Annotated in this window: 59 protein-coding genes and 2 pseudogenes (2 of these 61 running past the window's edge); 33 read left to right on the forward strand and 28 right to left on the reverse strand. The window is 60.5% G+C overall.

The genetic code is table 11. The annotated features are described in order from the left end of the window. The 6 genes from scpA to GLP43_RS07095 form a co-directional block, all read left to right on the forward strand. On the forward strand, positions 1-58 hold the 3' portion of the coding sequence (gene scpA, locus GLP43_RS07070; protein ID WP_009826511.1) for a methylmalonyl-CoA mutase. It extends 2,072 nt beyond the left edge of the window; the window shows 58 of its 2,130 coding nt (coding positions 2,073-2,130); the start codon falls outside the window, past its left edge; the stop codon is at positions 56-58. Positions 59-128: 70 nt separating this feature from the next. Further along, complete coding sequence (locus tag GLP43_RS07075) at positions 129-743, forward strand: VOC family protein (RefSeq protein ID WP_237278762.1); 615 nt, start codon at positions 129-131, stop codon at positions 741-743. After that, positions 740-1,225 (forward strand): GNAT family N-acetyltransferase, encoded by a 486-nt coding sequence (locus GLP43_RS07080; protein ID WP_237278763.1) that lies wholly within the window; start codon positions 740-742, stop codon positions 1,223-1,225. The genes GLP43_RS07075 and GLP43_RS07080 overlap by 4 nt, the downstream gene beginning before the upstream one ends. A gap of 32 nt (positions 1,226-1,257) precedes the next feature. Continuing rightward, entirely contained in the window at positions 1,258-1,938 is a 681-nt protein-coding gene (locus tag GLP43_RS07085; protein WP_037944973.1) for a molecular chaperone DjiA, read from the forward strand. Next, the gene (locus GLP43_RS07090; protein ID WP_237278764.1) at positions 1,938-2,963 is read left to right on the forward strand and encodes an endonuclease/exonuclease/phosphatase family protein; all 1,026 of its coding nucleotides are present in this window, start codon (positions 1,938-1,940) and stop codon (positions 2,961-2,963) included. The genes GLP43_RS07085 and GLP43_RS07090 overlap by 1 nt, the downstream gene beginning before the upstream one ends. A 42-nt stretch (positions 2,964-3,005) precedes the next feature. Continuing rightward, positions 3,006-3,422 (forward strand): hypothetical protein, encoded by a 417-nt coding sequence (locus tag GLP43_RS07095; RefSeq protein ID WP_237278765.1) that lies wholly within the window; start codon positions 3,006-3,008, stop codon positions 3,420-3,422. A 6-nt stretch (positions 3,423-3,428) separates the two neighbouring features. Here the strand turns inward: GLP43_RS07095 and ppx are convergent, their stop codons facing one another. The 5 genes from ppx to GLP43_RS07120 all read right to left on the reverse strand — a co-directional run bounded on the left by ppx (position 3,429) and on the right by GLP43_RS07120 (position 10,687). After that, positions 3,429-5,003: an exopolyphosphatase gene (gene ppx, locus GLP43_RS07100; protein WP_237278766.1), complete on the reverse strand. Its 1,575-nt coding sequence runs from the start codon at positions 5,001-5,003 to the stop codon at positions 3,429-3,431. A 179-nt stretch (positions 5,004-5,182) separates the two neighbouring features. Beyond that, entirely contained in the window at positions 5,183-7,357 is a 2,175-nt protein-coding gene (locus GLP43_RS07105) for an RNA degradosome polyphosphate kinase (RefSeq protein ID WP_184582602.1), read from the reverse strand. Between the two features lie 52 nt (positions 7,358-7,409). Further along, a complete protein-coding gene (locus tag GLP43_RS07110; RefSeq protein ID WP_074635557.1) occupies positions 7,410-8,093 on the reverse strand; it encodes a chromosomal replication initiator DnaA in 684 nt (227 codons plus the stop codon). 4 nt (positions 8,094-8,097) lie between these two features. After that, positions 8,098-9,177 carry an AI-2E family transporter gene (locus GLP43_RS07115; RefSeq protein ID WP_237278767.1) on the reverse strand — a complete coding sequence of 360 codons (1,080 nt, stop codon included), beginning with the start codon at positions 9,175-9,177 and terminating at the stop codon, positions 8,098-8,100. Positions 9,178-9,325: 148 nt separating this feature from the next. Next, a complete protein-coding gene (locus tag GLP43_RS07120; RefSeq protein ID WP_237278768.1) occupies positions 9,326-10,687 on the reverse strand; it encodes an FAD-dependent oxidoreductase in 1,362 nt (453 codons plus the stop codon). A gap of 232 nt (positions 10,688-10,919) precedes the next feature. Here GLP43_RS07120 and proS point away from each other — a divergent pair, with 232 nt between their 5' ends. The 5 genes from proS (at position 10,920) to GLP43_RS16320 (ending at position 15,771) form a co-directional block, all read left to right on the forward strand. Next, positions 10,920-12,260: a proline--tRNA ligase gene (proS, locus tag GLP43_RS07125; RefSeq protein ID WP_237278769.1), complete on the forward strand. Its 1,341-nt coding sequence runs from the start codon at positions 10,920-10,922 to the stop codon at positions 12,258-12,260. Positions 12,261-12,332: 72 nt separating this feature from the next. Next, positions 12,333-12,845 carry a DUF2937 family protein gene (locus tag GLP43_RS07130; RefSeq protein ID WP_237278770.1) on the forward strand — a complete coding sequence of 171 codons (513 nt, stop codon included), beginning with the start codon at positions 12,333-12,335 and terminating at the stop codon, positions 12,843-12,845. A 173-nt stretch (positions 12,846-13,018) separates the two neighbouring features. Then, entirely contained in the window at positions 13,019-14,266 is a 1,248-nt protein-coding gene (locus GLP43_RS07135; protein WP_237279931.1) for a lipoprotein-releasing ABC transporter permease subunit, read from the forward strand. Next, positions 14,259-14,942, forward strand: coding sequence for an ABC transporter ATP-binding protein (locus GLP43_RS07140; RefSeq protein ID WP_237278771.1), 684 nt, complete (start codon positions 14,259-14,261; stop codon positions 14,940-14,942). The genes GLP43_RS07135 and GLP43_RS07140 overlap by 8 nt, the downstream gene beginning before the upstream one ends. An 82-nt stretch (positions 14,943-15,024) precedes the next feature. Continuing rightward, positions 15,025-15,771: a calcium-binding protein gene (locus tag GLP43_RS16320; RefSeq protein WP_272903182.1), complete on the forward strand. Its 747-nt coding sequence runs from the start codon at positions 15,025-15,027 to the stop codon at positions 15,769-15,771. A 6-nt stretch (positions 15,772-15,777) separates the two neighbouring features. Here the strand turns inward: GLP43_RS16320 and GLP43_RS07150 are convergent, their stop codons facing one another. Further along, on the reverse strand, positions 15,778-16,212 hold the full coding sequence (locus tag GLP43_RS07150) for a DMT family transporter (protein ID WP_237278772.1): 435 nt from the start codon (positions 16,210-16,212) through the stop codon (positions 15,778-15,780). Positions 16,213-16,249: 37 nt separating this feature from the next. Between GLP43_RS07150 and GLP43_RS07155 the strand changes: the two genes are divergently transcribed. Beyond that, entirely contained in the window at positions 16,250-16,735 is a 486-nt protein-coding gene (locus tag GLP43_RS07155; RefSeq protein ID WP_237278773.1) for a c-type cytochrome, read from the forward strand. Here GLP43_RS07155 and GLP43_RS07160 read toward each other — a convergent pair. Continuing rightward, positions 16,732-17,412 (reverse strand): hypothetical protein, encoded by a 681-nt coding sequence (locus GLP43_RS07160; RefSeq protein WP_237278774.1) that lies wholly within the window; start codon positions 17,410-17,412, stop codon positions 16,732-16,734. The genes GLP43_RS07155 and GLP43_RS07160 overlap by 4 nt on opposite strands. A 436-nt stretch (positions 17,413-17,848) precedes the next feature. Here GLP43_RS07160 and GLP43_RS07165 point away from each other — a divergent pair, with 436 nt between their 5' ends. After that, positions 17,849-18,571: an AbiU2 domain-containing protein gene (locus GLP43_RS07165; RefSeq protein ID WP_237278775.1), complete on the forward strand. Its 723-nt coding sequence runs from the start codon at positions 17,849-17,851 to the stop codon at positions 18,569-18,571. Positions 18,572-18,576: 5 nt separating this feature from the next. Here GLP43_RS07165 and GLP43_RS07170 read toward each other — a convergent pair whose 3' ends face one another. Beyond that, positions 18,577-20,538 (reverse strand): DNA gyrase/topoisomerase IV subunit B, encoded by a 1,962-nt coding sequence (locus tag GLP43_RS07170; protein ID WP_237278776.1) that lies wholly within the window; start codon positions 20,536-20,538, stop codon positions 18,577-18,579. 150 nt (positions 20,539-20,688) lie between these two features. Here GLP43_RS07170 and GLP43_RS07175 point away from each other — a divergent pair, with 150 nt between their 5' ends. Beyond that, positions 20,689-21,360 carry a dimethylsulfonioproprionate lyase family protein gene (locus GLP43_RS07175; RefSeq protein ID WP_237278777.1) on the forward strand — a complete coding sequence of 224 codons (672 nt, stop codon included), beginning with the start codon at positions 20,689-20,691 and terminating at the stop codon, positions 21,358-21,360. Positions 21,361-21,384: 24 nt separating this feature from the next. On the opposite strand, the gene GLP43_RS07180 is transcribed toward GLP43_RS07175, so the two are convergent. Together GLP43_RS07180 and GLP43_RS07185 are read right to left on the reverse strand one after the other, a co-directional pair. Continuing rightward, positions 21,385-22,257 (reverse strand): alpha/beta fold hydrolase, encoded by an 873-nt coding sequence (locus GLP43_RS07180; RefSeq protein ID WP_237278778.1) that lies wholly within the window; start codon positions 22,255-22,257, stop codon positions 21,385-21,387. After that, the gene (locus GLP43_RS07185) at positions 22,254-23,399 is read right to left on the reverse strand and encodes an alpha/beta hydrolase family protein (protein ID WP_237278779.1); all 1,146 of its coding nucleotides are present in this window, start codon (positions 23,397-23,399) and stop codon (positions 22,254-22,256) included. Before GLP43_RS07185 ends, GLP43_RS07180 begins: the two co-directional genes overlap by 4 nt. Before the next feature lie 145 nt (positions 23,400-23,544). On the opposite strand from GLP43_RS07185, the gene GLP43_RS07190 reads away from it, so the two are divergent. After that, positions 23,545-24,918 carry an MATE family efflux transporter gene (locus GLP43_RS07190; RefSeq protein ID WP_237278780.1) on the forward strand — a complete coding sequence of 458 codons (1,374 nt, stop codon included), beginning with the start codon at positions 23,545-23,547 and terminating at the stop codon, positions 24,916-24,918. 29 nt (positions 24,919-24,947) lie between these two features. On the opposite strand, the gene GLP43_RS07195 is transcribed toward GLP43_RS07190, so the two are convergent. Together GLP43_RS07195 and GLP43_RS07200 are read right to left on the reverse strand one after the other, a co-directional pair. Continuing rightward, positions 24,948-25,343, reverse strand: a complete 396-nt coding sequence (locus GLP43_RS07195; protein WP_005852384.1) for a hypothetical protein — start codon at positions 25,341-25,343, stop codon at positions 24,948-24,950. 22 nt (positions 25,344-25,365) lie between these two features. Continuing rightward, positions 25,366-26,568: a pyridoxal phosphate-dependent aminotransferase gene (locus tag GLP43_RS07200; RefSeq protein ID WP_009826536.1), complete on the reverse strand. Its 1,203-nt coding sequence runs from the start codon at positions 26,566-26,568 to the stop codon at positions 25,366-25,368. 89 nt (positions 26,569-26,657) lie between these two features. On the opposite strand from GLP43_RS07200, the gene GLP43_RS07205 reads away from it, so the two are divergent. From GLP43_RS07205 to GLP43_RS07220, 4 genes and pseudogenes are all read left to right on the forward strand, one after another. Then, a complete protein-coding gene (locus GLP43_RS07205; RefSeq protein ID WP_237278781.1) occupies positions 26,658-27,056 on the forward strand; it encodes a helix-turn-helix domain-containing protein in 399 nt (132 codons plus the stop codon). Then, on the forward strand, positions 27,049-27,315 hold the full coding sequence (locus GLP43_RS07210) for a succinate dehydrogenase assembly factor 2 (RefSeq protein ID WP_237278782.1): 267 nt from the start codon (positions 27,049-27,051) through the stop codon (positions 27,313-27,315). The genes GLP43_RS07205 and GLP43_RS07210 overlap by 8 nt, the downstream gene beginning before the upstream one ends. A 112-nt stretch (positions 27,316-27,427) precedes the next feature. Further along, positions 27,428-27,703 (forward strand): annotated as a pseudogene (locus GLP43_RS07215) (MarR family transcriptional regulator); the annotation flags it as partial. A 409-nt stretch (positions 27,704-28,112) separates the two neighbouring features. Further along, the gene (locus GLP43_RS07220; protein ID WP_237278783.1) at positions 28,113-28,751 is read left to right on the forward strand and encodes a hypothetical protein; all 639 of its coding nucleotides are present in this window, start codon (positions 28,113-28,115) and stop codon (positions 28,749-28,751) included. Between the two features lie 123 nt (positions 28,752-28,874). Here GLP43_RS07220 and GLP43_RS07225 read toward each other — a convergent pair whose 3' ends face one another. Together GLP43_RS07225 and GLP43_RS07230 are read right to left on the reverse strand one after the other, a co-directional pair. Further along, positions 28,875-29,648: a DUF1828 domain-containing protein gene (locus tag GLP43_RS07225; RefSeq protein WP_237278784.1), complete on the reverse strand. Its 774-nt coding sequence runs from the start codon at positions 29,646-29,648 to the stop codon at positions 28,875-28,877. 990 nt (positions 29,649-30,638) lie between these two features. Further along, positions 30,639-32,156, reverse strand: a complete 1,518-nt coding sequence (locus GLP43_RS07230; RefSeq protein WP_237278785.1) for a recombinase family protein — start codon at positions 32,154-32,156, stop codon at positions 30,639-30,641. A 59-nt stretch (positions 32,157-32,215) separates the two neighbouring features. Here GLP43_RS07230 and GLP43_RS07235 point away from each other — a divergent pair. Next, positions 32,216-32,461: pseudogene (locus tag GLP43_RS07235) on the forward strand (MarR family transcriptional regulator); the annotation flags it as partial. Here GLP43_RS07235 and GLP43_RS07240 read toward each other — a convergent pair. The 5 genes from GLP43_RS07240 to GLP43_RS07260 all read right to left on the reverse strand — a co-directional run bounded on the left by GLP43_RS07240 (position 32,455) and on the right by GLP43_RS07260 (position 36,746). After that, complete coding sequence (locus GLP43_RS07240; RefSeq protein WP_237278786.1) at positions 32,455-33,174, reverse strand: DUF1194 domain-containing protein; 720 nt, start codon at positions 33,172-33,174, stop codon at positions 32,455-32,457. The pseudogene GLP43_RS07235 and the gene GLP43_RS07240 sit on opposite strands and share 7 nt — an antisense overlap. Continuing rightward, positions 33,171-33,881: a DUF1194 domain-containing protein gene (locus GLP43_RS07245; RefSeq protein ID WP_237278787.1), complete on the reverse strand. Its 711-nt coding sequence runs from the start codon at positions 33,879-33,881 to the stop codon at positions 33,171-33,173. The genes GLP43_RS07240 and GLP43_RS07245 overlap by 4 nt, the downstream gene beginning before the upstream one ends. A gap of 4 nt (positions 33,882-33,885) precedes the next feature. Next, positions 33,886-34,320 carry a VOC family protein gene (locus tag GLP43_RS07250; protein ID WP_005852400.1) on the reverse strand — a complete coding sequence of 145 codons (435 nt, stop codon included), beginning with the start codon at positions 34,318-34,320 and terminating at the stop codon, positions 33,886-33,888. 68 nt (positions 34,321-34,388) lie between these two features. Then, entirely contained in the window at positions 34,389-35,774 is a 1,386-nt protein-coding gene (locus tag GLP43_RS07255; RefSeq protein ID WP_237278788.1) for a tetratricopeptide repeat protein, read from the reverse strand. 12 nt (positions 35,775-35,786) lie between these two features. Then, positions 35,787-36,746 carry a thymidylate synthase gene (locus GLP43_RS07260; RefSeq protein WP_237278789.1) on the reverse strand — a complete coding sequence of 320 codons (960 nt, stop codon included), beginning with the start codon at positions 36,744-36,746 and terminating at the stop codon, positions 35,787-35,789. 201 nt (positions 36,747-36,947) lie between these two features. Between GLP43_RS07260 and thyX the strand changes: the two genes are divergently transcribed. The 4 genes from thyX to GLP43_RS07280 all read left to right on the forward strand — a co-directional run bounded on the left by thyX (position 36,948) and on the right by GLP43_RS07280 (position 40,066). Further along, entirely contained in the window at positions 36,948-37,868 is a 921-nt protein-coding gene (gene thyX, locus GLP43_RS07265) for an FAD-dependent thymidylate synthase (protein ID WP_237278790.1), read from the forward strand. A 358-nt stretch (positions 37,869-38,226) separates the two neighbouring features. Continuing rightward, entirely contained in the window at positions 38,227-38,793 is a 567-nt protein-coding gene (locus tag GLP43_RS07270; RefSeq protein WP_237279932.1) for a type II toxin-antitoxin system HicB family antitoxin, read from the forward strand. Then, positions 38,790-39,212 (forward strand): hypothetical protein, encoded by a 423-nt coding sequence (locus tag GLP43_RS07275; RefSeq protein WP_237278791.1) that lies wholly within the window; start codon positions 38,790-38,792, stop codon positions 39,210-39,212. The genes GLP43_RS07270 and GLP43_RS07275 overlap by 4 nt, the downstream gene beginning before the upstream one ends. Before the next feature lie 560 nt (positions 39,213-39,772). Beyond that, positions 39,773-40,066: a hypothetical protein gene (locus GLP43_RS07280; RefSeq protein WP_237278792.1), complete on the forward strand. Its 294-nt coding sequence runs from the start codon at positions 39,773-39,775 to the stop codon at positions 40,064-40,066. Positions 40,067-40,136: 70 nt separating this feature from the next. Here GLP43_RS07280 and GLP43_RS07285 read toward each other — a convergent pair whose 3' ends face one another. After that, positions 40,137-40,343 (reverse strand): cold-shock protein, encoded by a 207-nt coding sequence (locus GLP43_RS07285; protein WP_005852411.1) that lies wholly within the window; start codon positions 40,341-40,343, stop codon positions 40,137-40,139. Between the two features lie 155 nt (positions 40,344-40,498). Between GLP43_RS07285 and GLP43_RS07290 the strand changes: the two genes are divergently transcribed. Next, positions 40,499-40,819: an arsenate reductase family protein gene (locus GLP43_RS07290; RefSeq protein ID WP_237278793.1), complete on the forward strand. Its 321-nt coding sequence runs from the start codon at positions 40,499-40,501 to the stop codon at positions 40,817-40,819. A 3-nt stretch (positions 40,820-40,822) separates the two neighbouring features. On the opposite strand, the gene GLP43_RS07295 is transcribed toward GLP43_RS07290, so the two are convergent. The 5 genes from GLP43_RS07295 to thrS form a co-directional block, all read right to left on the reverse strand. Next, complete coding sequence (locus GLP43_RS07295; protein ID WP_237278794.1) at positions 40,823-41,353, reverse strand: DoxX family protein; 531 nt, start codon at positions 41,351-41,353, stop codon at positions 40,823-40,825. A 1-nt stretch (position 41,354) separates the two neighbouring features. Next, positions 41,355-42,104 (reverse strand): HvfC/BufC N-terminal domain-containing protein, encoded by a 750-nt coding sequence (locus GLP43_RS07300; RefSeq protein WP_237278795.1) that lies wholly within the window; start codon positions 42,102-42,104, stop codon positions 41,355-41,357. Continuing rightward, positions 42,101-42,949 carry an MNIO family bufferin maturase gene (bufB, locus tag GLP43_RS07305; RefSeq protein ID WP_237278796.1) on the reverse strand — a complete coding sequence of 283 codons (849 nt, stop codon included), beginning with the start codon at positions 42,947-42,949 and terminating at the stop codon, positions 42,101-42,103. Before bufB ends, GLP43_RS07300 begins: the two co-directional genes overlap by 4 nt. A gap of 91 nt (positions 42,950-43,040) precedes the next feature. Beyond that, positions 43,041-43,343: a BufA1 family periplasmic bufferin-type metallophore gene (locus tag GLP43_RS07310; RefSeq protein WP_237278797.1), complete on the reverse strand. Its 303-nt coding sequence runs from the start codon at positions 43,341-43,343 to the stop codon at positions 43,041-43,043. A gap of 220 nt (positions 43,344-43,563) precedes the next feature. Further along, complete coding sequence (gene thrS, locus GLP43_RS07315; protein ID WP_237278798.1) at positions 43,564-45,513, reverse strand: threonine--tRNA ligase; 1,950 nt, start codon at positions 45,511-45,513, stop codon at positions 43,564-43,566. Between the two features lie 204 nt (positions 45,514-45,717). Here thrS and GLP43_RS07320 point away from each other — a divergent pair, with 204 nt between their 5' ends. The 5 genes from GLP43_RS07320 (at position 45,718) to GLP43_RS07340 (ending at position 49,468) form a co-directional block, all read left to right on the forward strand. After that, positions 45,718-46,998: an MFS transporter gene (locus GLP43_RS07320; protein WP_237278799.1), complete on the forward strand. Its 1,281-nt coding sequence runs from the start codon at positions 45,718-45,720 to the stop codon at positions 46,996-46,998. 58 nt (positions 46,999-47,056) lie between these two features. Beyond that, positions 47,057-47,290, forward strand: coding sequence for a hypothetical protein (locus GLP43_RS07325; protein WP_005852428.1), 234 nt, complete (start codon positions 47,057-47,059; stop codon positions 47,288-47,290). A gap of 2 nt (positions 47,291-47,292) precedes the next feature. Next, entirely contained in the window at positions 47,293-48,042 is a 750-nt protein-coding gene (locus tag GLP43_RS07330; protein WP_237278800.1) for an alpha/beta hydrolase, read from the forward strand. 35 nt (positions 48,043-48,077) lie between these two features. Next, positions 48,078-48,692, forward strand: a complete 615-nt coding sequence (locus tag GLP43_RS07335) for a hypothetical protein (RefSeq protein WP_237279933.1) — start codon at positions 48,078-48,080, stop codon at positions 48,690-48,692. A gap of 65 nt (positions 48,693-48,757) precedes the next feature. Then, complete coding sequence (locus GLP43_RS07340) at positions 48,758-49,468, forward strand: alpha/beta fold hydrolase (protein WP_237278801.1); 711 nt, start codon at positions 48,758-48,760, stop codon at positions 49,466-49,468. Between the two features lie 21 nt (positions 49,469-49,489). Here GLP43_RS07340 and GLP43_RS07345 read toward each other — a convergent pair whose 3' ends face one another. Together GLP43_RS07345 and phaZ are read right to left on the reverse strand one after the other, a co-directional pair. Continuing rightward, a complete protein-coding gene (locus GLP43_RS07345) occupies positions 49,490-50,080 on the reverse strand; it encodes a DUF6151 family protein (RefSeq protein WP_237278802.1) in 591 nt (196 codons plus the stop codon). Next, positions 50,080-51,396 carry a polyhydroxyalkanoate depolymerase gene (gene phaZ / locus GLP43_RS07350; protein ID WP_237278803.1) on the reverse strand — a complete coding sequence of 439 codons (1,317 nt, stop codon included), beginning with the start codon at positions 51,394-51,396 and terminating at the stop codon, positions 50,080-50,082. The genes GLP43_RS07345 and phaZ overlap by 1 nt, the downstream gene beginning before the upstream one ends. A 104-nt stretch (positions 51,397-51,500) precedes the next feature. Here phaZ and GLP43_RS07355 point away from each other — a divergent pair, with 104 nt between their 5' ends. From GLP43_RS07355 to phaR, 3 genes are all read left to right on the forward strand, one after another. Then, positions 51,501-53,306 carry a PHA/PHB synthase family protein gene (locus GLP43_RS07355; protein WP_237278804.1) on the forward strand — a complete coding sequence of 602 codons (1,806 nt, stop codon included), beginning with the start codon at positions 51,501-51,503 and terminating at the stop codon, positions 53,304-53,306. A 151-nt stretch (positions 53,307-53,457) separates the two neighbouring features. Continuing rightward, complete coding sequence (locus GLP43_RS07360) at positions 53,458-53,901, forward strand: phasin family protein (RefSeq protein ID WP_005852437.1); 444 nt, start codon at positions 53,458-53,460, stop codon at positions 53,899-53,901. A 133-nt stretch (positions 53,902-54,034) separates the two neighbouring features. Next, the gene (gene phaR, locus GLP43_RS07365; RefSeq protein WP_005852439.1) at positions 54,035-54,601 is read left to right on the forward strand and encodes a polyhydroxyalkanoate synthesis repressor PhaR; all 567 of its coding nucleotides are present in this window, start codon (positions 54,035-54,037) and stop codon (positions 54,599-54,601) included. Positions 54,602-54,707: 106 nt separating this feature from the next. Here the strand turns inward: phaR and GLP43_RS07370 are convergent, their stop codons facing one another. Beyond that, positions 54,708-55,156, reverse strand: partial view of a DegT/DnrJ/EryC1/StrS family aminotransferase gene (locus GLP43_RS07370; protein ID WP_237278805.1) — the end only. 730 nt of this gene lie beyond the right edge of the window; 449 of the gene's 1,179 nt are visible here — the last part of the coding sequence; its start codon lies off the right edge, out of view — the gene reads right to left on this strand; it ends in the stop codon at positions 54,708-54,710.

Here is a 55,156-nt window from a genome sequence, read left to right on the forward strand (position 1 = left end):
AAATATCCCCAATGCGGCGCAGGATATCCTCAAACTGATCCGTGCCGCACGCAGCTAAACGGGCGCGAGGGGGCTGTCTGCCCCCTCACACTCCCCCCGAGGATTTGAACCATCTGGAAGCAGGACCAATGATTGAACTGGACCATCTTGCCGTCGCGGGCGAGAGCCTGAGAGCCGCGTCCGACATGGCCGCGCAGGTGCTTGGGGTGCCGTTGCAGCCGGGCGGCGCGCATGCGGTGTTCGGCACGCATAACCATCTGCTGGGGCTTGGCGATGCGCTGTATCTGGAGGCGATCGCTGTAGATCCCGAGGCGAGGCCGCCTGCCTATGCGCGCTGGTTTGATCTGGACCGGTTCAACGGCCCGGCGCGGCTGTCCAACTGGATTTGCCGTTGCGAAGATCTTGAGGCGACGCTGGAAGCTTTGCCCGAAGGCTATGGCGCGCCGGTGGCGTTGCAGCGTGGGGATCTGCGCTGGCGTATGGCAGTGCCGGAAACCGGTATGCTGCCCTATGACAATTGCGCCCCTGCCTTGATGCAATGGGAGGGGGAGGCCCATCCGACCCAGCGGCTTGATGCCTCTGGCTGTCGTTTGGTGACATTGACGGTCCAGCATCCGCAGGCCGAGGCATTGGCGGCAGCGCTTGCCCCGATCTTCACCGATGCGCGCGTCGTGTTCGAGGTCGGGACACCGGCGCTGTCTGCCCGTTTTGACACGCCCACGGGCCGCGCTGTGCTGGCGTGATCATCCGGCCGGCAAAGCGCAGCGACGCCGGGGCGGTGGCGGCCCTGTGGAATGTGATGATCACGCAAACGCTGTTCACCTTCACGTCGCAGCCAAAGACTGGTGCAGAGGTCGAGGCGCTGATCGTCGGTCGCGCGGGGCAGTTCTGGGTGGCCGACGCGGAGGGTGTCGCCGGTTTCATCACCTATGGGGCCTTTCGCAGTGGGGTGGGGTATCGCGATGCGGTGGAGCATTCGATCGTGCTGGATGCCGCAGCACAGGGCGCGGGTGCCGGGCGTGCCTTGATGCAAACCGCCTGTGATGCGGCCGTGGCACAGGGGCGGCGTGTCATGGTGGCGGCGATCAGCGGGGCCAATCCGGGTGCCGTCGGCTTTCATGCGGCACTCGGGTTTGACCACGTGGGCAGGATGCCGCGCATCGGGCAGAAGAACGGGCAGCAGCTTGACCTAATTTTGATGCAGAAAATGCTGACGCCCCGCTGACTTCCCCGGCGCTGCCCCGTATGGTGGGCGTCATGTCTATTTGGTCTCGCATCACCGAAGCTTTGTCAGCGCTCACCGCCGGTGAGGGGCTGTCGGCTGTTTTCGACCGTCTGCGCACCCCGCCAGAGCGGTCGGTGGCCTTTACCATTGCGGTGATTGCGCTTGGGGCCAAGATGGCCAAGGCCGACGGGCAGGTGACCCGTGACGAGGTTACCGCCTTTCGCGAAGTGTTCCAGATTGCCGAGGCCGACCAGCAGGGTGCGGCGCGGGTGTTCAATCTGGCACGGCACGATGTGGCCGGGTTCGAGGATTACGCCGCGCGCATTGCGCAGATGTTCGCGGACCAGCCAGAGACGCTGCATGATCTGATCGAAGGGTTGTTCCACATTGCCATGGCCGATGGCATGTACCACCCGAACGAGGATGCGTTTCTGGTGCGTGTCGCGCAGATTTTCGCGATGGATGACAGCGATTTTGCCTCGCTTCGGGCGCGGTTCGTGCCCGATACCTCGCCGCTGCCCCATGCGGTTCTGGGCATTCCGCCCGATGCCTCGCTTGAAGAGGGGCGCGCGGCGTGGCGCAAGCTGGTGCGGGCCAATCACCCCGACGCTCTGGTCGCCCGTGGCCTGCCGCAAGAGGCCATCGCCATGGCCGAAAAACGCATGATCGACATCAACCGCGCGTGGGAGACCTGGTCAGGCAAGGCGCAGTAATGCGGATCGCGACCTATAATGTCGAATGGTTTACCGGTTTGTTCGACGACAATGACCATCTGCTGCTGGATGACGGCTGGTCCGCCCGCCATGATATTACCCGTGCGCAGCAGGCGCAGGCTTTGGGTACCGTGTTTCGGGCGATGGATGCCGATGCGGTCATGGTGATCGAGGCCCCTGACCAAAGCCGCAAACGCGGCACAGTGGCCGCATTGGAACGCTTTGCCGCGCATTTCGATCTGCGCACACGCAAGGCGGTGATCGGCTTTGCCAATGACACGCAGCAGGAAATCGCGCTGTTGTTCGATCCGGACCGGCTGTCGGCCACCCATGCGCCCGGTGGTTCGGTCGGGCAGGGGGAAGCGCCGCGCTTTGACGGTACGTTGGACATTGATCTGGATATCGACGCGCGCGAGGATCATGTCGTCTTTTCCAAACCGCCGCTCGAGCTTGATATCGTTACCCGCGAAGGGGTGGCGTTTCACATGATCGGCGCGCATCTGAAATCCAAGGCCCCCCATGGGGCCAAGACGCCGCAGGATGCGCTGCGCATCGGGATCGCGAACCGGCGCAAGCAGCTGGCGCAGGCGATCTGGCTGCGTCGGCGGATCGATGCGCGGCTAGACGATGGCACGCCGCTGATGGTCTTGGGCGATCTGAACGACGGGCCGGGCCTGGACAGTTTCGAGGATCTCTTCGGGCGGTCCTCGGTCGAGATTGTGATGGGGCACCGGCAGGATCGCGCGCTCGTCGATCCCCATGCGACCCGCGCCTTGGGCCAGCGGATCGGGGCGATGCCCACCACGTCACGCTTCTGGATCGCGCCCGAAAAACGCTATCTGCAGGCGCTGCTGGACTACATCATGATCAGCCCGTCCCTGACCGCGCATCGGCCGCAATGGCGCATTTGGCACCCGTTGGACGACCCGGAATGCTGGGGGGATGCCGCATTGCGCGACGCCTTGATCACGGCGTCGGATCACTTTCCGGTGACGATTGATCTGGACCTGTCAGCGGGCCTGTAATCCCGCTTTCATCACAAGATGAAATAAGGCAGTCTTCGCCGCATGAGACAGTTTCTTTTGACCACCACCCTGATCTGCCTGTCCAGTGTCGCCTTGGCGCAGGAGCAGGAAAACGACGGTTCCGGCTTTTCTTTGATGGAACGCGGGGCGCGGGATTTCTTTGACGGTATGAAGAAAGAGATGGCCCCCGCGCTGGAAGGGCTGGGCGAGTGGGGGCGCAAGGCCAGCCCCGCGCTGCGGAATTTCATTTCCGAGATGGGGCCCGCCTTTACCGATCTACTGGAAGAGGTCGAGGATTGGAGCGTCTATGAGCCGCCCCAAAAGATGCCCAACGGCGATATCGTAATCCGCCGCAAGCCAGACCCCGCGCCGGAAGATGAAACGCCCGAAGACAAGGCACCGGAGGAAACGCAGCCCCCCGCGATCTATCTGGACGAGGTGCCGCAGATCGATCTGTAAGACAGGCTATTTCTTGCAGGTCTTAAGCTGGACCTCGGCCCCCAGCGATAGGGCGAGGGAATTCAGCCGCGCTTCGGCGACCTCTCCGAACAGGGGCATCATGTCGTCGGTCAGCCACAGCTCCAGCAGCTTTTTCTTGGGGAACCAACGCATGTGGCCGCGCTCTTCCTCTGGGTTCATCCACAGCATCGCGCCAAAGCGCATGGCCTTGCCCAGAATCTCGGCCTCGTTGCGGGTCTTTTCATCGACCATTTCATACAGGTCTTCGAAACGGGTATTCTCGCGCTTGTTGGAATAGCGGTGCAGCAGGGCCAGCCCCAGATAGATCCGTTCTGAATGTTTCAGCCCGCCCAGATTCGCCCGCGTCGCGTTGTCAAAACAGACTTCGGCGCGGTAGTCGGGGTGCGCGCGCCAGCTGACATCGTGCAGCAGGCAGGCGGCCTTCACCAGACGCTTGCGCTGCGGCGAGGCTGATTTATAGAGCGGCAGGATAAAGTCGAACAGCGCCTTGCCGAACCCCGGTGTGCGCGCGTCCTTGGCTTCGGCAAAACGGCAGGCCTCGATCAGAGGGTCGCGGTCGCGCAGGCGTTGGGGCATCTGTTCATACAGCATCCCCTCGCGGATCCCGTAGCTGGAGATCGCGATATCCTTGGGTTTGAACGTCTTGACCAGTCGCGACAGCACTTCGGCGGCAAAGGGCACCAACGCCATCCGACTGGAGGAGACGCCGCTGATCTTGCGCAGCTCTTCATGGTCGCTGGTCTGGATGTGTTTCACCGTCTCGCGGACGGATTTCGGGGTCATCCGGTATTCATGTAGCACGTGCAGCGGGTAGCCGCGGCGCACCATGTCGATACGCGCAATGGCACGCCACGAGCCGCCCACCAGAAACAGACGGTCGCGCTGTGCGCCCATCTTTTCGGCCAGCCCTTCGATCACCGTCTTGATCTGTGCCTGCCGTGCCTTGGCACCGCCCTTGATGTCGCGCAGTTTCAGCGGCCCTAGCGCCGAGGTCACACGCTTGCCCACGCGCCCGCCCGAGATTTCCGCCAGCTCCATCGACGACCCGCCGATGTCGCAGACCAGACCAAAGGCACCGGGCCAGCCCAGCAAAACACCCTGTGCTGACAGCCGCGCCTCTTCCTCGCCGTCAATGACCCAGATCTTCAGGCCCGTCTCGCGCTGCACCTCGTCGCAGAAATGACGCCCGTCGCTGGCGTCGCGCACGGCGGCTGTGGCGACGACGGTCAGTTCGGACAGGCCCATGCCCTGTGCAAGCTTGCTGAAGCGGCGCATGGCGGATAGGGCGCGGATCCGGCCTTCGGGCGACAGATGGCCTGTTTCGGCCATGCCCGCGCCAAGGGCGCACATGATTTTTTCGTTGTAGAAATAGGCAGGCGACCGCGCCGCCCCGTCAAACACCACCAACCGGACAGAGTTCGACCCCACATCGACCACACCCACACGCGCCAGCGCACGGGCCGACGGGTCTTGGAACAGGGGTTTGCCGAACAGGCCCAGATCAGCGACGCCCGTTTCGGGGACGGGAGAGGGCGGAGGGGTGTCGGTTTTATCTGCCACGGACGCTCCTGCGGGGGCCTTTGTTTGGGGGGCAAGTTGGCCCAGCCGGCCCGCCGCGTCAATCGTTAACGCAAACGGGCAAGTGAAAAACTCCGCCGCGATGGGGGGATATAAACGTCACCGGGAACGCAAGCGGAGAGATGCGCCTTCGGCGAGAGTTTACAGGCAAAATGAAGCGGTTAGTCTTCGGTATGGGTCAGTTTCGGGACGTCGGATGCGCCCGCCGTGCCACGTCCGGAGAGAGAGGGGTTCTCCATGAAGAAGCGGTGGCAGTTGAAGGCGAAAGTGCCTTCTGCAATCTCGGGGCGCGCAAAGCTGCCATCGGGGGACATGACCCAGCTTTGCGCCACATCCGCAAGATTGGCCGCCATGACCTGACTGGTGATCTGCGCCTTGACGGTGGGGTTCTCGATCTCGACCAGGGTTTCGACGCGGCGGGTCAGGTTCCGGCCCATCCAATCAGCCGAGGACATGAAGACCCGCGATTTCTTATGCGGCAACCCGTAGCCATTGCCAAAGCAGACGATGCGCGAATGCTCCAGGAAGCGTCCGACGATGGATTTCACGCGGATGTTTTCGGACAGCCCCTTGATGCCGGGGCGCAACCCGCAGATGCCGCGGATCACCAGGCTGATTTTCACCCCTGCTTGGCTCGCGGCGTAAAGCGCGTCGATCACATCGGCATCGACGATGGAGTTCATTTTGGCCCAAATCTCGGCCGGTTTTCCTGCGGCGGCATGGTCGGCCTCGGCGGCGATCATCGCCAACAGCCGCGGCTTCAGCGAGATGGGCGAGATGGCGAGGTTGTCCAGCGTGTCGGGTTGCGCGTAGCCCGACAGGTAGTTGAACACTTTGGTCGCGTCGCGGCCCAGCTTCTGGTCACAGGTGAACAGCGACAGATCGGTATAAATGCGTGCAGTGATCGGGTGGTAGTTGCCGGTGCCATAATGGGTATAGGTGACCAACTGATCGCCCTCGCGGCGCACCACGGTCGAGATCTTGGCGTGGGTCTTGAGGTCAAGAAACCCATAGACGACATGCGCGCCCGCGCGTTCCAGCCGGCGTGACTGGCGGATGTTGGCGGCCTCGTCGAAGCGCGCCTTGAGCTCGACCAGCGCGGTGACGGATTTCCCGTCTTCGGCGGCTTCGCACAGTGCCTCGACAATGGGGCTGTCGCGCGAGGTACGGTAGAGCGTCTGTTTGATCGCCACAACGTTTGGATCGCGCGCGGCCTGTGCCAGAAAGCGGACCACCATGTCGAAGGTCTCGTAGGGGTGGTGCAGCAGCATGTCCTTGGACCGGATCGCCGCGAACATATCGCCTTCGTGGTCGGTGACGCGTTCGGGGATGCGCGGGGTGAATTGCGGCCAGAGCAGATCGGGGCGGCTGTCGGTCACCAGCTCGGACAGGTCGTTGATGCCAATCATCCCGTCCAGTTCGATCACATCCTGCGGGCGCACGCCCAGTTCGGCCATGACCACGGATTTCAGCTTTTCGGGCGCACCGGCGGAATGGGTCAGGCGCACGACCTCGCCGCGGCGGCGGCGTTTCAGGGCGACCTCGAATTCCCGCACGAGGTCTTCGGCCTCTTCCTCGACCTCGAGGTCGCTGTCACGCAGCACGCGGAATTCGAAATGCGCCTTGAGCTTGTAGCCCGGAAACAGCCCCGGCACCTTGAGCACCAGCAGATCTTCGAGCGGCAGGAACCGCAGCGAGCCTTCGGCGGCGGGCAGGGCGACGAAACGGTCAATCTGCGCCGGGATCGGCAGCAGCGCCTGAAGGGGGCGCTTGTCGCTGGTGCGTTCCAGTTGCAGCGCCAAGGCGTAGCCGGTGTTGGGGATGAAGGGGAAGGGGTGCGCGGGGTCAATCGCCAGTGGGGTCAGAACCGCAAAGACACGGTGCAGGAATACATCGTCAAGATAGGCCAGATCGGCCTCGTCCAGATCAGCGGCGCGTTCGAGCATGATATTCTGGTCGTCCATCTCTGACATCAGATCGACCAGCACGCGCTGTTGTTCGGTCATCAGTTTGCGCGCGTCTTCGTTGATCAGCACCAGTTGCTGGGCAGGGGTCAGCCCGTCGCTGGCGGGGGTAGTGTTGCCCGCTTGGGCAAGCTCGCGCAGGCCGGCGACACGCACGGTATAGAATTCGTCAAGGTTGCCCGCCGAGATCGACAGGAAGCGCAGGCGTTCCAGCAGCGGCACGCGGGGGTTCTTGGCCTCTTCGAGAACACGCCAGTTGAACCCGAGCCAGCTGAGCTCGCGGTTATAGAAACGACCGGGGCCGGTGATGTCCAGATCGGGCATATCCTGCGGCGGCACGAAGGCGGATTCGAGAAAGTCAGCGTTTGTCATGACGGCCTTATGGCGTTGCATTGTAATGGGTTTGTGACGAAATCTGAGAAGATTATCGCGCGGCGTTAAACCCATTGTCCAGCACTTGTGCGGCTAGCGCCCGTGTCACCGGCTTTTGTTGCGCCAGACTGGCGGCATCCAGCGCCGCGACCAGATCACCCGCGGCGGCGAAAGACCGGTCCATGCGCAGCAGCAGGTAGGGGATCACATCGGGTTTGGGGGTCAGCTGGCGGTCGGCCAGCAGCTTGGCCATGACAGCGGTGAGCAGGCTGTCATCGGGCGCTTCAAGCGCTGCCGCCGTCGCCGCGCGCATACGACTGGTCAGGTCAGGCAGATGCAGCCCCCATTGGGGCACCGCCGGGGTGCCGGTCAGCAGCAGGCTATGACCTTCAGCCAGCACCAGATTGTGCAGGTGGAAAAGATGCGTCTCGGCCGCATTATCGCCTGCGATGTCGGGTACATTCTCGACCGCCAGCGGGCCTTGGGCCAGCGCGGGGATATCGCCTGTGGCAATGTCGCGCGCGTCGATGATACGTGCGCCGGACAGATTGGCCCAGACATGCGCCAGATGGGTCTTGCCTGATCCGGGCGGGCCGGTCAGCACCATCTTGCGCCCCGCCCAGGCCTGCCAGCCCTCGATCATGGCCACGGCAATCGCGTTTGACGGGGCGACGAAAAAGTCGTCCCGGCCCAGTGCGGGGCGGCTGGGAAGGTCAAGTCCAAGCTGTTGTGCCATCGTGTCAGTCCGCCGTTTCGTCCAAGGTCTTGCGCTGCGTGCCCTGATACAGCGAACTTTCGACATATTGCTCGGTCGCGAAGCGCGCGATCACGCCGAGGGCGGCGGCAATCGGCACGGCGGCCAGCATGCCTACAAAGCCGAACAAAGAGCCAAAGACCGACAGCGCGAGGATCAGCCAGACCGGATGCAGCCCGACCGAATTGCCGACCAGCTTGGGAGTGAGGAAGTTGCCTTCAATCATCTGGCCAAGCACGAAGATCCCCGCCACCATCCCGATCGAGAACCAATCCCCCCAGAACTGGAACAGCGCCAGACCGATGGCCAAGGCACCGCCCAAAACCGCGCCTAGGTAGGGGATGAAGGTGACCAGACCGGCGATAAAGCCCACCACAAGGCCGAATTGCAGCCCCACCAGCATCAGCGCGATGGCATAGTAGGCGCCCAAAATCAGGCAGACGGTGCCCATGCCGCGGATGAACCCCGCCAGCGTGCGGTCGATGTCACGCGCAAGGCGACGGATCACCGGGGCGTGGTCGCGCGGCAGCAAACGGTCGATCTGGGCAACCATTCGGTCCCAGTCCAGCAGCAGATAGACGGCAACCACCGGCACGATCACAAACAGCACCATCACGTTCAACAGCGTTGCCGCCGAGGAAATCGCCGTGTTCAGCACCTCGCCGCCCCGTTCCTGAATGGTCGACCCGATAGAGTTGATCGAGCTGCGCAGGGTCGATCCTTCGACCAGCAGGGTGGGGAAACGTTCGGTCAGGAAGTTGGTGAAATTGCGGGTCAGCTGGGGGGCGACCTCGAACAGGTTGATGGCCTGATTGATCAAGGTCGGGATCACCAGCAGCGCCATCAGCACAAAGATCAGCAAGGCGACAAGCGTGATCACCATTGTGGCCATCGCGCGGCTTAGGCCAATCGCTTCGAGCCGGTCCGCCACGGGATCCAGGAAATAGGCAATCGCCGCCCCGATCAGAAACGGCAGCAGCACGTCACCGGTGAACCATAGGAACACCAGAAAAATCGCGCCCGCGACGCCCCAGTATTTCATCTGATCTCTGATAGGCAGGCCCATGCCGCATCCTCGCATTCTGGTTTCGGTCGACATTGCGCAACGGGGCCGGTTTTTCAAGGCCCGTGGTGAAATGGATCGGCAGCACCCGCCGATGGGGCAGGTGCCTTCGGCGAGGATTTAGAGCCATTTGGAAGCGGGCGTGGCGCGGTCAATGCAGGCGGACGCCCTGATCTTGCAGGGTTTTTTGTACGCGTTCCAGCGGCACGGCGTCCAGCGGGCAGCCCAAGGCTAGCGCAATTGCCGCTGCGACGCCCGCGCCTTGGCCCGCCACCGTGCAGCACGCCATGTTGCGCGTGGCCGCATGGGCGATTTTATCGCCGCCGATGGCACGCCCCGCGACGAGCAGATTCTTCACGCCCTTGGGCAGCATCGCGCGGTAGGGGATATGCATGTAGCGCCCCGTGGTGGGGATGATCAGCACGCCGTAGCCGTCGATGAACTCGGGGTAGATGCCGATACTGTCGTCAAAACGGGCCTGCTGGCGGACGTCGGTTTCGGTCATGTTGTAGACCGCGTCGATCTTGCGCGTGTCGCGGATGCCGATGCTCATGCCGAAATTGCGCAGCCGCGCGGTCTCGCAGCCCGGCGTATAGGCCTTGAGCGCGTCAATCGCGTGCATCGCTTGGGCGCGGCCCTCGATCTCGAAGCGGGTCATGCTGTTGGGGTCGGTGCCGTCGCATTCTGCAAGGTGGACGAGGTTCATATAGGTCATTTCGCCACTGTCATGCACAGCGCCCCATGTGCCCCCGATGGTATTGAGGTTGGCGGGCATACGCCCGTCGCGGATGGCCTGGGCAAAGGGTTTGGCCAGAAACGGAGAGAACATCGCGTCTTCCTTGCCATCGGTTTGGACCACCCATTCGCCCGTGGACCAATTGGCATAGGTCTGTGGGTCGGCCTTGACCCCCGCCATGAAGGCCGTCTTGTCGACGCCCGCGATGTGGAACATGACCGAGGCGGCCTGCATCTCCTCGACCGGGGTCTTGTAGGTCGGGGCACCGGCACGGTGGGCGACATCGGCGTCGCCCGTGGCGTCGATCACGATTTTGGCGAGGATCGCCTCGCGGCCCGCTTTTGATTCGACGATGACACCCCGGATCGTGTCGCCCTCCATGATGGGTGCTGCGAACTGGCGGTGCAGCATCGGGTGGATGCCGGCTTCGGTCACCAGCCGGTCGGCGACAAGTTTGAACCCCTCGCTGTCCAGCTCGTAGCTGAGCGATTGGGATTCAGGGCTGGCAGCCCCCATCGCCTTGGCGCGTTCCTCGAATTCCCAGCCGATGCCGCCCGCCTCTATCGTCTGTTCATGGCGGTACCAGGCAAAGCCTTCGACCCCGACCACAGTGATATTGCCGCCAAAGCAGCCGAACCGGTCGAGCAGCGTCACCTCTGCCCCGGCGCGGGCGGCGGCGAGGGCCGCGGCCAGACCACCGGGGCCGGACCCGATCACCAGCACGCCGGTCTCGTGGATCACAGGGGTTTCGCGCGCGGGCTCTAGGATCATGGTCATGGGGCGTCCTTTGTGGATTCGTGAAGCTGACAAGAAACGCGTCTGCGCGCCGAGGGTCAATCGGTTGCGGGACGCGGGACTTGGTGCCCCGCTGTGGGTGGACGCTTCTTGATGCCCCGTCTGTCGGTGCCCCTTCTGTTCGTGCCCCTTCTGTTCGTGCCCCTTCTGTTCGTGATTGTCTCGGCGCGGGGATTATCATAGTCAGGTGCCAATTCACTCTGAGAGGATCATCATGCGTCTGTCCCGTTATTTTTTGCCTGTGCTCAAGGAAAACCCCTCTGAGGCGCAGATTGTCAGCCACCGGTTGATGCTGCGGGCGGGCATGATCAAGCAATCGGCGGCGGGGATCTATTCGTGGCTGCCGCTTGGCTTCAAGGTGCTGCGCAAGATCGAAAACATCGTGCATGAAGAACAGCAGCGCGCGGGCCACATCCCGATGCTGATGCCGACGCTGCAATCGGCGGATCTGTGGAAGGAATCCGGCCGCTTTGACGCCTATGGCCCCGAGATGCTGCGCATCAAGGACCGTCAGGACCGCGATATGCTGTATGGTCCCACGAACGAGGAAATGATCACCGATATCTTCCGCAGCCACGTCGGGTCGTACAAGGACCTGCCGATGACACTGTACCACATCCAGTGGAAATTCCGCGACGAGGTCCGCCCCCGTTTCGGCGTCATGCGCGGCCGCGAGTTCCTGATGAAGGACGGCTATACCTTTGATCTGACGAAAGAAGATGCGCTGCACGCCTACAACCGCCATCTGGTGACCTATCTGCGCAGCTATGAACGCATGGGTTTGCAGGCGATTCCGATGCGTGCGGATTCCGGCCCGATCGGCGGCGACGACACACATGAGTTCCTCGTACTGGCGGAAACCGGCGAATCCGAGGTGTTTTATGACAGCCAGATCACCGAGCTGAAGTTCGGCGACCGCGAGATCGATTATGATTCCGTTGACGAGTGTCAGGCGGTGATGGAGGAGTTCACCTCGCGCTATGCCCGCACGGACGAGACCCATGACGAAGCGCTTTTTGCCGAAGTCCCCGCCGAACGCCAGCGTAGCGCGCGCGGGATCGAAGTGGGGCAGATCTTCTATTTCGGGACGAAGTATTCCGAACCGATGGGGGCGACCGTACAGGGGCCTGATGGCAAGCCTGTGCCGGTGCACATGGGGTCGCACGGCATCGGCGTCAGCCGTCTGCTGGGCGCGATCATCGAAGCATCGCATGACGACAAGGGCATCATCTGGCCCGAGGGGGTGACACCGTTCCATGTGGGGATTGTGAACCTCAAGCAGGGCGACGAACAGGCGGATGCGGCCTGTGACGCGCTATATGCCAGCCTGCAGGCTCTGGGGCTGGACCCGCTGTATGACGACACCAAGGAACGCGCGGGCGGCAAGTTCGCGACGATGGACCTGATCGGCCTGCCATGGCGGATCACCGTCGGGCCGCGGGGGCTGAAAAACGGCGTGGTAGAGCTCACCTCGCGCCGCACCGGCGAAAGTGAAGAGATGACGCCCGAGGCCGCGGTTGAAAAGATCGCCGGGATTTATCGCGGTATCGCTTAACCTTGTAACGACGGGGCTTAAAGAACGGGGGCGGATCATGAAGCGCTGCGCAACGGACCTTTGGGGCGTTTCATGATCCTGCGGGCGCTGACCCTTGCTGGCGGTGTGGCGGGCGCGGCGATAAGCTCGCAATTCCCCGAATACTCGCAGCAATATCTGCAACGGCTGGGGGGTGCTGTCGATGCGCTGCACGAGGTCGTTGCCGATTTCGATGCCAGTGCCCAAGCGGTTGGCCTGTCACGCAGCGATGCCTTGGCGCAGATGACCGGCACCGCGTTTATGGAGCGTCGCCGCGCCGATATGGCCGCGACCATTACCCGCTACGAGACATTGCAAACCGCCCTGACCCGATTGCAGGGGCAGGGGCCTTTCATGCGCGCCTACCATCTGCCGCAGATGTCGGACCCGCAGATCGCGGGGGCGGCGTGGCAGGCGTTTCAGCCCGCCGTACCGTTGAACTTTGCCGGGGTGGTGTTTGCGGGTGTGGGCTTTGTCGCGGGCGGCTTGGGGCTGGGTGTATTGCTGCGACTGTTACGCGCCCCGTTCCGGCGGCGCGGCACCCGCATACCGGCGCAGGGCCGCTGACACGCGCGCCTTTACCTGCGGTACACGCTGCCGCGACCACTCCTCGCTTGACCCTATTCCTCGCTTGACCCGATGCGCCGAAACCGCGAGGTTGCGCGCGATTGATCCCAGATCGGAACCATCCCTTGGCCAAACCAGTATCCTCGACACCGCCCTTCGCCCCTTTTGAATGGATGATCGCCTGGCGCTATCTGCGTGCGCGCCGCGCCGAAGGCGGCGTGAGCGTGATGACCTGGATCAGCCTGATCGGGATCACGCTGGCGGTTTTTGCCCTGATCGCGACCCTTGCCGTGCGGTCGGGCTTTCGGGCTGAATTCGTCGATACGATCCTTGGGGCCAATGCCCATGTGACCGTGTATAATATGGCGTCGGTGGATGAGAACGGCGTGTCCCAGACGGGGATACCCGATTACACCGAGATGGCCGCGCGTGCGGCCCAGGTGCCGGGCGTGACACAGGTGGCCCCTTTGGTGCGCGGTCAGGTGATGGCCAACAAGGGGCAGGCCAACGCGGGGATCGAGATTTTCGGCATTGATGCCGACGATCTGGCCAATATCCCGCGCATCGCCAACCCCGAAACCGCCGACGGCGATCTGGCCGATTTCGAACAGGGCATCGCCATCGGGTCCGGCGTGGCACAAGCACTGCGGGTCGGCTTGGGCGACACGATCAAGATCATCTCGCCGAACGGGGTGAAAACCGCCTTTGGCACATCGCCCCGCGTGAATGGCTACGAGGTGACCTATATCTTCTCGGCCGGGCGCTATGACATCGACCGCACCCGCGCCTATCTGCCTCTGGCCGAGGCGCAATCCTTCTTCAACCGCGAAGGCGTCGCCGACGAGCTTGAGGTGATGGTCGAAAACCCCGACAGCGTGGATGATCTGACCGTGCCGCTGCTATCCGCCGCGGGGGAACGCGGCCTGATCTGGACGTGGCGCGATGCGTCGGGGTCGTTCCTGAACGCGCTTGATATCGAAGACCGCGTGATGTTCGTGATCCTCAGCATCCTTGTCTTGATCGCGGCGATGAATATCGTCTCGGGCCTGATCATGCTGGTCAAGAACAAGGGGCGCGACATCGGGATCCTGCGCACCATGGGCCTAAGCGAAGGGTCGATCCTGCGCGTGTTCTTCATCTGCGGGGCCTTCACGGGCATCATCGGCACCGCGATGGGGGTGATCCTTGGCTGTCTCTTTGCGCTTTATGTCGATCAGATTTTTGCCGTCGTGAACTACCTCTCGGGGGGCAACGCATGGGATCCGTCGATCCGCGGCATCTACTTCCTGCCCGCCAAACTGCAATTCGGTGACGTGATGTCGGCCATCGGCCTGTCGCTTGGCCTGTCGTTCGTCGTCACCATCTTCCCCGCGCGCCGTGCCGCGCGCATGAACCCAGTCGAGGCGCTGCGCTATGAATGATCCTGTTTTGCGGCTCTCGGGGATTGGCAAATCCTACAACCCCGGCCAACCGAACGAAGTCAAGGTGCTGCGCGGCATCGACCTGACCGTCGCCGCCGGAGAGGTCGTCGCACTGGTCGCTCCCTCTGGCGCGGGCAAGTCAACGCTGCTGCATATCGCGGGTCTGCTGGACACGCCCGACACCGGCACGGTCGAGATTGGCGGCACCGATATGACAGGGCAGTCCGATCGCAAACGCACCGGCGTGCGGCGGCGCGATGTGGGTTTTATCTACCAGTTCCACCACCTGCTGCCTGAATTTTCCGCGCTGGAAAACATCGTGTTGCCGCAGCTTGCAAACGGTGTCTCGCAGTCCGAGGCGCAGACCCGCGCGCTGTCCCTGTTGGACGAGGTCGGCATCAGTCACCGCGCCGACCACCGCCCTGCGGCGCTGTCGGGCGGCGAACAGCAACGGGTCGCTTTCTGTCGTGCGCTGGCCAATGCGCCGCGGCTGCTGCTGGCGGATGAGCCCACAGGCAACCTTGATCCGACCACCTCGGATCAGGTCTTTGCCGCGCTGATGACGCTGGTGCGGGGCACGGGGCTGTCGGCGGTAATCGCGACCCATAACCTTGAACTTGCCGCGCGGATGGACCGCCAGATCCGGCTTGAAGCAGGGCAGCTCGTCGCGCTTTGAGGCGGCTGCCTTAATTTATCCTTACCCAGACCCAACTGGTGCCACGAGCAGGGGGCAAACTGTGTCAAAACAGGATGCTGCCATGTCACCTTTGCTCATCATGCTCTTTGCCGCTTTCGGCCCTATGCTGGCCGTGTTTGACCCGTTTGGCGATGATACGGAGGATGAGCCCGAGGATGAAGAAATCCCCATCGGCATGCCCGATATGGGGACGACCACGGGCGCAGGCATGGACGATGCGCTGACCCCCGACCCGGCAGAGCCTGAATCCGACGCGCCAACCGACACGCCAACAGATGCGGCGACCGAGGAGGATTCCACGGTGGAAAATATCGACGACACCGAGGAAACCCCCGAGGTTGAGGCACAGTCGCAAACCGGCACGGCGGGGGATGATACATTACAAGGCACCGACGGGCGCGACATCCTGTTTGGTGGGCAGGGCAATGACACGCTTTCGGGCGGGGTCAACGCCCAAGACGGCAATGACGACGGGGTCGCGGACGAGCTGATTGGCGAAGATGGCGACGACAGCCTGCGATTGGGGGCGAGTGACACCGGCATCGGGGGCACGGGCGCGGACAGTTTCACCGCGATCTACGGTGCGACAGGCGGGATCACGGTCACCGATTATGACGTCGGCACAGATGCGCTGATTGTCGAAACCGACGATGAAAACGCCGCTGTCACCGATCAGACCGTCTCGGATGGAGAGTTGACGGTCACGCTCAGCACAGGGCTCACCATCACCCTGCCTGGGGTCGAAAACCCCTTGGCGGATGACGAAATCCTCTTTGTGCTGACCAACCCGCTACAAGACGAGGCCTGATCCGCCTCAGGCTTGCTGGGTTAACCAGACACCGGCACACATCAAGGCAATGCCAGCGGCCCGCGCGGCCCCCAAGGGCGAGACCTGCGCGCCGAACAGCCCGAAATGGTCAATCGCCGCGGCGCTGAAAAGCTGGCCCACCAGAACAAAGAACACCGCGTTGCCGACGCCGAAATGCGGCGCGATAAAGGTGATCGACAGGATGTAGAAGGCCACCAGAAATCCGGCCAACAGCAAGTGTTTCGGTGCCGCGGGGATTTGCGCAAACCCTTGCCGCCCCACCAGCATCGCGACCAGTAAGCTGACCGAAAAAGCTATCACAAACAGCACAGTAGCCGCTGCCGCGGGGGATCCGATCCGGCTACCAAGCCCTGCGTTCAACGCGGCCAGAACGGGAATGCCAACCCCGGCCAAAAGCATCACAACTGCATAATGCGCCATGAGAGTCCCTAATCTTTCCCGTTTCTTGATCCAGATCATGGCGAAGACCCCCGCCAAGGGCAAGCATCCCCGTGACCTACCGGAGGATCATATGATGAAAACCACAATTGCCCTCGGCGTGCCGCTGCTCTTGGGGCTGGCCGCCTGTATGCCCGCACAAACCCCGCCCGATGCCCCCGACCGCGCGGAAGGGGCAGCATTTTTTGCCGAGAACTGTGTGCAATGCCACGGGCTGAACGCCCAAGGGGCCGGTGCCGCGGCCAAGGGCCTGCGCCCGCAGCCGCGCGACCTGACCCTACTGGCGCGCGACAATGGCGGGCGGTTTCCGCAGACCAAAACGCTGGCCTATATCTATGGCGACCCGGCGGGCGATGCCACAGACAGCCACCTCCAACGGGTGATGCCGCACTTTGGCGAGGGTATGGCGCTGGATCTGGTGCCTGTCGATCTGGATGGCCAGCTGACGCCCACACCCCGGGTGCTGGCGGGGCTGCTGGTCTACCTTGAAAGCATCCAGCGTTAACTACAAATCCCGTTCACCTCGACCCCGTCCCAGGGCATCCGCACCGCATAGGGCCGGCTTTGGGGCAGGGGTGCTATGGGCATCTCTTGCGAGATCAGCGCATGCAGCCGTTTGGTGCGCGGTGCCTGCGGGTCCAACGCACGACAGCAGACGAATTCCTCGACGATAGAGCCTTGTTGTTCAAAGGCAAAATCCAGAAACTTCGGGTCGCTCTCCAGATCAAAGAGATACGGGTCCGCCCCGCCGCTATGTTCAAACGCCGCGCGCAGCGGCGAATAGCCCGTCGTCTTGCGGTTCTGCCATTGCCAGATATGGGTCAGCTCATGGGCAAAGATCATCGCCGCGATCAGCCCGATCCGGTCGGGATAGTCGGGCAGGTAATCGTCCAGATACCAGTCTTCGTCAAACAGCACCGTATTCCACAGCGCCACGGCGGCGGGTTTGGTGGTGATCACCTCGCCCACCTTTTCGGGCGGCAGGATACGTTCACGACAGGTCGTGCGCGGCCGCGCCTTACGCGTCATCGTCACCCCGCGCGAGGGCGACCCGTCATGCAGCCGCACCTTGGGGTAATCGAGCGTATCCCCCATGATATCACCCGCGAACAGCAGCTCATTCTGCGTCAACGGCCGCCCGCAAGAGGCAAGAAACATAAGGAGGATGAAGGCGCGGATCATGCCGAAACGTTGAGTGAAAGCGCAGGGCGGATCAAGCGGTATTTTTCACGTGAGACCCGTGTTGAAACCTTCCGGGGGAAGGTTTCAGGGTCGAACGGGCGGAGCCCCGGGGGTGGGCTATCGGACGCAGCGGATATCCGCCGGAACAGATGTTGAGGGCTGCGCCCGACCTCGGGCCGAAGGCCGTCTCGCGAAAGGTCCAGTGGACCTTTCGAGGCCGTAGGGATGCGTCAGCATCGAGGGTGCATGAAATGCGCCCTCCCCGTGGGGGAGGTCGGGCGCGGCCCGAGGCGGGGCCTCGGGCTGATGTTGAGGCTGACCAAAGTTCTCAACTTGGGTGCGATGTTAGGGGAGAGTGATGTAGTGTCAGATAGTTAAAATAGACGCGACATCGCTTAAAAATTGCTACGAATGTTTCTGAGGGGGACCATCATCGATGACTATTGATCCAGAACATAAGATAGACGAATTGACCCCAATACTCGGGGTTGAATTTTCGACTGTGTATGTTTACGCGATGCTCGATCTCTTATCACTGAGAAACCAATGGCGAATTTATAAGGGGCTATTTGGACAGAATAGGGAACGGTTCGAGTTGATGAACCGCGCGTCGCCGGTCGTTTCGGGTGTCATAGAGCGTTCAATGTTCGAGGCGGCACTATTGGCGATAAGGCGATTGACGGACAAAATTACAACTAAGCAAGGTAAACAACCGGTTACTGTATGCGCTTTTCCCATTCATCTGAAAGGTGAGCAGCAAGCTGAAATGAAATTACTCGTGTCTAAAGCAGTTATATCAGCGAAGTTTGCACGCAACTGGTCGGATAAGCGGATAGCCCATTCTGAAATTGCCTATCGAACGGGTGCAATTAAATTAGAACCCGCCAGCCGCGATAAAGTAGATATCTGTATCAAACACATCGCCGAAACGCTTCAGTGGATCGAAGCCAAAAAAATGGGCATTCATTTCGATACGCACCCCGTTTCTCTTCTACCCGACGAAACGGATTTTTTGGTGAACCTCTATGAAGGTGAACTTGCACTGAAGGAACGGAAAGCGAGGATGATTAAGCTCTTGGATCAAGGGAAGTTGGACGAGTTTGAAGCGATAGCACCCTACCCAGCTTGGCTTGATCCTCCACCAAATGAGCACGATTAACCCCCTCAAACATCCAGCTCCTCCACAAACTGGGCGTTCTCCTGAATATACTGGTAGCGTAGCTCGGGTTTCTTCCCCATCAGACGCTCGACCAGATCGCCGGTCTCTCCGGGCATGTCTTCGTCGACGGTGACACGGATCAGCTTGCGGGTGGTGGGGTCCATCGTGGTCTCTTTCAGGTCTTTCGCGTCCATCTCGCCCAGACCCTTGAACCGTTGCAGATCGATCTTGCCTTTGCCGCCCAGGCCTTTCTCAAGCCACATGTCCTTTTCCGCATCATCCGCCACATAGACGCGCTTGGCCCCTTGGGTCAGACGGTAAAGCGGCGGACACGCGAGGTAGAGGTGCCCGGCGTCGATCATCGGGCGCATCTGGGTATAAAAGAACGTCATCAGCAGCGCCGCGATATGGGCCCCGTCTACATCCGCATCGGTCATGATGATGATCTTGTCATAGCGCAGGTCATCAAGGTTGAACTTCGTGCCCATCCCGACGCCAAGCGCCTCGCATAGATCGTTGATCTCGGCATTGGTGTTCAGCTTGCTCGACGCGGCCCCCAACACGTTGAGGATCTTGCCCTTTAGCGGCAGCAAGGCTTGCGTGTTCCGGTTGCGCGCGCCCTTGCCGGAGCCACCGGCGGAATCGCCCTCCACGATGAACAGCTCGGTGCCTTCGCGGGTTTTGGAGGTGCAGTCGGTCAGCTTGCCGGGCAGGCGCAGCTTTTTCGTGGCGGTCTTGCGCGCGGTCTCTTTTTCCTGACGGCGGCGCAGGCGTTCTTCGGCGCGCAGCACAAGGAAATCAAGGATCGCACCGGCGCTTTTGGTATCCGCCGCCAGCCAGTTGTCAAAGTGGTCGCGCACGGCGTTTTCCACCATGCGCTGCGCGTCCACCGTCGCCAGACGGTCCTTGGTCTGGCCAACGAATTCAGGCTCGCGGATAAAGCAGGACACCAACGCACAGCCGCCGGTGATCAGATCGTCGCGGGTGATGGTGCCGGCCTTCTTGTTGCCGACCAGCTCGCCGTAGGCTTTGACGCCTTTCAGGATCGCGGACCAGAAACCGGCCTCGTGGGTGCCGCCTTCGGGGGTGGGGATGGTGTTACAATAGGACTGGATGAAGCCATCGCGTGACGGCGTCCAGTTGATCGCCCATTCGACCTTGCCCGGTGCGTTGAATTTCTCGCGGAAGTCGACGGTGCCGCCAAAGGGGTGTTCGGCGTAGGTTGTCGACCCTTTCAGCGTTTCGTTCAGATAATCCGACAGGCCGCCGGGGAAGTGGAACGTCGCCTCTTGCGGAGTGTCGCCATCGGTCTGGCCGCATTTCCAGCGGATTTCGACGCCGGAAAACAGATAGGCTTTGGACCGCGCCATCGCGAACAGCCGCGCGGGCTTGAGCTTGAGCGCGCCAAAGATCTCTGCATCGGGGTGGAAGGTGACAGCCGTCCCGCGCCGGTTCGGGGCCGCGCCGATTTTCTCAAGCTTGCCTTGGGGGATGCCGCGCGAAAACTCCATCGCGAACAGCTCGCGGTTGCGCGCGACCTCGACCCGCAGGTGATCCGACAGCGCGTTGACCACAGAGGAGCCCACGCCGTGCAGACCGCCCGAGGTCTCGTACGAATCGCCCGAGAATTTACCGCCCGCGTTCAGCGTGCAAAAGATGATCTCCAGCGCCGATTTGCTGGGGTCTTTGGGGTGCGGATCGGTGGGGATGCCGCGCCCGTTGTCACGCACGGTGACATGGCCGTTTTCATGCAGTTCCAGCTCAATCCAGGTGGCATGGCCCGCGACGGCTTCGTCCATCGAGTTATCGATGATTTCCGCGACCATATGGTGCAGCGCGCGATCGTCCTTGCCCCCGATGTACATGCCGGGGCGCAGGCGCACGTGCTCCATATCCTCAAGAACCTGGATCGAAGAGGCATCATATTCCTTGGCGTTGCTCTGCGCACCGGAAAGAAGATCGGACATGTAGGGGCCTGCCTGTCTGTTGCTTTTGTTGAGCCTCCCACTATGCCAGAGCGCTATGGTCGGGGGAAGGGCGGATGACGTCGCAATGCGGTGTTTCCTGCGGCTGTGCCTTTGCTATCATCGCTGCAAGAAACCGTTGGAAGGCTTGCCATGACGTTTGACACCGTTACCCCCACCACCCTGCGCGATGTGCCCAACTGGCGCTATATGATGCAGGAATGTGACGAGCTTTATCGCTACCTGCCCGCGGGCGGCAGCGACCGGATCAAAAGCCATCAACGCAAAGCACGCGAGGCCATCGCAAGGCTGCTGCGGGGCAATGCCGAACTGCGGTTGCAGCCGCGCGCGGAAAAGCCCGTCACCGCCCATCTGCGCCGCGCGCTGGACGAGGGCAAGCAGGGGGCCTTGGCCCCCGCGGTCAGGGCGCTGGATGCCGTGGCCCATGACCTCAGCTGGCAATACGGCTACGAGAAAGTCCCCAAGGGGCTGACCAACAGCTATGCCTATGCCGAATTGGCAGGGGCGCAGGGTCCGGTGGTCAGCCATGATATCATTCTGGGCGTGGTGCTCTTCGCGCCGGGCTGCACCTATCCGGCCCATGCCCATAAGGGGATCACCGAAAGCTACGTCTGCCTGTCCGGCGCGGTGTCCGAGAACCATCAAGGCGTCTATGTGCCCGGTTCGATGATCTTTAACCCGCCCGAACATCTGCACCGGATCACGGTGGGCGATCATGAACCCGCGCTTTTGGCTTATGCATGGATGGGCGAGCCCGCTGATCTGCACCAGCAAAAAATGGTCTTTACCCGCGCCCGTAAATAACGCGCGGGACGGGGCAGGCGCGGCCTAAAGCCAGTTCAGAATGGCCTCCGCCACCTCTTGCGGTTTTTGGTGGTGCAGCCAGTGATCCGCGCCCTCGATGGGGGCGCGGGTCAGGTCGGGGGCGTAGTCCTCAAGCCCGCGGGTCGTCTCGGGCAGCAGCGCGGTATCATCGGTGCCCCAGACCAGCAGATGCGGGCAGCGGACCTGCAACCGCGCCGGATCAAAGCTGAGCGCGTCGTCAATCGCCTCGCCCTCGGCCCCCAGTTTCAGCGGTGAGGCGCGATACCAGTTCACCATCCCGCGCAGCCCCGCCGCATCGCGCCACGCTGCCTTGTAGCCCGCCAGCGTCTCGCCCTCTAGCCAGCTCATATCCATATGCGCCGAGAACAGCCCCATCAGCTTGTCGAAGTTATCTGCGGTCAGAATATCCTCTGACCCCTCACGGCGCAGGAAATGGATGTATTGCGACGCATCGGTCTGCGCGCCGCCCTTGGCAAGCTCGCGCTGGAAGGGGGCGGGGTGGACGCCGTTCATGATGATCAGCTTCGATACCAGATCAGGCCGCCCGATGGTCAGCGCATAGGCGACAGAGGCCCCCCAGTCATGGCCCAGCAGGATCACGGGGTCGTCCCCGATGAGCGCCGCCATGTCCGACACGAGCTTTGACGTCTTGTATTCATCTACCTCGGAAGGTCGCCAGCTTTGCCCATAGCCGCGCTGGTCGGGGGCAATGCAATGGAACCGCTGCGCCAATAGCGGGGCCAGATCGTTCCACGCGCCCGAATATTCGGGAAAGCCGTGCAGCATCAGCAGCTTGGGCGCGTCCTCATCGCCCCAGTGGCGGATAAAGAAAGGGTTGCCGTTGATCTGGCGGGTTTCGGTCCAATGGGCGGTCATGTCGTCTTCCTTTTCGGTTTGTCTGGGGCGGGGTCGGCGGGCAAATGCTCCAGCTGCAGCCCTGCGGCGGTGCCCGGGGCAAAACCGGGCCAGTCAGCCCCGTCCAGCATCCCTGCGGTGTCGTCACCGCGCAGATGCATCCCCATGAAGGCGGCCGCGTAATGTTGCGCGATGTTGTTCATGCGCAGCGTGTCCCAGACCGGATCGGCATAGTGCTGGAACGGTGCCCACCCCAGCAGATCCGAATGCGCCCAGCTTTCCAGCGGGGCAGGGATCGGCGCGGCGGCATTATGGCCCGCGTTGATAAAGCTTAACAAATAGCGGTCGCTGGCGCAGCCGGTGAAGAGGCGGCGCATCGCGGCATAGTCTGATACATCATCGACGGTGCCGGCCATCATGAACAGCGGCGTGTCCATCTGCGCCAGCCCACCGGCATCCCACATCGCCTGCCCGTTGCCCCAAGGGCCGATGGGCATGATCGCGCACAGCCGCGGGTCGCGCAGGGCGGCGTGGGTCTTTGACTCCGAAAGATGCCGCGCAAGGCTGTCGCCCTCGGGCGCGCGGGGATGCTGCAACGCCGTCTCGGCCAGACCCGCCCCGCCAAAGATCATCGCCCCGTAGCCGCCCATAGAGTAGCCGATCAGCCCGACGCGGCGACAATCGACCAGATCGCCCAAAGGGCCCGTCAGCGCCTCCATCGCGTCAATCACCGCGCGCTGGTCCAGCGGACGGTTCAGCAACGTCACTCCGAAGGCTTGCTGATCGTCATAGGTGCTGCCCGCGTGATCCGGTGCCGCCACGACAAAGCCTTGGCGCGCAAGGGATTCCGCCAGATGGCTCAGCAAAAAGCGGTTCCCGGGATACCCGTGCGAGATCAAGATCAACGGCGCAGAAATTCCCGCGGCGACAAAAGCCTCGCGGCAGGCCGACCCGTGCAGGACAGTCGGCGTCGCCCCGTCGCGCAGCAACGTGGCATAGGACGTCCCCGCATGCGTGCCCTCGGCCGCCGGATACCAAACCTCTAGCGTCAACTGGCGCGTGTCGGACACAGGGGCGGTCAGGGTGGTCACGCCGACGGGATGGGGGCCACGCTGCGCCAGCGCTGGCGCGTCGGGGCGCAGCAGATCGATGCGGTTGTGCAAGGCGGTGTTCTCCCAACTTCGGTGTCGCGACTGTGGCGCGGCCAGCCGCAGGGTGCAAGCCCGCCCGACGACGCAAACCGCCGCGCTGCCTTCCCCTAGGTCATCGGCTCTTCCCCTTGCGGGCAGGGCGGCGTAGGAAAGGCGCATGACACAGCAAATGACATATCCGGGCCACGCCCGAGCCATCACCGTGATGGGGCTTCCGCTGGTGGGCGGGCATCTGGGGCAGATCGCGATCGGGGTCTCCGATACGGTCATGGCGGGCTGGTACAGCGTCGAGGCGCTGGCCGCTGTCACCCTCGCCAGCACCTACTTCTTCGTGCTGCTGATCTTCGGGTCGGGCTTTGCATGGGGCGTGATGCCGCTGGTCGCCGCCTTTGACGCCGAGGGCGACGAGGTCGGCCTGCGTCGCGCCACCCGCATGGGCATGTGGCTGTCGATGGGCTTTGCCGTGCTGGCGCTGCCGCTGATGATCTGGTCGCGGCCGATCATGGCGCTGATGGGGCAGGATCAGGCGCTGGCCGATATGGTCGATGGCTATCTGTTCATCGCTGCTTGGGGTATCTTCCCCGCGCTGATGGTCATGGTGCTCAAAAGCTACCTCGCCGCGCTGGAACGCACACAGGTCGTGCTGTGGATCACGCTGCTGGCGGGCGTCGCGAATGTGCTGGCCAACTATGCGTTCATCTTCGGCAACTGGGGCGCGCCAGAGCTTGGCGTGCGCGGTGCGGCCATCGCGTCTGTCACGTCGCACAGCGTGTCGCTGGTCGCCGTGGTGATCTACGTGCTGTGGAAAATGCCGCAACACCAGATGTTTGTCCGCCTCTGGCGCCCTGATTGGGAGATGTTGGCCCGCGTGTTCCGCCTAGGCCTGCCCATCGGCTTCACAGGGTTAAGCGAGGTCGGGCTGTTCGCAGCCAGCGCCGTCATGATGGGCTGGCTGGGCACCGTAGCGCTGGCTGCCCACGGAATCGCGCTGCAACTGGCGTCAATCACCTTTATGGTGCACCTTGGCATCAGCAACGTGGCTACGATCCGCGCAGGCAACGCCTATGGCCGCCGAGATCCGGCGCATCTGGCGCGTGGCGCGATCACCGCGACGGTGATGTCGGCGCTGGTTGCAGTGTTGACGATCTTTGTCTTCGTGATGTGGCCTGAACCGCTGATCAACCTGTTCATGCAACGTGACGAACCCGCGCGTGACCAGATTCTTGTGATCGGGGTGGGGCTGCTTGCGATGGCGTCGCTGTTCCAGCTTGTCGATGGCGCGCAGGCCGTGGCCTTGGGCATTCTGCGCGGGGTGCAGGACACCACCGTACCGATGATCCTTGCGGGCTTTAGCTATTGGATCGTGGGCATGCCCGTGTCGTATCTGCTGGGCTTTGTCTTTGACCTAGAAGGGGTCGGGGTCTGGCTCGGGCTGGTCTTTGGCCTTGGCGTGGCGGCGATCCTGCTGAACGCGCGCTTCTGGGGCAGTGTACTAAAACGTCTGGGGCCAACAGATGCCGCAGCCACGTAACACCACCTGCTGACCGGCAGCCGCTTCGCCTAGGGCAGCCGGTCGGCCTTCTTGCGTACCAAGGTGCTGCGCAGATCATGCATCGCCAACAGCAGCGCGTCCGTGACGGCATCAAGCTGGTCGTCCGTGGCCTTTGACTGCACCCACTGCGTTGTCAGGTTCAGATAATCCACCGCACGGTGAATATCGTCGATGTCGCGCTGCGCCAGCACCTGTGCGCGCTCGGTCATCCACTGGCGGATACGTTCCAGATCGCCATCCGACAGCACGCGATCGCCTTGGGGTTTGATCTCGCCGTTGCGGATGTTCACAACGGCGATCTGGTCCATCTCGATCCGCCGCTGGCGGTTCTCTGCATCCACGCGAAACACCGCCGCGCCATTCTCGCGCACGCGAAAGTAATACTCTGGCAGGTCGCTCGCCATGGGGGCTCCTTTACGGTCTGGCTTAGCTCAGCGCGGCGCAGAACTGCTGCAAACGGGTGCAGGCTTCTTTCAGCGCCTCATCCGAGGTGGCATAGCTGATGCGGAAGTTCGGGCTCAGGCCAAAGGCCGCGCCAAAGACGACGGCAACACCGGTGTCTTCCAGCAGCGCAGTGGCGAAAACCTCGTCATCGGTGATGGTAACGCCCGAGGGGGTAGTCTTGCCGATCAGCCCTGCGATGGACGGATAGACATAGAACGCGCCCTCTGGCTTAGGGCAGACGATGCCGTCGATCTCGCTCAGCATATCCACCACCAAATTGCGACGGCGGGTGAACATCTTGTTGTTCTCGGCGATGTAATCCTGCGTGCCGTTCAGCGCCTCCACCGCGGCCCACTGGCTGACGGTGCAGGGGTTCGACGTGGATTGCGACTGCACCTTGCGCATCGCGCCGATCAGCTTTTCTGGCCCCGCCGCATAGCCGATCCGCCAGCCGGTCATGGCATAGGCTTTGGACACACCGTTGACCGTCAGCGTGCGGTCATACAGCGCGGGCTCCACCTGCGCGGGGGTGCAGAATTTGAAATCATCATAGGCCAGATGCTCATACATATCATCGGTCATCACCCAGACATGGGGGTGACGCATCAACACATCGGTGAGCGCTTTCAGCTCATCCCAGCTATAGCCCGCGCCTGTGGGGTTCGAAGGCGAGTTGAAGATGAACCATTTCGTGTTGGGCGTGATCGCCTCTTCCAAGGCCTCTGGGGTCAGCTTGAAATCATTCTCCAGCGTCGCGGGGGCAATCACCGGCGTGCCACCGGCCAGCAGCACCATGTCGGGGTAGCTGACCCAATAGGGCGCAGGGATCACGACCTCTTCGCCGGGGTTCATCGTGGCCATCAGCGCGTTGTACAGGATCTGCTTGCCACCCGTGCCGACGCTGACCTGAGATGGGGTATAGTCCAGCCCATTGTCACGCTTGAACTTGGCGCAAATCGCCTGCTTCAGCTCGGGGATGCCGTCTACGGCGGTGTATTTGGTCTTGCCTGCGGTGATCGCGGCGATACCGGCGTCCTTGATGTTCTGCGGCGTGTCGAAATCCGGCTCTCCGGCGCCCAGCCCGATCACATCCTTGCCTGCGGCCTTCAGCTCGGCAGCTTTTTGGGTCACGGCGATGGTGGGCGACGGTTTTACGCGTGCAAGGGTCTTGGACAGCAGTTCCATTTCGGCCTCAGTTTGATATGTGTGCAGCACCCTCATAGGGCGCACCCCCGCACCGATCAAGCCAGATCGGTCCAAACAGGAGAGACGCAATGGCCGAGAACGAAGACTGGTACGCATCCGACGTGGCAACCTTTGGCGACCGGGTCGCCGCCGCGCGCGAGAACGCGGATATGACGCAAGCCGCGCTCGCCAAGCGGTTGGGGATCAAGCAATCCACTCTGCGCGGCTGGGAAGACGACCTGTCCGAACCTCGCGCCAACCGCCTGTCCACGCTCGCCGGGGTCCTGGGCGTGTCGATGATGTGGCTGATCAACGGCGAGGGCGAAGGCATCGACGCCCCCGATGACACCGCCGCCACAGACGACAGCATCAAAGAAGCATTGATCGAACTGCGCGACATGCGCGCCGACATGCTGAAACGGGCCGAACAAATGGCCCGTCTCGAAAAGAAACTACGCCGGATTTTCAAAGGGAACACCCATGGCTGAGCTGCACGAACACAAGGTAAAACGTCTGCATATGCGCTCCATGCGGCGAGGTATTAAGGAAATGGATCTGATTTTACCTTCGTATGCCTCGACCCGTCTCGCGACGATGGATGACGCGGCATTGTCGCTGTATGACGAAATGCTAAGCGAGAATGATCACGATCTTTATCAATGGGTTACGGGGCAAACGCCTGCGCCCGAACCCTTTACCGCGCTGATCGCGGACATCCAGATTCATCTGGCTGCAAACCCGCTTTAGGCGCGGTTTGCCCTGCGGATGTCGGCCCCCGCGCGCCGACATCCGTCCGGTTTAACGATATATTTTATTTTTATCTTCAGCTTCCGCCCCAATCGCAATGTCGGAGTTGAATATGAGTATCCAAAACCCCATCCCCATCCCCCCGTCAGAGGCGGGATTCATGCAAAGCTATCTCGATGCGCTCGGGCTGGTCGAACGGCTGCACCGCCTGCTGCTGGACGTCATCAAGGATGAATTCGAACGCGTCGGCGTGCTGGACATCAACGCCGTGCAGGCGCTGCTGCTGTTCAACATAGGTGATAATGAAGTCACCGCCGGAGAGTTGAAAAGCCGCGGTTATTATCAGGGCAGCAACGTCAGCTATAACCTGAAGACGTATGTTTCTATTGCAGTTAAAAGGAGGGGGTAGTTGCAGCTATTCCACATACTTCTCGACCCACACGGGGGGAAAGACTTCGCGAGAGCTATCTTGAAGGATGCAGAGATTTTTCTCTCAAAATTCGATCAGACGGTGAGCCTACTTCGCCGCTCTGGTACAACTCACGTGCACTTGGGGTTAGTCCATAGCGGATGATGTACTCCAACAGCACCCGTTCTACCGCATTCAAGTTCCTAGTCGGTTGACGTTCTCTCATAGCTCGTGTCCTTCTTTGCCGGTCATGGCAGTGTCGAACTAAACTGTTAAAGTAAGGTTAACGTTGCGCTGAACCCGAAGTGGTTTCCGGTCGACAAAGGGGTTCTTAACCTCATCTGGGTAGCGTATATCAGTCTGTCGAACGCGTGAGGGGGTGCTAGGTGTGAAGAGCTGGATAGAAGCAGTCGCGTTGGTGGTTGCCGCATGTGCTATGGTCTTCTCGGCTGTACAAACCATGGTTCTTATCCGCACCGTAGATGCGCCGTACAAGAGCAACCTTCAGGACCGCCAAATAGAAGCCTGCGTAGGGCTGATCGAAGCATATGCCGTCTATGGTAGCGGCGAGGCGATCTTCCGTGAGTTTCGGTTCGATAACGCGTACCCGACGGCTGGCGATCAAGAGGCGGGGCGAAATCGGTTCCATGATGAACGGCCAGAAGTAAAAGGTTCACCTCTATCAGAGCATCTGCCTGAGCAGAGTGCTTCGGTGCAGGAGCTGTTTGGGTCGTTGTCGACGATGAAGTATCGCGCCGAACGGCGAGATGATCTAATGGCGAAAGTTGGGCGGCTGCGGGTGTACTCTAGCGATACCACTAAGAGTTTGCTGGACGAGCTAGCTTCAGCAATCAGGTTTGAGACACTCATCAAGCTTTCAGATGCCATCAATATGCAGATGCCAGCGGCTGATCAGGATCACACATCAGAGATCGAGGTGCGTGAACAGTCCAGCAAACGGGCTTATTTGCCAGTCGAGAAAAGGTGTCGCAGTATTATGCTTGGTGAGAGTGTGGGGTTTCTCTGATGGCGTTCATCTGAGAAAGATATTCGAGCCTCTTTCGGCCGATCTGTTTACCCATGCCCAAGTGAGCGGCAGCTTAACTCTATAGGTCCCCAAAAAAGGATGACTTAATCACATGTGCTCGTTCTACGCGCTCATAAGCTTGCCGATCTTCGTTAAGACATCATCTGCACCACCGGCCCAGTCGGCAATCTCGATACCAGAGCTGTTAAGCGCTCTACGGCGGGTCCTAGGCTTGACCTTGCTGTGCATGAAGTCTTCGAAGACAACCACAGGTACCGTTTTGAGCTGAGGATCGTTTCTGAACACCTGCTCGGTCAGTAGTGCCTCAAGAACATTAACCTCGCTCGTCGCTGCGTAGATGGCAGCTTGAATGTTAGCATCGCGGATGATGATGTCGGCAGTATATTCTTTATGTTCATGCGATAACGCTTCTCGTTCACCTACATGAAAGCGGGAGCCAAAACGTTCTTTTATTGCTTCTGTCAGCTCCTCTCGGAACGCGTTGGTTACCCTTTCACGTGAGAGGAGAGCGAGGTCTTGGATACGGTTTAGGAAAGACATGAACCTTACGGCAGCATCTCCTAGATGTGCTTCCTCAGACCAGTTGCTCAGGAACAGTGAATTATCCTCATCAAAATTAATGCCGTGCTCAATGGCTAGCTGCCTCATAGCGTCCATCTTGGTTTCGGTAGTTAGGTCTCCAGCAACATCCTCAAGTAGAGCGAGAGTGTCACCACCATCACGCATCCTAAACAAACCGTCCCCCTTCTCAGCAAACACCACTAACGGCTCACCATGTAGCCAGCTGAAGGGTGTCTTGATCGCATAGCCCAAAGGTATCTCTCGGATAGAGAGGCCCTCACAGAAGGCTGTACAGATGGTCTTCTGTACGTTCATAAGATCAGCTCTCCTTGGGGGGGCGCGTCAAAGCGATATAGCTCTGATGCGATTGCCATGGCACTCTCAGGCGTTACGTCAAAATCCTCTGTACAGTCACCAGTATAACTCGGCCAGTAGCGAAAAGTGTCCCGATCACGTGTGACCCCCGGAAGTACTTTTTCGATATCACCCGTCGCCACGTGGCAGTGCCAGTTTGAATGGGACGTGTGAAGCTCGTGGCTACATAAGATTGCGAGTTCATCGCCACGGACCTGTCCTAGCATGGCGTGGAACTTCTCAAGCTTAATATTCAGATGCAACAGAACGCGTAGGTGGTATTCACCTGAACGCAATGACACTACGCGCCACTTCCAGTCGGGTGAGAACTTCAACTTCTTGCGGCGTAGAGGCCACGACGCTCTATCAATTTCACCTTCCGACCATTGCCCGTAGTCAACAACAGCCTTCTGAAGTCGGATGATATTTGTGAGCTTCATAAGGCGATTGTCCCAACGTTATGGACAGTCGTAAGACTTCAACCTCTAGTTTGTCAAACAAGCGTTTACTCAGGTGCGACCCTACTGAGGAAGTGTCTCGACTATGCTCCATGCTTGAGGGTCTGCAGCTCGGGATGCACCAACTGGTAGCTATCCCTAGCAATTGGGAACAGGTCATACTCGGTGCTGTGATCAAGTGAGGTTGGATATCTGCCTATCATAGGTACTGAACTGACCTTTCCTTACTCGACATTCATCATCAGGCTATCACCAGATGTGTGGTCGGGCTTCCTACAACGCCGGTGAAGTAGTTAGCCCATACCTAACTATACTTAAGGTATAACCCTCGGATAGGTATTTCAGAAGGGGGGTAGAATTCCGTCCGAGCCTCAGAGTAGCCACACACACTGTGCTTGATTGTGGAATAGTACGCTATGTGCGACATACCGAGGGCTCATGATAAGCGTTGACATACAGCGCACAGAACTCCCCTGACGATGCCTTCGAGCCGTTAACAGTTCTGGAAAAGAAGCTCAGCATCCCCGAGAACAAGACTAAGACCGTTGCGTAACTTCACAGAGAGCATGACTTTTTTACCGCGTCGACCATCTTCGCCGGTAATACGGTCCCTTAGCTTGTCACCTCGTACAACGTCGACCCGCTCCACGACCCTACGTACCACTTGGTTGGCCTGCCATGGCTCCAAGGACGAGATGTCATCCGGTATCTCTTGCAATGCCATAGCTTGCCCCTCGCGGCTGTCCCGTAGCAAGCGCTGGGCCTCCTCCACGTCAGCCTCAGCAGCTAGAACAAGTCTATGCGAGCCAGTTTTATGAGCGTACTCTAACGCTGTCTGAGCGCTCAATAGAAGCGCCTCTGCCGCCTCGATCTCAGGAGAGGTGTCTGTATCGTATGCAGCAACTATCTCGTTCCAGCCTTCAAGGAACGGGCGTTCGATAACCTCCCGCTTGGCGACCCACTTCCGAGTTATATTATCTACGTAAGCATATGTGCCATCGCTACCTTTCCTGCATACTGAACGGTTGCCCCCCGCTTTGTGTGTGGACCATATGACGCCTGTCAGAATGCCATGTGTCCTCCTCTTTGGGGAGGTGAGGGCCTTCGCTTCGGCGGAGCTACGGTTGGCCATGTTATTAAGGCGGAAGGTCACTCTTCGTTGGGTGTCTTCGTCAACAATTCTGGGGAAGTACCCCTCGACCTGATCAATGACCGTGCGGTCGTTCTTAGTCCCTCTGCCCAGTTCAAGGATACCGAATGGGGCCTTTGACCGAACAATCCGGTAAATATTCGAGCTCGCAAAAGTTTTGCCTCTAAGCGTTAGGGTTCCTCGATCCCTGAACACCTTCGCTATACTCCAGACGGGTTCGCCATCAGCGAACCTGCCATACAACTCCTGAACCAACTCAACCTTATCTGGTATTTGTTCGAACGTTCCGTCGTCCATGGTCCCGACGAGGCGTAGCCAAGAGGGGACAGCTCTTGTTCGCTTGCGTTTGCCATCCTTGACCTTCTCTAGGTTCCGTCGCCATCCATCCTTCACGCGCTTTGATTTCGTTAAGCTCTCCTCATGGGCACGAACGAAGGTAAGGATGATCTCGATGCCGGTCATAGCGTTGTCGTCGAGGTCTTGCAGAGTATACCGCTTGTTGTTCGAGAGCGTTACAACATCAACTCCAGCTTCGATGATGCCTTCAAGAATGTTCCTGCCTTTCCGGTATTTGTCGCGACTGATCCTATCTAGGTTCTCTACGAGGAGAACTGCGCCTCGCGGTATGGCACCGCTCTCAACAGCGTCAAGAAACGCTGCCAATCTACCCACAGAGGTATTGTCACCCTTGAAAGCGCTTACGCCCAAGTCCCTAAACGTTGTGGCAGATAGCAGGTAGCCATTCTCGTCGGCCCACTTCTGGGCCGCATCAGTTTGCCTTGCGAGGCTAGCGCCCTTTGCCTGCGCAGCGCTGCTAAATCTCACATACGAAAACGCTAGTGGGCGAGTGTCTTGTACCATCGTTGGCTCCTGTGCATGGCTAAAACTACCCTCTCCCTTTAGGTGGTTAAATAACCATACTCAAAAAACTGGTGGATATGGGTTATATGCACCACCAGCGCTGCCAGATCGATCGCCGCTCGGTACGGGTACGGCTGACCGGCAAGGGGCGTCACATCAGCGGCGTTGTGTCAGACCTGTTTGGTCGCCACGCCAGCGGGCTGATGCACAAGGGCGCGCTGGGCGCATCGGGCATGGATGACATCACCCGCGCGCTCAAACGGATGGAACGCTACTGGACGGACCAGATCCGCTATATCTACTGACCGCGCGCGGCGGGCGGGGCTGCGTCAGCCAGTTGCGCCAGCGACAGCACCGCCAGCTCGCGCAGCAGCTTGGTGGTCATGGCGGATTGATAGGCATCAAACCCCGCGGCGGGCAGGGCAAAGGCACCGGGGCCGGTGATCACCTCTGCCAAGAAATACCCCGTCAGCGTGCTGTCCTCCTCCGCCGCTTCGACCACCAGCGCGTTCACCGTCAGATTACGCCCAGCAAGCTGTCGTTTCACGTCACGGGGGCGGGGCCCAAGGTTGGATATCCCGTCGCCCGAGATATCAAGCGTGTGTTTCAAACATGCGGGCCGCTGCGCCAGATAGGCCGCCCCCGCTGCCACCGCCACGCCAAGCGCGGTGCCGGGCGACGCCGCCGCGCGCTCTACCTGTCGCAGCCCGTCGATCAGCTCTTGCAGGGCGGCGGCATCAGTGATCGACCGCCACGGGGCAATAACGCGCTGGTCTGTCGGGCCGCTCCATTCATAGACCAACAGGGACACCGGTGCCTCTGGTGCCGACAGGATCGCCGCGCGCACCGCCGGATCGTCCAAGGCCCCGGCAACCCCGTCCAATTGCAAGCGGTACTCCCGCGCATCGACGGACCCCGACACATCCAGCCCCAAGGCCAAGGCCTGCCGACACTCCGCCAGGCCAGCCGACGCCCAAAGCGTCGCGCCGACAAGGGTCGCAACCCCGGCGCGGATCATCCCGCGTCCTCGGCCACGGGCAGGCTGCCAATCGCAGGGGGTGTCAGCTCGCGTTCCAGCTTGATCCGCATGGCGCGTTCAAAATCCTCGAACCCGTTGGCGATCACCAGAAACGCGCCGGGGCCGTGCAAGACTTCGCGTTTGTAAAAGGCGATCAGCCCCGTCTCGGCCTCGAAATCGGCGGCATTCACCACCAGCCCGTTGACCGTCACATCGTCAAAATCAAACGACCGATAGGCCAGCTGCGGGCCGAAACCTTCGTTATTCTGACCGTCCCCCGCCAGATCAATTGTCTTGTATAAACAACGCGGTGCCCGCGCCATGACCGCCGCACCAAACCCAAGTGCATAGCCCATAGCCGTGGGGAAATCATTGTGACTGCGCTGGCTACCCGCCACCACGCCCGCCGCGCGCGTCAGATCATCAGGGGAATTGATCATCTGCCAATCGAGCACGATCTGTTGGTTATAGCGCCCCGACCATTCATAGACGGCCAGCGCGACCGGCAGGTCGCTGGCGAAAAACGCCCGCCGTACCGGGTCTGACAGCAACGCGGCGGCGGTGCCGCCACGCTGCAAACGGTCCTCGACCGCATCAATCGAACTGGACACATCCATCGCCAGCAGCAGCGCCAGCCGACACTCCGCCGCCGCAAGGGCCGCGGGCGCGACGCCCAGCGCTGTGGCAAGGAAGGTCGCCCGGATCATCGGATTACCAATGGCCGGTGTTTTCCATGCTGGCCCAGGGTTCCTGCGGCTCCAGCCGGTCCCCTTCTTGCAGCAATTCGACCGACACATTGTCGGGTGACCGGATGAACGCCATATACCCGTCGCGCGGAGGACGGTTGATCGTGATCCCGTTCTCTTGCAGCATCTTGCAGGTTTCATAAATGTTTTCAACGGTATAGGCAAGGTGCCCGAAATGACGGCTGTCATCGGGCAGCGCATCATCGCCGTCCCAGTTATAGGTCAGCTCCACATCCGCATGGCCGTCGTCCTGCCCGGGAGGGCACATGAAGATCAGCGAAAACCGCCCATCCTCATTGTCGATCCGGCGGCGCTCTTTCAGGCCCAGCAGCTCGTAGAAGGCCTGCGATTTCTCCAGATCCTTAACGCGCACCATCGTGTGCAAATATTTGATCGGCATGGGTTGGCTCCTTTACTTTCGTCTTCGACCTGCAGGGTAGCACGGCTGGCGGCGGTTGCCAGCGGATGTCAGAATTTTGACTGAAATCCCAACGAAACGGAAAACTCGCTCGTTTCGAACCGGCTGACATTGGATCGCGTCCGTCCGGCGCGTAAAGTCACACTGGGCGCAAACCCCGCATAGTCCACATCAGGTAACATGATGTTAACGTCAGCATAGGTTGCGTAGTCTTGCTTGCCACCGGGGACATCGAAAACCGCAAAATAGGTGTCATAGTCGGTTTTTCCCAAGGTTAATCCCGCGTTCACAACCGCCGGACCGATTTGATCGGCGAAGCTATAGCTTAACCGTAGAGATGCGGCTTGCGAGGCATAGTTAACGAAGTCGCTGTCGGTCTCGCGTAGATTGACGGAAACGCCGATACCATCACCCCAAGCGAGCCTGTGTTGAGACCCTACAATCAGTGACACGGTGTTACTGTCAAAGTAACTAGTTCGTTCACTAAACCGTTTTTCTAGCGTCGCGCCCATGGAAACCGAAGTCGAACCAGACAGCTGCCAGCGGCGACCGACGCCAACACGCATGAATGAATAGCTGCGGTCGCCTCCCGACCAGTATTCGCCAAGCGATCCGGTTACATCGGCGCTTCCGCCCGCCGCGCCGACCGCGAAGGACTGCCGAAGTGAAACATCTGCATAGGTTGCTCCGAAATCACTGTTACGTGCTTCAGGTGCCAAATCATGCGACCCGCTATCAAGCGCCACACGTTGTACAAACAGGCGACCCGAAAGATCCGTCCGCGTCTTTTGAGTGCTCCGCAAACGGTACCCGACGACCGCGTCGACGGTACCGACGATACCCGATAGGGCCTGCGCCGATCCGCTAAGCCGCCCGGTAAACGGCAAGCCGTCGATCACCTGCTGTGCGGTGTCAGCACCATTGTTGACATTGCTAGAGGGCTTCACCCCGCCTGTTATAGAAAAGCGAAACGGATTCTCACGCCGCACACGGGCATAGTCACGCGCAAGCTGCTCTTCTATCTCCGGGGTCGGGGCGTTTTGAACGGCACGTCTAAGCCAAAGCTGAGTGAGCGTCGGATGCCCTTCTGCAAAGGTCAGCCGTGCTGCCAGTTCCGCGGCCTGGAACTTCTGTACCCTGTTGTCTGCATAGCGGTAGGCTCGGGCCGCAGACTTTCGCCCATCCGTTCCGTGCCCCATATCTGCATGCGCTGTGGCCAGAACATAATGCGCATAAGCCGAATGCGGGTCTGCGATCAGCAATCCTCGCGCGATCTGCGACGCCAGAGCAGGGCGTTCACCGTTCAGCGCATGGACCGCCAATGATCGGGCCTCGGGCAGAGACAACGCGACTGACTGCTCTGCCGCGACAGGATCACTGTTCAGCAGGCAGAGCCCGGCCACTGCACAGCCGATGGCGCAATTGGCGAAAGACACGATACAGCCGCTCTATCGCTCGGGCTGATCGCAGATCGCGTCTTCACCGGGTTGGCCGCATTGGGTCAGGACAAACGCGCCATACTCGATCGGTGTGCCCGATCCGCCCAGCGCAATGTGGTTCTCGGCGTGGATCACACCAGCAACTTCCGTGGCACCCGTGCCCCCGAAAATACCGCCGTATTCGCCGACCGCGTTGTTAGACTGTGACGCGGTTCCGAAGAACGAACCGTCGTCCGCGATGCCGGTGCTGTCCAGCGCGATGTTCTGCGCCTCGAAAGGGGTGGCGGAGTTGGGATCGTAGGTGCCGCCTGTATCAAAGTCGGTCACCTTGCGATCATAGATGATCCCTGCAACCGCCGCGTCGGTAAAGTCGCCGGTCAGAACCACTTTGCCCGTCACTTCGGCGGCCTGACGCGACAGGGGGTCGGGGTCAGTCCCGTCTGCAACCGGTGCCAGGTCTTCCCCGGACCCGGCTCCGTTCAGCAGCCCGATGTAATTCCCCGCATAGGTCACCAGCCCACCTTGTTCCTCCGACCCGACGGCCACAGGCGCTGAATACGAGGTGTTGGAATATGCGGCGCCCGAAAAGACCTGCTCGAATTGCCCGCCCGTCATCACCACTGCTGCGCGGGTGCCATCGATATCCTTCACATATGCGGTGACGTGGCGGTCCAGCGACCCGTCCTGCGCGGTGTAGGCTTCATATCCGTTGCGGTCCAAGCCGGGGCGGCGGCGATAGTCGGCGGTGAACTCGCTATCATCTGCGGTGATACCCGTGATCGACAGCGTCTGGGACGCCGGATCGTAGCTAAAGCTCTTGAGGTCGTTTGCCAGTTCTTCGGGAATGGCACTGGCACCCGTGCTCCCGTCAGTGCCCGTATCTGTCTCCGTCTCGCCATTAAACGGCGTGCCACTACCACATGCTGCCAAAAAAGCGCACAGCGCCAGCGCTGATGTCCCGAATTTCATAACTGTCTGCCTCGAAAATTTCTTGTTGATTGCCGCGACAGTCGCCAATCGCGCGCCCTGCTGTCAACGCTCCAACGCGTGTCACACGCATTTGCCGCCAAAGTGCTACCCAAAAACAATACCGCATATGGCGGTTCCGGTGGCCTGCTGCCGCAGATATAGTAGACCCCGAATCCACGCCCATATGACAGGACGCCCCCCATGCCGATCAGCCCCGACCAACAAGCCGAAATCGACGCTCTGCGGGCAGAGCCGAAACAGACCCTGCGCGCCGTCTCCGAAGGGATGGAGGCGCATCTCTACAAGGCCATTCCCGTGCTCGACCACGGCTTTGTGCGCGTCATCGACTATATGGGCGACGATGCGGCGATCTGTCAGGCGGCCCGCGTCAGCTATGGGCGCGGCACGAAATCGGTGCAGAACGACGAAGGGCTGATCCGCTACCTGATGCGCCACTGGCACTCCACCCCCTTCGAGATGTGCGAGATCAAGCTCCACGTCAAACTGCCCGTCTTCGTCGCGCGCCAGTGGATCCGCCACCGCACCGCCAACGTCAACGAATACTCCGCCCGCTATTCGATCCTGGACCGCGAATTCTACATCCCCGAGCCGTCCCATGTGAACGCCCAAAGCGTGGTGAACAATCAGGGCCGCGGCGGCGTTCTTGAAGGGGCAGAGGCCGCCCGTGTGCTCGAAATCCTCAAGTCCGACAGCAACCGCGCCTATGACAATTACGAGGCGATGATCGCCGAAACCGGCCCCGACGGCGAACCCCAGGACGGTCTGGCACGAGAGCTGGCGCGGATGAACCTGCCGTCGAACATCTACACGCAATGGTATTGGAAAGTGGACCTGCACAACCTGTTCCACTTCCTGCGTCTGCGCGCCGATGCCCACGCCCAATACGAGATCCGCGTCTATGCCGATGCCATCTGCAACGTCGTCGCCGACTGGGTCCCCGCCGCCTACCGCGCCTTCGAGGATTACCGTCTAGGTGGCGCAACCATGTCCAATACAGCTCTTGAGTGTATCCGCCGGATGGTGAAGGGTGAGGAGGTCACGCAGGAGACCTCTGGCATGAGCAAGGGGGAATGGCGGGAGTTTGTTGGAGTGATTGGGTGAGTAGGTGGATAAAATTTTGAAATTTTGCCCTTTAGTCAACAAATTGTTTACTTGCTATTGCCAAGCTTTTTGTTCAGTGACTATTTTTAGTTGCACGGGAGTCGTTGATGTCCCGAAGTGAAAAGTTAAAGAAGCGTTTCCTTGATCAGCCTAATGATTTCACTTGGGAAGAGTTGACGCGGTTACTGAGCCATTTTGGCTACAGGCAAATTGAGGGAAGTGGCTCAAGAGCATGTTTCCAAGGCAAGAACTTACCGCAGATACGCCTGCACAAGCCACACAGTCCCAAAGTGGTTAGGGGTTACGCGATGAAACAAGTTAAGGAACTATTGGAGGCCGAGGGTCTGCTGTGAAAACTATGAACTATAAAGGGTATCTTGGTTCCATTGAAGTGGATACCAAAGAAAATATACTTTACGGTAAGCTTCTCCACATTCGGGATCTAGTAAATTATGAATCCGAGAGCGCAGCTGGTTTGGAAGTGGAGTTTCAGACCGCTGTTGATGAATATCTAGAAGATAGTAAAAATAATGGTATTGAAGCGGATAAGCCTTTCAAGGGCTCATTCAACGTACGAGTTAGTCCGGAGTTGCATCGTGAATTGGCTGCTTCAGCCAAAAAGGCCGATACAACACTTAATGATTATATTGTTAATGTTTTGAGCTGTCATAGGGAAAGAACAATCGCTGATAAAGTCGCGTCAATAGGTGAAGATCAATGGCTTCAATTTACAAGTTTTAATAATGCTAAAATTGTTGACCTGAAGGTTTTTGAAAAAGTTTTTCGTGGGATTTCTTCTTGCCAATATTCGTCGGCGAGCGTCCGCAACGTAGTGAACGCTTCTGAAACATCGAAACCCGGTCAAGTTCGTAGCAAGAGCTTTGTTGCTCGTTCACCTTCCAAAGCAATGGGACGCCTGCAATGAAGGGAGTGGAAGTAACATCTGTAGTGCTTTGTGATGAGGTGCGAAGAGAAGCAGCAGGTTCCGCAGTAATAATCGGCGCGAAACCTTCTGGCCCCCCGGTTGCAGATGATGAAATTACGCATTTGTTGCGTCTCGCACTTTACATTGAGTTGGAGGTTCCATTTCCAGCACCGAAAAAGGTTGCATTCCGTTTGCGTGATACGAAGATGGACTACAACGTTTTGGAACACAGTTTCGAACTGCCAGAAATGGACGATAGCGAAGAAACAGAAGGTGACTTCGACCTTCGGGGTGTGGTGGTTTGCGTTCTAAACGAAGACAATGTTGAAATAAGAGGTTCCGGTGTATTAGAGGTTCAGATCAAGTATGATGGTTTGAAGTGGTCAAAAGTCCGAGAGTTTGTTTTTCCGACTGTTTAGCTACCTCAATTCTAGATTCAACTGAACCGCTGGATTCTTCGCCATGCGGCTTTTTCATGAAATAGGACCTTTCTCGACCTTATCGCATCCATGCTTAATCTCGGATTGGGCATTGCCCGCCCCCCACACGGGGGGGGGGCAGCGGATGAAAGCAATCCGCGTCACCGACAGAGTTAAGCCTTGCCTTCGAGGAGCTAGCGCTTCGCTTCCCACCCCTCGGTTCGGGCGCGGCGGTCCCGATTTAGGTCACCACATACATCCCCAGCAAAATACCCGCGCATTCCGCGTTCGGCACTTTGACCTGTCCACCGGACTGTTCGATCCAACCAAGCGAACCATGCCTCACGCCAACGAACGCACCACACCGCACGCCACTCTAATCAAAAATAAACAAACAATAACAACATGTTAAGTTACCCATGGGTAACCCGAGTGCCGCTCCGCAGCCCGCGCCTCTGCCGTTACGCCGTACCAGCAACACTCCCCTAGGGGGCAAAAAGGCTAGACTTGGCCGCTGACACTGGGCAAATTAAGGGAAATTGAAAATAACGAGGGATATTATGCGTCTAACAACAGGAATGATGGCCGGATTGGGTCTGATGGGTGCGGTTCTGCTGCCCGCGCAGGTCTCGGCAGAGCCCACGATCTATGCCTACCCGTCCTCGGCCAACTATTGCCCTGCAGGGCTCCAGCCGATCACCATTTCCGGAGTGATCTGCTGCGGCACGCCGAACACCAGCACCAGCTACCAGCAGATGATGGCGCACCCCGCGCCGAAAAAGCACAAGGTGCGGCACTATACGCCGCGTCCCGTCACCTATTCCTGCGTGCCGGGGGAAAAGGGCTGCCGCTAAGCCGCAGCCCCGCGTGTCCATGCCCGCATGACGACCAGAAAACCCGGTGTCCCTTGGGCATCGGGCTTTTTTACAGCAGTTCCAGATCCGTCGCCATCTGACGGCCATCGCGGCCCTCGGACATCTCGAAGGACACTTTCTGCTCGTCCGCCAGTCCGGTCAGCCCCGACCGTTCCACCGCAGAGATATGGACAAACACATCCGATCCGCCGCCTTCCGGCGCGATGAACCCGTATCCTTTGGTGGTGTTAAACCATTTGACTGTACCCGTTGGCATTTCTCAACGCTCCTCATTAATCGCTGTCACGGCGTCGAAAAATTGCTTTCGCCGCCTTACGCGATAAAAGGTTGTTCACCTGCGCTGGAAATCAAGAAATTTTCCGCTGCCCGATTATCTTAGGACATATGAAACCCCAAAAAAGTGAGGTGAGAATGCTGATCTACGGTCTGAAAAACTGCGATACCTGCCGCAAGGCGATCAAGGCGCTGCCAGACGCGCAGCTGGTCGATGTGCGCAAGGACGGTGTCCCCGCCGACGTGCTGGCCCGCGCCCACGCGCAATTCGGCGCGGCGCTGGTCAACACCCGTTCAACCACATGGCGCGGTCTGGACGACGCGGAACGCGGCACCGATCCGCTCGAATTACTGGCGGCTCATCCTGCCTTGATGAAACGCCCCCTGATCGCGGTGGGGGAGGATCTGTTCCTCGGCTGGAACGACGCGACAGAGGCAAAGGTCAAAGCCGCGCAGTAACCCTCAGCGGCGGCGCGCCAGCAAGACGCGATCCAGCGCAACCGGCCCGCCGCCCTTGACCACCAGCACCACCAGCAGCAGCACCCAAAGCCCGCGTTGGTCCAGAATGGTCCCGTCCGGCAAACGGTCAAACCACTGACCAAGTGCGCTCCATTGCCCGTGGCCGTATAGATCGGTGAGCGATTGCAGCACCACAAAGCCGATCATCCCCAAGGCCGCAAACCGTGTGAACAGCCCCAGAACGATCAACGCGGGCAGCACGAACTCCGCCAGCGTCCCCGCATAGGCCACCAGCCCGTGCCACGCCGACAGCGCCGTCGCGTCATAGCCCGCCGCCTCGAACGCGCGGGGAAAGATCTGGACATAGGCACCGGTGCTAAGCGTGAACAGACCGTCAAGCTTGGTCACGCCAGAGGTAAAGAAATACTGCGTCAGCACCGCGGCGAACAGGAACCGCGCCAATGTGGGAAGCAGCCAGTCTTGCGCGGTGATCCAGTCGGTCGCGCGATCATAAAGGGTGAGAGTCTTCAGCATCTTATCCGCCGTTCTTTGCGCAAAACGCGCCGGTTGCAAAGCACAGGCCCAAAGCCGCGCCAAGGTCGAAATCGGGGTGCGCGGCCAGCGCGGTGTCATGGGCCTGATCAAGCGTGGCACCCCCAGCCAAGGCGGCGAACCATGCGCCGCCGCCGGGGGGCAACAGATGCGGGGCGGGGTCAAAGTCCGGACGGGTGATCAACACGTCCTGCGCTTGCATCTGCGGCTTGGGGGCATCCGCCTGCATGTTGAACCGCCAGATGTCATACAGCGGCCAGTCGGAGCGGAGCAGCACCGTCGCGCGGGCGGGGGGCAGCTGCGCCTGCATCATCGCGTCGGGCGCAATCTGCTGGAATGCGGCAAGGTCGAAGGGCGCGCTGTCGGCGGCGTGATAGGACCGACGGAGTGCGAGGTCGAGACGGGCGCAATCGGGCAGGTAACCCATCTTTGACAAAGGCGGTTGCGCGGCAAGAAACTGCGGAAAATCAGCGCCATAGTGCATCATTAACGGAGAGCTCGGCGGATGCGCACGCACAAAGGCGGGGGCGATCTGGTCGAAGTTCTGCGTGCCCAGAATCTTGACCACCAAGGGAAAGGCGCTGTGCAGCGCGCCAATTAGCGAATGGGTGACGTTGTTGCGGTAAACGTCATAGCGCGTGTCAGCGGGCGCGCCAGCGGCACCGCGCAGCCCTTCGGGGCGGTCCTGTGTCGGGTCCAGCAGGGGCGTCCGAAAACGGTGCAGCGTGGTCATCGGGCCAGCACATCCGCCGCGCGCTCTGCCTCTGTGCGCAGGGTCGGCCAGTCGGGCACGTCATTGTCCCATTCCACCAGCACGGGTTTGGGGCCGGTGCGGTCCAGCGTATAGGCCAGCAAATCCCAGACGGGGTCGACCACGGGGCGGCTGTGGCTGTCGATCAGGAGCGGCTGGTTGAAACCGACGCTGTCTTCCTCGTGACCGCCGACGTGAAGCTCGCCCACGGCGTCTACCGGATAGGCGTCGATATAGTCGCGCGGGGAGAGGGCGAGATTTTTCGCTGAAATGAAGACATTGTTGACATCCAACAATAAACCACAGGAAGTCCGGTGGGTTAGTTCCGCTAAAAAGTCAGTTTCAGACAAGGTGGATTCATCAAAGGCGAGGTAGCTGGAGGGGTTTTCCAGCAGCATCTGACGCCCGATCGTGTCTTGCACCTGACTGATGTGATCGGCCACGCGGGACAAAGTGGCCTCTGTATAGGGCAGGGGCAGCAGGTCGTTCAGAAACTCGCTGTCATGGGTGGACCATGCAAGATGTTCAGAGAAACTGGCAGGGTTTGCCCAGTCACACAGCTTTTTCAAACGGGCGAGGTGGTCGCGGTCCAATGGCATTTCGCCACCGATGCTCAGCCCGACGCCATGAACGGAGAGGGCGAATTTTTCGGACAGGGCGCGCAGCTGCGCCAGTGGGCGGCCGCCATCGCCCATGTAATTCTCTGCATGGATTTCGATCCATTCAACTGGACCAGGATCGTCCTGCAGGTCTTTGAAATGCTGGGGTTTATAGCCGACGCCCGGGCTTGCGGGCAATGTGTCGAAACGGGTGGCACCGTCTGGCATAAAAGGCTCCCTATCCGAGGGGTCGTGTAAAGGGGCCTGCGCGGCGGCATGGGGCGTGCCGCGCAGGCGAAGGGTTTAAGCCGCTAAGGGCTTAGGCTGGCAGGTCACGGTCCAGCGCTTCGAGGGAGCCCATACGCTCTGACCCGTCTGCCATTGCGGGCAGTTCCATGTCGGCGCAGGTGCCTGCGTCAACCAGTTTCCAGGCGTTGCCCTGGTAGTCGGTGACGGATGTGCCAGCGCATGTGGTGCCCGGGCCTGCGGCGCAGTCATTCTGACCGGCAAGCGCCACGCCGTAGCATTTTTCTTTCGACGCGGCGTTTGCTGCGTTCGAATGTGCGGACAGGGCAGCGGCAACTGCGCCTGCAACGGCGAGTGTTTTCATTGTGTTGGACATTGGTGTTTCCTCCTGAGGTTGGTTGCTTGTCGATAAGGACATTAAGCCGCGTGGGGTGCGACAAAGCTACTCACATCGGAGTGTGTCACGGAGGCGTCAGAAAATCGCCGGTTTTTTTGTAACAATTCGCGAGATTCCAGCGTTGGGAGGCGCAATTTTGAAACATAGTGACATGTTCGGGGCGCAAGATCGTTGCGCCCCGAGGGGTTTGTTACAGTTTTCAGCCGCGCAAATCGGGCGGTGTGGCTTCGATGCCCAAGGCGTTCGCCACGTCCGACAGCGCCTGAACCGAGGTCTGCTTTTCACCCAGACGGCGAACGGACACGGTTTTCTCTTCGACTTCGCGGGCACCGACCGCAAGGATCACCGGCACTTTGCCGACCGAATGTTCACGGACCTTGTAGTTGATCTTTTCGTTGCGGATGTCGGCCTCGGCGCGGACGCCTTGCGCCTTGAGCGTGGCCACGACCTCGTGCACGTAGTCATCCGCCTCGGAGGTGATGGAGGCGACGACAACCTGACGCGGGGCGAGCCAGAAGGGCAGCTTGCCCGCGTGTTCTTCGATCAGGATGCCGATAAAGCGTTCGAACGACCCCAAGGTGGCGCGGTGCAGCATGACGGGGCGGTGTTTCGCGCCGTCCGATCCGATATAGGTCGCGTCCAGCCGTTCGGGCAGCACGAAGTCCACCTGATGGGTGCCGCACTGCCAGTCGCGGCCGATGGCGTCGGTCAGCACAAATTCCAGTTTCGGGCCGTAGAACGCGCCTTCGCCGGGGTTGAGCGTGGGTTCGATGCCTGCCTTGCGGGTGGCCGAGAGCAACGCCGCCTCGGCCTTGTCCCAGACCTCGTCCGAGCCGGAGCGTTTTTCGGGACGGTCAGAGAATTTGACGCTGAAGTTTTCGAACCCGAGGTCTTTGTAGATGCCCGACAGGAATTCGATGAACTTGGCGGTTTCGGCTTCGATCTGGTCTTCGGCGCAGAAAATGTGGCCGTCGTCCTGTGTAAAGCCGCGCACGCGCATGATCCCGTGCAGCGCGCCCGAGGGTTCATAGCGGTTGCACGATCCGAATTCGGCCATGCGCAGGGGCAGGTCGCGGTAGGATTTCAGACCTTGGTTAAAGATCTGCACGTGGCAGGGGCAGTTCATTGGTTTCAACGCGTTGACCGATTTCTCGCGGGCGTGTTCCTCGTCCACTTCGACGATGAACATGTGGTCTTGGTATTTCTCCCAGTGGCCGGAGGCTTCCCAGAGTTTACGGTCCACGACCTGCGGTGTGTTCACCTCGACATAGCCGCCGGCGCGTTGCTTGCGGCGCATGTAGTCTTGCAGCTGGGTGTAGATCAGCCAGCCGTTGGCGTGCCAGAAGACCTGACCGGGGGCCTCTTCCTGCATGTGATAAAGGTCCATCTCGCGGCCCAGCTTGCGGTGGTCGCGTTTGGCGGCCTCTTCCAGCATGTTCAGGTGGGCTTTCAGCTTTTCCTTGCCGGTGAAGGCCACGCCGTAGATGCGTTGCAGCATCGCGCGGTCGCTGTCGCCGCGCCAGTAGGCCCCCGCGATGGACATCAGTTTGAACGCGTCGCCCGGCACCTGCCCGGTGTGTTGCAGGTGCGGCCCACGGCACAGGTCTTGCCAGTCGCCGTGCCAATACATGCGCAGCGGCTCGTCGCCGGGGATGCTGTTGATCAGCTCGACCTTATAGGGTTCGCCGTTGTCCTCGTAGTGCTTGATCGCGCGCTCGCGGTCCCAGACCTCGGTCCGGACGGGGTCACGCTTGTTGATGATTTCCTTCATCTTCTTTTCGATCAGGCCAAGGTCTTCGGGGGTGAAGGATTCCTTGCGGTCAAAGTCATAGTACCAGCCGTCCTTGATGACGGGGCCGATGGTGACTTTTGTGTCGGGCCAAAGCTCTTGCACGGCGCGGGCCATGATGTGGGCGAGGTCGTGGCGCACCAGCTCGTTCGCTTGCGCTTCGTCGGCCATGGTGTGGATCGCGATGCTGGCGTCCGCGTTGATCGGCCATGCCAGATCGTAATGGGCACCGTCCACGGTGGCGCTGATCGCTTTCTTGCCCAGTGATTTGGAGATGTCGTTCGCCACGTCGCCCGCAGTGATACCTGCGTCGTACTGACGTGCGTTGTCATCGGGAAGGGTGAGGGTGATTTGGGCCATCTGGGCCTCCTCGTCGGTTTGGCGCCTACGAGACGCCCGGTTGCGGGTTATGTGTGTTCGGCCTGTTTGGCGTCGGCGGTCTGGCTTGTCAATATCGCGGTGGCGCGCGCGGGGGCAGCGTGTGAAATGGGGCGCTGTCCTTTCCTTGGGGGCGCGGTGCCATAGATAACATCAGATTAACGGGCAGCGACGGGACGCGAAGACATGCAGGATGATGCGGCGCAGCGGGCGTTTGAGACGCTTTCAGGGGCAGAGGGCGACGCGCAGGACCTGTCGCCGCATGCGCAAGAGGCCGAGGCCCCGAACGCCCTGCGCCACATCGCCAGCCTGACGATGACCAAAGTGGCCGACGGGCTGATTGACCCCAAGCTTATGCTGTCGTGGCTGCTGACGGCACTTGGCGCGCCTGCGGTCTATGCCGGGGCGCTGGTGCCGATCCGCGAGGCGGGGGCGCTGTTGCCGCAGATCGTGATGGCGGGCTGGGTGCAGGCGATGGCGCGGCGCAAATGGGCGTGGGTCGCGGGATCTGCGGGGCAGGGCATCTTTGCGGCGCTGATCGTGCTGGCGGCGCTCACGTTGGACGGATCAGCGGCGGGGCTGGCGATTTGCGCGGCGCTGGCGGGGCTGGCGGTGAGTCGCGCGGCCTGTTCGGTGTCGTACAAGGATATCCTCGGCAAGACCGTGGGCAAGTCGCGGCGCGGGTCGATCACGGGCACGGCGGGGTCTGTCGCCTCTGCCGGGGTGCTGGTGCTGGCGCTACTGCTGATGTCGGGGTTGGTGCAGGATCGCGGCGTGGTGATCGCGGCGATTGCGCTGGCCGCGCTGCTATGGGGCGGGGCGGCGCTGTTGTTTTCCACGCTGGACGAAACCCCAAGCGAGGGCGGCAAGGCGACGCCTGCCAGTTTCTCTATCCTGAAGGAGGACGCGAACCTGCGGCGGTTCATTCTGGTGCGCGGCCTGCTGGTCGCCACATCGCTTGCGCCGCCTTATTTTGTGGTGCTGGCGGGGGGCGAGGATCAATCCGCCCTTGGCCAGCTTGGCGCGCTGGTGCTCGCCTCGGCCTTGGCGTCGCTGCTGAGCTCTTACGTCTGGGGTCGGCTGTCGGATCAATCGAGCCGCCGTGTGCTGATGTTGACCGGCATTGTCGGGGCCTTGGCGATGGTGGGGGCGGTGGCGCTGGCGTTGCTTGGGATGGCGACGCAGATCTGGGCCATGCCGCTGGTGCTGTTCATCCTGATGATCGCCTATCACGGGGTGCGGCAGGGGCGGTCGACCTATCTGGTGGATATGTCGCCCAAGGACCAGCGGTCGGCCTATGCCGCCGTGTCCAACACGGTGATTGGCGGGCTGCTGTTGGTCGCGGGCGTGGCGGGGGGCGGTGCCGCGCTGATCGGGCCGGTGGCGACGCTGGTTCTATTCGCAGTCATGTCCGCAGGGGCTGCGATTGCGGCGCTTGGGCTGCGCGAAGTCGAAGCGGCGGATTGATCGTCGGGGCCGCGGGGCGTATGACTGGGGCGCGCATTTGATCCAAAGGGGTTCGCCCATGTCCAAACACAACCGCAACTTCGAGCTGACGATCAGCGATATCGACCTGATCGAGGCAGCGCTACATGTGACCAAACGCGATCTGTCGATGGATGCGCTGAACGACACCGCATCGATGCTGCCCGCCGATGCCGCCAAAGACAGCCTACGCCGGATCGACGATCTGCTGGGCCGTCTGCACAACCAGAAAATCTTTTATCGCCCCGCCAAGGGCACCTATCTGGGGGGCTGAGGATGACGGCACCGATGTATCTGGAAACGCCTCAAGGGCGGCGGCTGGCCTATCACAAGACCGAAGGCACAGGCCCCTGCGTGGTGTTTCTGGGCGGTCTGAAATCCGACATGATGGGCACCAAGGCGGTGTTCCTTGAAGACTGGGCCAAACGCGAGGGGCGGGCGTTCTTGCGGTTCGATTACTCGGGTCATGGGGAATCCTCTGGCGCGTTCACGGAGGGCTGCATTGGCGATTGGGCCGAAGACACATTGGCCGCGGTAGACGCGTTGGCCGAGGGCCCTATCCTGCCGGTGGGATCATCCATGGGCGGCTGGCAATCACTGCTGCTGGTGCGCGCGCTGCCCGCGCGGATCGCGGGGCTGGTGACCATCGCCGCGGCCCCTGATTTTACCGAGGACGGCTATTGGGCCAGCTTCACCGAGGCGCAGAAACAGACTCTGGCCGAGACGGGGCAGGTCGAACTGCCGTCCGATTATATGGAGCCTTACATCATCACCCGCCGGATGATCGAGGACGGGCGCAAGCAGCTGGTGCTGCGCGATCCGCTGCATCTGCCGTTCCCGACGCGCTTTCTGCAAGGCACCGCAGATACCGCCGTCAGTGTCGCCACAGCCGTGCGCCTACTGGACCATGCGCAGGGGCGGGACATGCAGTTGCAACTGGTCAAGGATGCGGACCACCGCTTTTCCGACGACCGCTGTCTGGAGCTGCTGATCCAAGCGGTGGAAGAGGTCTCTGCCACGGCCTGAGGATAAGGGGCTTTGCCATGCGTAAACCGGCCAGCATGTGGAGCCTTGAAACCTTTGGGCGGGTCCGGCTGTCGCGGCATTTCTTTATGCGCGATTTCATGTACTCAGAGATTTCGGGGTTTCACGGGCAGCCCAATATCCCCGACAATCCCGATCTTGCTATCGAAAACGGACGGGCCTTTTGCATGACCCTGCTGGACCCGCTAGAGGAAACCTTTGGCCGCATCGCCGTGCGGTCGGGGTACCGGTCGGCGGCGCTGAATGCCTTTGGCAATCGGCACAAGCTGAATTGCGCGGCCAATGACAACCCGATCGAATGTCACATCTGGGACCGTGGCGCAGAGGCGCAGGCGATTGCGGGGGCGACCATCGTGATCCCGTGGTTTGCCGACCAGTATGATCAGGGGCGCGACTGGCGTGATCTGGCGTGGTGGGTGCATGACCATCTGCCCTATTCCGAGATGTGGTTCTTCCCCAAGCTCGCCGCCTTCAACCTGACGTGGAGACCGCAGCCGCTGCGCAGCATCTCAAGCTATATCGCGCCGCGCGGGATGCTGTTGCGCGGCGGGAAGTCGCCGTCGGAGCCCTTGGCGCAGCGCCGTGCGCGCTATGGCGATTTTCCGCCCTTGCGTGGCATCGCCTATCCGTGATGAGGTGCGGCGCAGCAGCAGTGTCCCGAAGTGACGCGAATTTATGACTAGTGACAGGGACATACATGGCTGACCCTCTTGTTCTTCTGCCGGGCCTCATGTCTGACGCGCGGGTGTTCTGGCCGCAGATCGCCGAGCTGTCGGCGAAAACCGCTGTGACTGTCGCCCCGATTACCCAAGGCGAGCGGATCGAGGAAATCGCCTCTGGTCTGCTGGATCAGTTGCCCAAGCGTTTCGCGCTGGCGGGGTTGGGGTTGGGCGGTGCTGTCGCGCTTGAGATTTTGCGCCGTGCGCCGGATCGGTTGACGCGGTTGGCGTTGATCGATGCCAGCCCGCTGGCCGAAACGCCGCAGAGCGCCGCCGCGCGCGAGATGTTGATCGTCAAGGTCAAGTCGGGGCGGCTGGCCGATGCCATGCGCGAAGAGCTGAACCCCGTCTGGCTCGCCCCCGGTCCGAACCGCGCGGCGATCCTTGAGATCGCGCTGGATATGGCCGATACGCTGGGGCCGGAGGTCTATGTACGCCAAGCCCGCGCCTTGCAACGGGCCCGTGACCAGCAGGCGGTGCTACGCAAGTGCAAGGTGCCGACGTTGGTGATGTGTGGCGAGGTGGGTAAGCTTAACCCCGTCAAACGCCATAGTTTCATGGCTGAACTGCTGCCTTATGCGATTTTGCGCGTGATCGAGGGGGCAGGGCATCTGCCCACGCTTGAACAGCCCGAAGCCACGACTGCCGCGATCAAGGACTGGTTGAAGATGCCCCTGACCCCTGCATGATCGGGACGGGTCAAACGCCGGTTAGCGCAGCGCCTCGGTGATCGCTTTGCGCTGGTCGCGCGGGACGATGTGCACGGGGCGTTTGGGCGTTGCTGTGTCCGGATCGATAAAGGGGTTCATCTTCCATCGGCCTGTCACCTTGGCCCCCGCCGCCCGCGACAACGCCCCCCAGATCAACCGCGGCAGCCCTTCGTTCCGCAGCTTGCCCGAGGGCGTCGGGATATAGCCGGTGCCGACGATCGGCCCAAGCGGGGCAGGGTCGGACAGGGTGCGGGTCATGATGCTGGCAAAGGCGAGCTTGGGCTTGCGCAGCGTGTTAAACATCGGCGTGCCACAGCAAGAGGCATACCAGCGCAGCAGATTTATCTCCCCGAAGGAAAACACCGACAATTTGTCGAAACCCTGATCGAAGTGGAACCTGTCGGGGGTGGTCTGGAACAGCTGGATCGCCCGTGGCGCGGGGTCGGGCTGGTCGAGGTAGACCTCGGCCGCGCGGCAATCGATGCAGTGGCATTGGGCGTGGCTGCCGCGCGCGGGTGTCACACCGCGCAGGGTCCCTTTGACCGTGCCGCAGGCACAGGCAAAGGGCAGGTCACGCGGCGCGGCGGGCATTATGCCGTCGACTTCTGTGCGGGGATCGAGGTTTTACCCGCGCTGGCCGGGGCCGCAGGGGCCTTGGGCGCGGTCGCCTTGGCCGTGCGCTGGTTGTCGTCGATGAACTTCAGCACCAGCGGGCGGATATTCTCGCGCCAGCTTTTGCCGGCAAAGATCCCGTAGTGCCCTGCGCCGTCTTCAAGGTGGCTTGCCTTTTTGTCGTCGGGCAGGCCGGTGCAGAGGTTCAGCGCCGCGATACATTGACCGGGGGCCGAGATATCGTCCTTGGTGCCCTCGACCGTTTTGACGGCGACATCGGTGATCTTGCCGATGTCTACGGGCTGGCCCATGATCGAGAAGCTGTTGGTGCCGATCTCGTTATCCTTGAAGATCCGCTGCACGGTGGAGAGGTAGAATTCAGCGGGCATGTCCATCACGGCGAGGTATTCGTCGTAGAACTTATTGTGTTTGTCGTGGTCGCCCGCCACCCCTTGTGCGACACGCATGATCTGGTCGCGGAAGGCCTTGGCATGGGTTTCGGCGTTCATCGTGATAAAGGAATTCAGCTGCAGCAGACCGGGATAGACCTTGCGGCCCACGCCTTGGTGCTGGAAGCCGACCTGCTGGATCATCATCTCTTGCAGTTGGTTCATGTTCACGCGGTGGCCGAAATCCGTCACCTCGGTCGGGCTGGCCGCGGTGTCGATCGGCCCGCCGATCAATGTGAGCGAGCTTGGCTGCGCCTTGGGATCCTGTTCCGCCAAATAGGCGGTCGCGGCGAGGGTCAGCGGTGCGGGTTGGCACACGGCGATGACATGCACGTCGGGGCCCAGATGGCGCATATAGTCAACGAGCCGCAGGGTATAATCCTCTACGTCGAACTTGCCGGCGCTGACGGGGATGTCGCGGGCGTTGTGCCAGTCGGTGATATAAAGGTCCGCGTCAGGAATCAGGCTGATGACGGTCGACCGCAGCAGCGTCGCATAGTGACCCGACATGGGCGCGACCAGCAGGATCTTGCGCTTGGGCGCATCGCGGCCCTGTACGACGAAATGCACCAGATCGCCAAAGGGACCTTCCAGTTCTTTCTCGATCAGGACGGGATGGTCCGCACCATCGACGCCCACGGCGGGGGGGATATCCCAATCAGGTTTGACCACCATGCGCGAAAAGCTGCGTTCGGTAACTTCGCCCCATGCGGCCATCCAGTTCAGCGCAGGGTTCGGGATGGCTGCAAAAGCGGGATACGATGCCATCGCCAACGCCGTGGCACCCAGCCACTGGTTGGTGTTTCTCACCGTTTCCATTAAATCGTAAGATGCCATATACTTCATGTAAGGGGTCTCCTGTTGGGGGCCTTGTGCCCGGCATCTTGTCAGACCCTCCCCCAAAGGTCGGCGCGATGCTGCAGGTGCAAACATAGGGAGGAACGGTTACTATGACAATAAAAACAACCAAGACCGACGCAGAGAGCTCCAAGGCACAGGAACGTATGGAGGAAAACCTGCGTAAGGTCGAAGCGCTTGGCGCGCGGCTGTCGCAGATCATGGTCGGGCGGGACACGCATCAGGCGAGTTTGGACGGCCCGAATCAAGAGCTGTTTGCAAAGGCCGCCGCGTCCTATTGGACCGAAGCCGTACAGAACCCCGCCAAGATGATCGAACAGCAGGTGTCCTACTGGAGCAAATCCGTCGGCCACTTTATGGAGGCGCAGCAGGCGCTGGCCAAAGGCAAGCTGGCCGCGCCGGAAGATACCTCGCCCGAGGATCGCCGCTTTGCAAACCCGCTGTGGAAATCGCACCCCTATTTCAACTTTGTCAAACAGCAGTACCAGATCAACGCAGAGGCCTTGGGCCAAGCGGTTGATCACGTGGCCGATCTCGCCCCGCATGAAAAGAAACGGCTGCAATACTTTAGCCGCCAGATCATCGACATGATGAGCCCGACCAACTTTCTGGCTACCAACCCCGATGCGCTGGAACGCGCTGTCGCGACCGAGGGCGAAAGCCTGATCCGCGGGCTGGAGAACCTGATTGCCGACCTAGAGGCGAATAACGGCGAGCTGATCGTGCGGCTGGCCGATGAAAGCGCGTTTGAACTGGGCCGCAACATCGCCACATCCCCCGGCAAGGTCGTCTATCGCAACAAGCTGTTCGAGCTGATCCAATACAGTCCCAGCACCGAAAAGGTCGACGCCACGCCGATCGTGATCTTCCCACCCTGGATCAATAAATTCTATATCCTTGATCTCAAGGCTCAGAACAGTCTGGTGAAATGGATCGTGGATCAGGGCTATACGCTGTTTATGGTGTCATGGGTCAATCCGGACCAAAGTCATCGTGACATCGGCATGGGCGACTATATCGAGGACGGGTTCCTGACCGCGATCCGCGAAATCAAAGAGATCACCGCGCAAAAACAGGTGCACGCCGTGGGCTATTGCATCGCGGGGACCACGCTGTCGCTGACGCTGTCTTTGATGAAGCAGCGCGGCGATACATCCGTTAAATCCGCAACCTTTTTTACCGCGCTCACCGATTTCTCCGATCAGGGGGAGTTCCAGCCCTTCCTGACCGATGACTTTATCGACGGGATCGAGGCAGAGACCAAGGACAAGGGGATCCTGCCCTCGGTCATCATGGCGCGGACGTTCTCTTTCTTGCGGTCGAATGATCTGGTCTATGGGCCCGCGATCAAAAGCTACATGCTGGGCGACACGCCTCCGGCCTTTGATCTGCTGTATTGGAACGGCGACGGGGCGAACCTGCCGCAGCGGATGGCGATGGAGTATCTGCGCGGGCTTTGCCAGCAGAACAAGCTGGTCGAGGGTGGCTTTGAACTGTTGGGTCATCGCCTGAAGCTGGAGGATATCGATGTGCCGCTGATCGCCATCGGCTGCGAGACCGACCACATCGCGCCGTGGAAAGACAGCTATCGCGGCGTGCGCATGATGGGCAGCGAGGACAAGACCTTTGTGATGACCCAATCGGGCCATATCGCGGGGATCGTGAACCCGCCGAGCAAAGGCAAGTATGGCCACTACACAAACGACAACCTGTCGCTGGATCACGCGGACTGGCTGGAGGGGGCAAAGTTCCACGAAGGGTCGTGGTGGCCCCGCTGGGGCGCGTGGCTGGAGAATCGCTCTGACGGGAAAGTCGATGCCCGTATTCCGGGTGAAAAGGGCCGTGATACCTTGGGCGATGCGCCGGGTACCTATGTGGCGCGCAAGGCAAGGGGCTGATCTGATTGGTCAATTTTTCAGGGGGCGGTGGGGCGCATAGGGGTGATGCTGCAATGCAGAAAAAGCTTGCAATGCCGCACTGCAGCATCTATCTATGGGGTAGTCATAACGTAGCGGTAGACGCCGCTTGACCCCAGAAGGAGAGTTTACCATGACGAAGACACCAGATTTCGCCGCGATGATGAAAGACATGATGGGTGCATTCCCAGTTGACACATCCGCAATGAACGACGCGTTCAAAACAACCGCGACACTGAACGAAAAGCTGTCCGGCGTAGCGCTGAACGCTGCCGAGAAATCCGCCGAGATTTCCAGCAAATGGACAAAAGACACTCTGGCAAAAATGTCCGAGATGTCGAAAGCCAAGCAAGAGCCTGCAGATTACGCCAAAGCAATGACCGAGTTCACCTCGGCCTCTGCTGAAGTCGCGTCCGAGCATATGGCCGCTTTCGCTGAAATCGCGAAAAAGGTTCAGATGGACACGGTTGAGCTGATGATGGCTGCGGGCAAAGACATGTCCGAAGAAGCAACAGCTGCTGTGAAAAAAGCGACATCCGACGCGACAGCCGCCACAAAGAAAGCCGCTGCGAAGTAATCGCACCGGCCTTTGGTTCAGGTAACGATTGATCAGGGCAGACTTTGCGGTCTGCCCTTTTTTGTGGCACCTATCTTTTTCATTTAAGCTGCCCTAAGCTGCAATGCAGCATGCTATTTGGGAAGGATCTACCGTGACCGAAACAGTCAAGCCCCTGCTTATCAAACGATATGCCAGCCGCCGCCTGTATAATACTGAAACCAGTGACTATGTGACGCTGGATGATATCTCGGGGTTTATCCGCGACGGGCGCGAGGTGCAGATTGTGGACCTGAAATCAGGCGACGATCTGACCCGCCAATATCTGCTGCAAATCATCGCCGAACATGAAAGCCGTGGTGAATCCGTGCTGCCCGTGGATGTGCTAAACGATCTTGTGCGCAGCTATATGTCCCCCGATGCGAGCGTTGTGCCGCAGTTCCTCAAGACATCGTTTGACATGCTGCGCGACGGTCAGGCGCGGGTGCTTGAGAACATGAACACGATCAACCCGATGGCGAAGATGCCCGGTTTCGAGGTCATGCAGGCCCAGCAAGAGGCGTTCATGAAGGCGATGACCGGCAATATGCCGACACCTTGGAACGGCATGGGCAAGACCGACCAGCGCCCCGCCAGCGCCAAGGGCGATGACGCCGAAAGTCTGGATGCGATCAAACAACAACTCGCCGAGCTGCAGGAAAAACTCTCCAAGCTGAAGTGACGGCGCTTGGCCCCCGTTTGAACGGTTAAAGCCCACCCGCTGACGGGTGGGCTTTGTTGTGTCTGCCGGATGCCTCCGGCGGGAGTTTATCTGGCAAAATGAAGCTTCAGGCCGCGGCGGATTTCGTCACCGTCGCCAGCGCCCCGAGCAGCACATTCACAATCGCGTCGAGCTCGGCTGGTTGCAGCTGTACGGGCAGGCGCACGTCGCAAGCTGTCATCAACATGGCGCGGGTCCGGGGCAGGTCGGGCAGGTCTTTGATGAACTGCCAGTTCCAGAAGGCGCGCGCGTTGTCGGTGCTTTGGCCGAAGACCTGAACCTTGACGCCGGCCTTGGCGCTGGCTTCGGCAAAGGCGCGGATGGCGGCATCGTCCAGCCCGACCAGATTGAACTGGATGGAATCCGGCGCGCGGGTTTCGGGGGGCAGCGGGGCGGGGACGTCGATCTGGGGCGCGGCGTTCAGCTTGCCCGCGACATAGTCGTGGTTGCGCAGACCGTCGGCCACACGGCGGGGCAGTTCGGCCAGTTGGGCCCGCACGAGCACCGCTGACAGGT

Origin of the sequence: Sulfitobacter sp. M39, from assembly GCF_021735935.1 — a bacterium.
GTDB lineage: Bacteria > Pseudomonadota > Alphaproteobacteria > Rhodobacterales > Rhodobacteraceae > Sulfitobacter.

Bases quoted from the DNA above. Each gene is read 5' to 3' on its own strand.
- GLP43_RS07075 (WP_237278762.1), top strand. From the start codon at position 129: ATGATTGAACTGGACCATCTTGCCGTCGCGGGCGAGAGCCTGAGAGCC.
- GLP43_RS07085 (WP_037944973.1), top strand. From the start codon at position 1,258: ATGTCTATTTGGTCTCGCATCACCGAAGCTTTGTCAGCGCTCACCGCC.
- GLP43_RS07090 (WP_237278764.1), top strand. From the start codon at position 1,938: ATGCGGATCGCGACCTATAATGTCGAATGGTTTACCGGTTTGTTCGAC.
- GLP43_RS07095 (WP_237278765.1), top strand. From the start codon at position 3,006: ATGAGACAGTTTCTTTTGACCACCACCCTGATCTGCCTGTCCAGTGTC.
- GLP43_RS07105 (WP_184582602.1), bottom strand. From the start codon at position 7,357: ATGACAAACGCTGACTTTCTCGAATCCGCCTTCGTGCCGCCGCAGGAT.
- GLP43_RS07110 (WP_074635557.1), bottom strand. From the start codon at position 8,093: ATGGCACAACAGCTTGGACTTGACCTTCCCAGCCGCCCCGCACTGGGC.
- GLP43_RS07115 (WP_237278767.1), bottom strand. From the start codon at position 9,177: ATGGGCCTGCCTATCAGAGATCAGATGAAATACTGGGGCGTCGCGGGC.
- GLP43_RS07120 (WP_237278768.1), bottom strand. From the start codon at position 10,687: ATGACCATGATCCTAGAGCCCGCGCGCGAAACCCCTGTGATCCACGAG.
- proS (WP_237278769.1), top strand. From the start codon at position 10,920: ATGCGTCTGTCCCGTTATTTTTTGCCTGTGCTCAAGGAAAACCCCTCT.
- GLP43_RS07130 (WP_237278770.1), top strand. From the start codon at position 12,333: ATGATCCTGCGGGCGCTGACCCTTGCTGGCGGTGTGGCGGGCGCGGCG.
- GLP43_RS07135 (WP_237279931.1), top strand. From the start codon at position 13,019: ATGATCGCCTGGCGCTATCTGCGTGCGCGCCGCGCCGAAGGCGGCGTG.
- GLP43_RS07140 (WP_237278771.1), top strand. From the start codon at position 14,259: ATGAATGATCCTGTTTTGCGGCTCTCGGGGATTGGCAAATCCTACAAC.
- GLP43_RS16320 (WP_272903182.1), top strand. From the start codon at position 15,025: ATGTCACCTTTGCTCATCATGCTCTTTGCCGCTTTCGGCCCTATGCTG.
- GLP43_RS07150 (WP_237278772.1), bottom strand. From the start codon at position 16,212: ATGGCGCATTATGCAGTTGTGATGCTTTTGGCCGGGGTTGGCATTCCC.
- GLP43_RS07155 (WP_237278773.1), top strand. From the start codon at position 16,250: ATGGCGAAGACCCCCGCCAAGGGCAAGCATCCCCGTGACCTACCGGAG.
- GLP43_RS07160 (WP_237278774.1), bottom strand. From the start codon at position 17,412: ATGATCCGCGCCTTCATCCTCCTTATGTTTCTTGCCTCTTGCGGGCGG.
- GLP43_RS07165 (WP_237278775.1), top strand. From the start codon at position 17,849: ATGACTATTGATCCAGAACATAAGATAGACGAATTGACCCCAATACTC.
- GLP43_RS07170 (WP_237278776.1), bottom strand. From the start codon at position 20,538: ATGTCCGATCTTCTTTCCGGTGCGCAGAGCAACGCCAAGGAATATGAT.
- GLP43_RS07175 (WP_237278777.1), top strand. From the start codon at position 20,689: ATGACGTTTGACACCGTTACCCCCACCACCCTGCGCGATGTGCCCAAC.
- GLP43_RS07180 (WP_237278778.1), bottom strand. From the start codon at position 22,257: ATGACCGCCCATTGGACCGAAACCCGCCAGATCAACGGCAACCCTTTC.
- GLP43_RS07190 (WP_237278780.1), top strand. From the start codon at position 23,545: ATGACACAGCAAATGACATATCCGGGCCACGCCCGAGCCATCACCGTG.
- GLP43_RS07195 (WP_005852384.1), bottom strand. From the start codon at position 25,343: ATGGCGAGCGACCTGCCAGAGTATTACTTTCGCGTGCGCGAGAATGGC.
- GLP43_RS07200 (WP_009826536.1), bottom strand. From the start codon at position 26,568: ATGGAACTGCTGTCCAAGACCCTTGCACGCGTAAAACCGTCGCCCACC.
- GLP43_RS07205 (WP_237278781.1), top strand. From the start codon at position 26,658: ATGGCCGAGAACGAAGACTGGTACGCATCCGACGTGGCAACCTTTGGC.
- GLP43_RS07210 (WP_237278782.1), top strand. From the start codon at position 27,049: ATGGCTGAGCTGCACGAACACAAGGTAAAACGTCTGCATATGCGCTCC.
- GLP43_RS07225 (WP_237278784.1), bottom strand. From the start codon at position 29,648: ATGAACGTACAGAAGACCATCTGTACAGCCTTCTGTGAGGGCCTCTCT.
- GLP43_RS07230 (WP_237278785.1), bottom strand. From the start codon at position 32,156: ATGGTACAAGACACTCGCCCACTAGCGTTTTCGTATGTGAGATTTAGC.
- GLP43_RS07240 (WP_237278786.1), bottom strand. From the start codon at position 33,174: ATGATCCGCGCCGGGGTTGCGACCCTTGTCGGCGCGACGCTTTGGGCG.
- GLP43_RS07245 (WP_237278787.1), bottom strand. From the start codon at position 33,881: ATGATCCGGGCGACCTTCCTTGCCACAGCGCTGGGCGTCGCGCCCGCG.
- GLP43_RS07250 (WP_005852400.1), bottom strand. From the start codon at position 34,320: ATGCCGATCAAATATTTGCACACGATGGTGCGCGTTAAGGATCTGGAG.
- GLP43_RS07260 (WP_237278789.1), bottom strand. From the start codon at position 36,746: ATGAAATTCGGGACATCAGCGCTGGCGCTGTGCGCTTTTTTGGCAGCA.
- thyX (WP_237278790.1), top strand. From the start codon at position 36,948: ATGCCGATCAGCCCCGACCAACAAGCCGAAATCGACGCTCTGCGGGCA.
- GLP43_RS07270 (WP_237279932.1), top strand. From the start codon at position 38,227: ATGAACTATAAAGGGTATCTTGGTTCCATTGAAGTGGATACCAAAGAA.
- GLP43_RS07275 (WP_237278791.1), top strand. From the start codon at position 38,790: ATGAAGGGAGTGGAAGTAACATCTGTAGTGCTTTGTGATGAGGTGCGA.
- GLP43_RS07280 (WP_237278792.1), top strand. From the start codon at position 39,773: ATGCGTCTAACAACAGGAATGATGGCCGGATTGGGTCTGATGGGTGCG.
- GLP43_RS07285 (WP_005852411.1), bottom strand. From the start codon at position 40,343: ATGCCAACGGGTACAGTCAAATGGTTTAACACCACCAAAGGATACGGG.
- GLP43_RS07290 (WP_237278793.1), top strand. From the start codon at position 40,499: ATGCTGATCTACGGTCTGAAAAACTGCGATACCTGCCGCAAGGCGATC.
- GLP43_RS07295 (WP_237278794.1), bottom strand. From the start codon at position 41,353: ATGCTGAAGACTCTCACCCTTTATGATCGCGCGACCGACTGGATCACC.
- GLP43_RS07300 (WP_237278795.1), bottom strand. From the start codon at position 42,104: ATGACCACGCTGCACCGTTTTCGGACGCCCCTGCTGGACCCGACACAG.
- bufB (WP_237278796.1), bottom strand. From the start codon at position 42,949: ATGCCAGACGGTGCCACCCGTTTCGACACATTGCCCGCAAGCCCGGGC.
- GLP43_RS07310 (WP_237278797.1), bottom strand. From the start codon at position 43,343: ATGTCCAACACAATGAAAACACTCGCCGTTGCAGGCGCAGTTGCCGCT.
- thrS (WP_237278798.1), bottom strand. From the start codon at position 45,513: ATGGCCCAAATCACCCTCACCCTTCCCGATGACAACGCACGTCAGTAC.
- GLP43_RS07320 (WP_237278799.1), top strand. From the start codon at position 45,718: ATGCAGGATGATGCGGCGCAGCGGGCGTTTGAGACGCTTTCAGGGGCA.
- GLP43_RS07325 (WP_005852428.1), top strand. From the start codon at position 47,057: ATGTCCAAACACAACCGCAACTTCGAGCTGACGATCAGCGATATCGAC.
- GLP43_RS07330 (WP_237278800.1), top strand. From the start codon at position 47,293: ATGACGGCACCGATGTATCTGGAAACGCCTCAAGGGCGGCGGCTGGCC.
- GLP43_RS07335 (WP_237279933.1), top strand. From the start codon at position 48,078: ATGTGGAGCCTTGAAACCTTTGGGCGGGTCCGGCTGTCGCGGCATTTC.
- GLP43_RS07340 (WP_237278801.1), top strand. From the start codon at position 48,758: ATGGCTGACCCTCTTGTTCTTCTGCCGGGCCTCATGTCTGACGCGCGG.
- GLP43_RS07345 (WP_237278802.1), bottom strand. From the start codon at position 50,080: ATGCCCGCCGCGCCGCGTGACCTGCCCTTTGCCTGTGCCTGCGGCACG.
- phaZ (WP_237278803.1), bottom strand. From the start codon at position 51,396: ATGAAGTATATGGCATCTTACGATTTAATGGAAACGGTGAGAAACACC.
- GLP43_RS07355 (WP_237278804.1), top strand. From the start codon at position 51,501: ATGACAATAAAAACAACCAAGACCGACGCAGAGAGCTCCAAGGCACAG.
- GLP43_RS07360 (WP_005852437.1), top strand. From the start codon at position 53,458: ATGACGAAGACACCAGATTTCGCCGCGATGATGAAAGACATGATGGGT.